This is a genomic window from Sphingomonas sp. SL1004 (genome assembly GCF_057815015.1).
In genome coordinates, this window is the sequence record NZ_JBYMUX010000001.1 from 4,388,296 (window position 1) to 4,444,396 (window position 56,101).

53 protein-coding genes, 2 tRNA genes and 1 pseudogene (2 of these 56 running past the window's edge) are annotated in these 56,101 nt (G+C 66.3%); 17 read left to right on the forward strand and 39 right to left on the reverse strand.

The genetic code is table 11. The features are described from left to right. Both AC3D24_RS20230 and AC3D24_RS20235 read right to left on the reverse strand, forming a co-directional pair. Positions 1–727 carry the 5' portion of an SDR family NAD(P)-dependent oxidoreductase gene (locus AC3D24_RS20230; protein WP_489032869.1) on the reverse strand. 149 nt of this gene lie to the left of the window's left edge, so only the first 727 of its 876 coding nucleotides appear in the window; its start codon is at positions 725–727; its stop codon lies beyond the left edge, outside the window. Beyond that, entirely contained in the window at positions 720–1,886 is a 1,167-nt protein-coding gene (locus tag AC3D24_RS20235) for a CaiB/BaiF CoA transferase family protein (RefSeq protein ID WP_489032870.1), read from the reverse strand. The genes AC3D24_RS20230 and AC3D24_RS20235 overlap by 8 nt, the downstream gene beginning before the upstream one ends. A gap of 317 nt (positions 1,887–2,203) precedes the next feature. On the opposite strand from AC3D24_RS20235, the gene AC3D24_RS20240 reads away from it, so the two are divergent. The 6 genes from AC3D24_RS20240 to AC3D24_RS20265 all read left to right on the forward strand — a co-directional run bounded on the left by AC3D24_RS20240 (position 2,204) and on the right by AC3D24_RS20265 (position 9,007). After that, on the forward strand, positions 2,204–3,370 hold the full coding sequence (locus AC3D24_RS20240; protein ID WP_489032871.1) for an acyl-CoA dehydrogenase family protein: 1,167 nt from the start codon (positions 2,204–2,206) through the stop codon (positions 3,368–3,370). A 61-nt stretch (positions 3,371–3,431) separates the two neighbouring features. Beyond that, positions 3,432–4,331 carry an HpcH/HpaI aldolase/citrate lyase family protein gene (locus AC3D24_RS20245; RefSeq protein WP_489032872.1) on the forward strand — a complete coding sequence of 300 codons (900 nt, stop codon included), beginning with the start codon at positions 3,432–3,434 and terminating at the stop codon, positions 4,329–4,331. Next, entirely contained in the window at positions 4,328–5,578 is a 1,251-nt protein-coding gene (locus tag AC3D24_RS20250) for an acetyl-CoA hydrolase/transferase family protein (RefSeq protein ID WP_489032873.1), read from the forward strand. Before AC3D24_RS20245 ends, AC3D24_RS20250 begins: the two co-directional genes overlap by 4 nt. Beyond that, entirely contained in the window at positions 5,578–6,345 is a 768-nt protein-coding gene (locus AC3D24_RS20255; RefSeq protein ID WP_489032874.1) for an enoyl-CoA hydratase/isomerase family protein, read from the forward strand. The genes AC3D24_RS20250 and AC3D24_RS20255 overlap by 1 nt, the downstream gene beginning before the upstream one ends. 59 nt (positions 6,346–6,404) lie before the next feature. After that, on the forward strand, positions 6,405–7,763 hold the full coding sequence (locus AC3D24_RS20260) for an aromatic ring-hydroxylating oxygenase subunit alpha (RefSeq protein ID WP_489032875.1): 1,359 nt from the start codon (positions 6,405–6,407) through the stop codon (positions 7,761–7,763). Then, positions 7,760–9,007: an MFS transporter gene (locus AC3D24_RS20265; protein ID WP_489032876.1), complete on the forward strand. Its 1,248-nt coding sequence runs from the start codon at positions 7,760–7,762 to the stop codon at positions 9,005–9,007. Before AC3D24_RS20260 ends, AC3D24_RS20265 begins: the two co-directional genes overlap by 4 nt. Positions 9,008–9,044: 37 nt before the next feature. On the opposite strand, the gene AC3D24_RS20270 is transcribed toward AC3D24_RS20265, so the two are convergent. The 5 genes from AC3D24_RS20270 to AC3D24_RS20290 all read right to left on the reverse strand — a co-directional run bounded on the left by AC3D24_RS20270 (position 9,045) and on the right by AC3D24_RS20290 (position 12,611). Beyond that, a complete protein-coding gene (locus AC3D24_RS20270) occupies positions 9,045–9,251 on the reverse strand; it encodes a hypothetical protein (RefSeq protein ID WP_489032877.1) in 207 nt (68 codons plus the stop codon). Between the two features lie 110 nt (positions 9,252–9,361). Next, the gene (locus AC3D24_RS20275; RefSeq protein WP_489032879.1) at positions 9,362–10,219 is read right to left on the reverse strand and encodes a TauD/TfdA dioxygenase family protein; all 858 of its coding nucleotides are present in this window, start codon (positions 10,217–10,219) and stop codon (positions 9,362–9,364) included. A gap of 43 nt (positions 10,220–10,262) precedes the next feature. Further along, entirely contained in the window at positions 10,263–10,859 is a 597-nt protein-coding gene (locus AC3D24_RS20280) for a TetR/AcrR family transcriptional regulator (protein WP_489032881.1), read from the reverse strand. 113 nt (positions 10,860–10,972) lie between these two features. After that, the gene (locus AC3D24_RS20285) at positions 10,973–11,725 is read right to left on the reverse strand and encodes an SDR family NAD(P)-dependent oxidoreductase (protein ID WP_489032883.1); all 753 of its coding nucleotides are present in this window, start codon (positions 11,723–11,725) and stop codon (positions 10,973–10,975) included. 109 nt (positions 11,726–11,834) lie between these two features. Beyond that, on the reverse strand, positions 11,835–12,611 hold the full coding sequence (locus AC3D24_RS20290; RefSeq protein WP_489032885.1) for an SDR family NAD(P)-dependent oxidoreductase: 777 nt from the start codon (positions 12,609–12,611) through the stop codon (positions 11,835–11,837). Positions 12,612–12,839: 228 nt separating this feature from the next. Here AC3D24_RS20290 and AC3D24_RS20295 point away from each other — a divergent pair, with 228 nt between their 5' ends. After that, positions 12,840–13,772 (forward strand): SDR family NAD(P)-dependent oxidoreductase, encoded by a 933-nt coding sequence (locus AC3D24_RS20295; RefSeq protein WP_489032887.1) that lies wholly within the window; start codon positions 12,840–12,842, stop codon positions 13,770–13,772. 145 nt (positions 13,773–13,917) lie between these two features. Here the strand turns inward: AC3D24_RS20295 and AC3D24_RS20300 are convergent, their stop codons facing one another. After that, positions 13,918–15,561 (reverse strand): AMP-binding protein, encoded by a 1,644-nt coding sequence (locus AC3D24_RS20300; RefSeq protein WP_489032889.1) that lies wholly within the window; start codon positions 15,559–15,561, stop codon positions 13,918–13,920. An 80-nt stretch (positions 15,562–15,641) separates the two neighbouring features. Beyond that, complete coding sequence (locus tag AC3D24_RS20305; RefSeq protein ID WP_489032890.1) at positions 15,642–17,120, reverse strand: class I adenylate-forming enzyme family protein; 1,479 nt, start codon at positions 17,118–17,120, stop codon at positions 15,642–15,644. 102 nt (positions 17,121–17,222) lie between these two features. Here AC3D24_RS20305 and AC3D24_RS20310 point away from each other — a divergent pair, with 102 nt between their 5' ends. Further along, positions 17,223–18,185, forward strand: a complete 963-nt coding sequence (locus AC3D24_RS20310; protein ID WP_489032892.1) for an enoyl-CoA hydratase/isomerase family protein — start codon at positions 17,223–17,225, stop codon at positions 18,183–18,185. Here the strand turns inward: AC3D24_RS20310 and AC3D24_RS20315 are convergent. The 5 genes from AC3D24_RS20315 to AC3D24_RS20335 form a co-directional block, all read right to left on the reverse strand. Beyond that, positions 18,114–19,520, reverse strand: a complete 1,407-nt coding sequence (locus tag AC3D24_RS20315) for an amidohydrolase family protein (protein WP_489032894.1) — start codon at positions 19,518–19,520, stop codon at positions 18,114–18,116. The two genes, AC3D24_RS20310 and AC3D24_RS20315, sit on opposite strands and share 72 nt — an antisense overlap. Beyond that, positions 19,514–20,686 carry a CoA transferase gene (locus tag AC3D24_RS20320; protein WP_489032895.1) on the reverse strand — a complete coding sequence of 391 codons (1,173 nt, stop codon included), beginning with the start codon at positions 20,684–20,686 and terminating at the stop codon, positions 19,514–19,516. The genes AC3D24_RS20315 and AC3D24_RS20320 overlap by 7 nt, the downstream gene beginning before the upstream one ends. A 1-nt stretch (position 20,687) precedes the next feature. Further along, positions 20,688–22,181, reverse strand: a complete 1,494-nt coding sequence (locus AC3D24_RS20325) for a class I adenylate-forming enzyme family protein (protein WP_489032897.1) — start codon at positions 22,179–22,181, stop codon at positions 20,688–20,690. A 9-nt stretch (positions 22,182–22,190) separates the two neighbouring features. Beyond that, positions 22,191–22,484 carry a hypothetical protein gene (locus tag AC3D24_RS20330; protein ID WP_489032898.1) on the reverse strand — a complete coding sequence of 98 codons (294 nt, stop codon included), beginning with the start codon at positions 22,482–22,484 and terminating at the stop codon, positions 22,191–22,193. A gap of 288 nt (positions 22,485–22,772) precedes the next feature. Continuing rightward, positions 22,773–24,281: a CoA-acylating methylmalonate-semialdehyde dehydrogenase gene (locus AC3D24_RS20335; protein ID WP_489032899.1), complete on the reverse strand. Its 1,509-nt coding sequence runs from the start codon at positions 24,279–24,281 to the stop codon at positions 22,773–22,775. Positions 24,282–24,378: 97 nt separating this feature from the next. Between AC3D24_RS20335 and AC3D24_RS20340 the strand changes: the two genes are divergently transcribed. Together AC3D24_RS20340 and AC3D24_RS20345 are read left to right on the forward strand one after the other, a co-directional pair. After that, a complete protein-coding gene (locus tag AC3D24_RS20340) occupies positions 24,379–25,260 on the forward strand; it encodes a LysR family transcriptional regulator (protein WP_489032900.1) in 882 nt (293 codons plus the stop codon). A gap of 30 nt (positions 25,261–25,290) precedes the next feature. Next, positions 25,291–26,916 (forward strand): GMC family oxidoreductase, encoded by a 1,626-nt coding sequence (locus tag AC3D24_RS20345; protein ID WP_489032902.1) that lies wholly within the window; start codon positions 25,291–25,293, stop codon positions 26,914–26,916. Here AC3D24_RS20345 and AC3D24_RS20350 read toward each other — a convergent pair. The 6 genes from AC3D24_RS20350 to AC3D24_RS20375 all read right to left on the reverse strand — a co-directional run bounded on the left by AC3D24_RS20350 (position 26,899) and on the right by AC3D24_RS20375 (position 33,110). After that, on the reverse strand, positions 26,899–27,660 hold the full coding sequence (locus tag AC3D24_RS20350) for a 2-oxo acid dehydrogenase subunit E2 (RefSeq protein WP_489032904.1): 762 nt from the start codon (positions 27,658–27,660) through the stop codon (positions 26,899–26,901). The two genes, AC3D24_RS20345 and AC3D24_RS20350, sit on opposite strands and share 18 nt — an antisense overlap. Before the next feature lie 106 nt (positions 27,661–27,766). After that, positions 27,767–28,828 (reverse strand): CaiB/BaiF CoA transferase family protein, encoded by a 1,062-nt coding sequence (locus AC3D24_RS20355; RefSeq protein WP_489032906.1) that lies wholly within the window; start codon positions 28,826–28,828, stop codon positions 27,767–27,769. Next, complete coding sequence (locus AC3D24_RS20360; protein WP_489032908.1) at positions 28,825–29,979, reverse strand: acetyl-CoA C-acetyltransferase; 1,155 nt, start codon at positions 29,977–29,979, stop codon at positions 28,825–28,827. Before AC3D24_RS20360 ends, AC3D24_RS20355 begins: the two co-directional genes overlap by 4 nt. Continuing rightward, positions 29,979–30,779, reverse strand: coding sequence for an enoyl-CoA hydratase/isomerase family protein (locus AC3D24_RS20365; protein ID WP_489032909.1), 801 nt, complete (start codon positions 30,777–30,779; stop codon positions 29,979–29,981). Before AC3D24_RS20365 ends, AC3D24_RS20360 begins: the two co-directional genes overlap by 1 nt. Further along, positions 30,776–31,966, reverse strand: a complete 1,191-nt coding sequence (locus AC3D24_RS20370; protein ID WP_489032911.1) for an acetyl-CoA C-acyltransferase — start codon at positions 31,964–31,966, stop codon at positions 30,776–30,778. The genes AC3D24_RS20365 and AC3D24_RS20370 overlap by 4 nt, the downstream gene beginning before the upstream one ends. A 19-nt stretch (positions 31,967–31,985) precedes the next feature. Beyond that, a complete protein-coding gene (locus AC3D24_RS20375) occupies positions 31,986–33,110 on the reverse strand; it encodes an acyl-CoA dehydrogenase family protein (protein WP_489033261.1) in 1,125 nt (374 codons plus the stop codon). A gap of 76 nt (positions 33,111–33,186) precedes the next feature. Here AC3D24_RS20375 and AC3D24_RS20380 point away from each other — a divergent pair, with 76 nt between their 5' ends. Beyond that, on the forward strand, positions 33,187–33,828 hold the full coding sequence (locus tag AC3D24_RS20380) for a TetR/AcrR family transcriptional regulator (protein WP_489032912.1): 642 nt from the start codon (positions 33,187–33,189) through the stop codon (positions 33,826–33,828). A 61-nt stretch (positions 33,829–33,889) separates the two neighbouring features. Here the strand turns inward: AC3D24_RS20380 and AC3D24_RS20385 are convergent, their stop codons facing one another. The 5 genes from AC3D24_RS20385 to AC3D24_RS20405 form a co-directional block, all read right to left on the reverse strand. Next, positions 33,890–34,294: a hypothetical protein gene (locus AC3D24_RS20385; RefSeq protein ID WP_489032913.1), complete on the reverse strand. Its 405-nt coding sequence runs from the start codon at positions 34,292–34,294 to the stop codon at positions 33,890–33,892. Between the two features lie 83 nt (positions 34,295–34,377). Then, positions 34,378–36,765, reverse strand: coding sequence for a TonB-dependent receptor (locus tag AC3D24_RS20390; protein WP_489032914.1), 2,388 nt, complete (start codon positions 36,763–36,765; stop codon positions 34,378–34,380). Further along, the gene (locus tag AC3D24_RS20395; RefSeq protein WP_489032916.1) at positions 36,752–37,702 is read right to left on the reverse strand and encodes a FecR family protein; all 951 of its coding nucleotides are present in this window, start codon (positions 37,700–37,702) and stop codon (positions 36,752–36,754) included. The genes AC3D24_RS20390 and AC3D24_RS20395 overlap by 14 nt, the downstream gene beginning before the upstream one ends. A gap of 307 nt (positions 37,703–38,009) precedes the next feature. Then, positions 38,010–38,984, reverse strand: coding sequence for a DUF3313 domain-containing protein (locus AC3D24_RS20400; RefSeq protein ID WP_489032918.1), 975 nt, complete (start codon positions 38,982–38,984; stop codon positions 38,010–38,012). A gap of 139 nt (positions 38,985–39,123) precedes the next feature. Further along, positions 39,124–40,347 carry an NAD(P)/FAD-dependent oxidoreductase gene (locus tag AC3D24_RS20405; RefSeq protein ID WP_093400404.1) on the reverse strand — a complete coding sequence of 408 codons (1,224 nt, stop codon included), beginning with the start codon at positions 40,345–40,347 and terminating at the stop codon, positions 39,124–39,126. Positions 40,348–40,711: 364 nt separating this feature from the next. Between AC3D24_RS20405 and AC3D24_RS20410 the strand changes: the two genes are divergently transcribed. The 3 genes from AC3D24_RS20410 (at position 40,712) to AC3D24_RS20420 (ending at position 43,212) form a co-directional block, all read left to right on the forward strand. Beyond that, entirely contained in the window at positions 40,712–41,380 is a 669-nt protein-coding gene (locus AC3D24_RS20410) for an outer membrane protein (protein ID WP_175518276.1), read from the forward strand. Positions 41,381–41,507: 127 nt separating this feature from the next. After that, on the forward strand, positions 41,508–42,044 hold the full coding sequence (locus AC3D24_RS20415; protein WP_489032919.1) for a DUF2141 domain-containing protein: 537 nt from the start codon (positions 41,508–41,510) through the stop codon (positions 42,042–42,044). A gap of 511 nt (positions 42,045–42,555) precedes the next feature. Then, entirely contained in the window at positions 42,556–43,212 is a 657-nt protein-coding gene (locus tag AC3D24_RS20420; protein ID WP_489033264.1) for an MFS transporter, read from the forward strand. 51 nt (positions 43,213–43,263) lie between these two features. Here the strand turns inward: AC3D24_RS20420 and AC3D24_RS20425 are convergent, their stop codons facing one another. The 5 genes and pseudogenes from AC3D24_RS20425 to AC3D24_RS20445 form a co-directional block, all read right to left on the reverse strand. Then, the gene (locus AC3D24_RS20425; protein ID WP_489032921.1) at positions 43,264–43,524 is read right to left on the reverse strand and encodes a hypothetical protein; all 261 of its coding nucleotides are present in this window, start codon (positions 43,522–43,524) and stop codon (positions 43,264–43,266) included. 49 nt (positions 43,525–43,573) lie between these two features. Then, positions 43,574–44,167 carry a DEAD/DEAH box helicase gene (locus tag AC3D24_RS20430; protein WP_489032922.1) on the reverse strand — a complete coding sequence of 198 codons (594 nt, stop codon included), beginning with the start codon at positions 44,165–44,167 and terminating at the stop codon, positions 43,574–43,576. 655 nt (positions 44,168–44,822) lie between these two features. After that, positions 44,823–45,005: pseudogene (locus AC3D24_RS20435) on the reverse strand (DUF6538 domain-containing protein); the annotation flags it as partial. A 94-nt stretch (positions 45,006–45,099) separates the two neighbouring features. Then, positions 45,100–45,174, reverse strand: a tRNA-Glu gene (locus AC3D24_RS20440). 83 nt (positions 45,175–45,257) lie between these two features. After that, positions 45,258–46,631, reverse strand: a complete 1,374-nt coding sequence (locus AC3D24_RS20445) for a class II 3-deoxy-7-phosphoheptulonate synthase (RefSeq protein WP_489032924.1) — start codon at positions 46,629–46,631, stop codon at positions 45,258–45,260. A gap of 180 nt (positions 46,632–46,811) precedes the next feature. On the opposite strand from AC3D24_RS20445, the gene AC3D24_RS20450 reads away from it, so the two are divergent. Further along, a complete protein-coding gene (locus tag AC3D24_RS20450; RefSeq protein WP_489032925.1) occupies positions 46,812–46,967 on the forward strand; it encodes a hypothetical protein in 156 nt (51 codons plus the stop codon). A gap of 24 nt (positions 46,968–46,991) precedes the next feature. On the opposite strand, the gene AC3D24_RS20455 is transcribed toward AC3D24_RS20450, so the two are convergent. Continuing rightward, positions 46,992–47,930: a D-2-hydroxyacid dehydrogenase gene (locus AC3D24_RS20455; protein ID WP_489032926.1), complete on the reverse strand. Its 939-nt coding sequence runs from the start codon at positions 47,928–47,930 to the stop codon at positions 46,992–46,994. Between the two features lie 178 nt (positions 47,931–48,108). Here AC3D24_RS20455 and AC3D24_RS20460 point away from each other — a divergent pair, with 178 nt between their 5' ends. After that, positions 48,109–48,363, forward strand: a complete 255-nt coding sequence (locus AC3D24_RS20460) for a hypothetical protein (protein ID WP_489032927.1) — start codon at positions 48,109–48,111, stop codon at positions 48,361–48,363. 87 nt (positions 48,364–48,450) lie between these two features. Next, entirely contained in the window at positions 48,451–48,642 is a 192-nt protein-coding gene (locus AC3D24_RS20465) for a hypothetical protein (protein WP_489032929.1), read from the forward strand. A gap of 70 nt (positions 48,643–48,712) precedes the next feature. Here AC3D24_RS20465 and AC3D24_RS20470 read toward each other — a convergent pair whose 3' ends face one another. The 8 genes from AC3D24_RS20470 to AC3D24_RS20505 all read right to left on the reverse strand — a co-directional run. Next, positions 48,713–49,870, reverse strand: a complete 1,158-nt coding sequence (locus AC3D24_RS20470) for an acyltransferase family protein (RefSeq protein WP_489032930.1) — start codon at positions 49,868–49,870, stop codon at positions 48,713–48,715. A 242-nt stretch (positions 49,871–50,112) separates the two neighbouring features. Further along, a complete protein-coding gene (locus AC3D24_RS20475; protein WP_489032931.1) occupies positions 50,113–50,334 on the reverse strand; it encodes a hypothetical protein in 222 nt (73 codons plus the stop codon). A gap of 154 nt (positions 50,335–50,488) precedes the next feature. After that, a tRNA-Lys gene (locus AC3D24_RS20480) sits at positions 50,489–50,564 on the reverse strand. A gap of 157 nt (positions 50,565–50,721) precedes the next feature. Then, positions 50,722–51,828 (reverse strand): rod shape-determining protein RodA, encoded by a 1,107-nt coding sequence (rodA, locus tag AC3D24_RS20485; RefSeq protein ID WP_489032933.1) that lies wholly within the window; start codon positions 51,826–51,828, stop codon positions 50,722–50,724. Positions 51,829–51,847: 19 nt separating this feature from the next. Then, positions 51,848–53,920, reverse strand: coding sequence for a penicillin-binding protein 2 (mrdA, locus tag AC3D24_RS20490; protein WP_489032934.1), 2,073 nt, complete (start codon positions 53,918–53,920; stop codon positions 51,848–51,850). Continuing rightward, positions 53,917–54,447 carry a rod shape-determining protein MreD gene (gene mreD / locus AC3D24_RS20495; protein ID WP_489032936.1) on the reverse strand — a complete coding sequence of 177 codons (531 nt, stop codon included), beginning with the start codon at positions 54,445–54,447 and terminating at the stop codon, positions 53,917–53,919. The genes mrdA and mreD overlap by 4 nt, the downstream gene beginning before the upstream one ends. After that, complete coding sequence (locus tag AC3D24_RS20500; protein WP_489032937.1) at positions 54,444–55,316, reverse strand: rod shape-determining protein MreC; 873 nt, start codon at positions 55,314–55,316, stop codon at positions 54,444–54,446. Before AC3D24_RS20500 ends, mreD begins: the two co-directional genes overlap by 4 nt. 105 nt (positions 55,317–55,421) lie before the next feature. After that, a protein-coding gene (locus AC3D24_RS20505) for a rod shape-determining protein (protein ID WP_055878614.1) crosses the window boundary here: on the reverse strand, positions 55,422–56,101 show its 3' portion. 364 nt of this gene lie beyond the right edge of the window; only the last 680 of its 1,044 coding nucleotides appear in the window; its start codon lies off the right edge, out of view; it ends in the stop codon at positions 55,422–55,424.

Here is a 56,101-nt window from a genome sequence, read left to right on the forward strand (position 1 = left end):
CGTCGTCGGTCGCGAGCGCGACGATCACGCGCCCCGGAAATTCGGGCGAGCAACCGACCAGTGGATTGGTGACGATGCTCGCCTTCATCGCCGGGTTGTTCTGGATGTTGCGATTGGCGCGCTCGGTGAAGGTCAGTCCCTGCCACAGCGAGAGCGACGTCACGTCGTGTGGCTGCAGATCGATCGCCATGTCGCGCGCCATCCGGTCGACCGCGGCCTTGCAGGTGCCGAACACGACGCCATAGGTATAGGTGACGCCGACATAGCCCGAGATCGCGACGATCAGCCCCGATTTCTGCGGCGCCATGATCTTGGCCGCATGCCACGCCGCGACGAAGTTCGACTTCACGCCGACATCGACCATCTGCCAGTTGGACAGCGGCTTTTCCCAGAACGTTCCCGGCTCGGTCAGGTCCTCGGGCAGCGCGAAGGCGTTGTTGACGAGGATGTCGAGCCGGCCCTGTTCACGCGCGACCTGTGCGAACAGCGCCGCGACCTGGTCGTCGTCGGCGTGGTCGACCTGGACCGCAATACCCTTGCCGCCGCGCGCGTCGCACTCCGCCGCGGTCTGGCCGACGGTGCCGGGCAGCGTGTGATCGCCCGCATTGACCGTGCGGCCGGTAACGTAGACGACCGCGCCTTCTTCGGCGAGTGCGAGCGCGATACCCTTGCCGATGCCGCGGCTCGCGCCCGTCACGACGGCGACCTTGCCGGTCAGTTTACCCATGTCGCTGCTCTCCCGTCTGTAGCTCGGCCAGTATCGCATCGGTGTCCGCACCCAGCGTCGGCGCAGGCCCCGCGACCTTGCCCGGAGTCTTCGAAAAGCTTGCCGGCACGCCCGGGAAGGTGATTGGCCCGTTCGGCGAGTCGACCGTTTCGAAAAAGCCGACCGCCTTCAGGTGCGCATTCTCGAACAGGTCGTCGGGCGTCCCGAGCGGGGTCGCCGGCACGCCGATCGTCCGCAACAGGTCGAGCCATTCCTGCGTCGTCCGCTCGAGGAACGTCTCGCCGAGCAGGCCGTACATCCGGTCGATCTGTTTGGCCCGCTGGCCGAGCGTCGCCATGTCGGGGCCCGCCCAGGCGGGCTGCACCGCGCCGACGAAGGCGTTCCAGTGGCGATCGTTATAGACCAAAGCCGAGATATAACCGTCGCGCGTCTTGTACGGCCGGCGCCCCGGCGCGACGACGCGCGGATACACCGCGGGGCCGAGCTTGGGGCTGAACATCGCGCCGTTGGCATGCTCGACCAGCATGAACGAGGCCATCGTCTCGAACATCCCGACCTCGACCTCCTGGCCCTCGCCGGTGCGTTCGCGGTGGAACAGCGCCATCGTCGTCGCATACAGCGCGGTCAGCCCGGCGACCTTGTCGGCGACGATCGTCCCGACATAGCTCGCCTCGCCGGTCAGCATCTGCTGCACGGCCGCCAGCCCGCATTCGCCCTGGATCGTGTCGTCGTAGGCGGGCTGGTCGCGCTCGGGCCCGTCGCGGCCATAGCCATAGCAATTGGTATAAACGATCTCCGGGTTGATCGCCGCGACCGCCGCATAGTCGAAGCCGAGCTTGGCGATCGCCTTGGCGCGCATCGAATGGATGAACACGTCCGCGCGTGAGATCAGCCCGCGGAGGGCCGCCTTGCCCTCTTCGGTGCGGAGGTCGAGGACGATACTGCGCTTGCCGCGGTTGACGTTCACGAACACGCCCGCAAGACCGTGCTCTGGCCCGACCGAGATGTAGCGGGCGTCGTCGCCCGCGGGCGGTTCGACCTTGATGACGTCGGCACCCATGTCGGCCATGATCTGCGTGGCATAGGGGCCGAAGACGATGCTCGTCAGGTCGACCACCTTGATGCCGGACAGGGGGCCGTGGCCTGCCTTACTCTCCATGAACCGCTCCCATTGATCGGGTTCCGCTACTTTTATGATCCTCCCCCGCGAGGGGGAGGTGGCGCCGACGGCGACGGAGGGGGGATACGAAACGGACGTGGCGACTGCCTCCCCCTCCGTCAGGCTATGCCTGCCACCTCCCCCTTGCGGGGGAGGATTGCAGGACTGAACATCGATCGGAACTAGAGCACCGCAGATGCCGAATCCATTCGCCGGAGCGATATGTCGCGGGATGCTCCGGGGCTCGCGTTGTCGCACCGGGAGGTGACTGCTAGCCGCCGGGCTTCCCGACTTCCTCAAGACAAGGTCGATCGCCCGTGGATTTCGCCTTTACCCAGGACCAGCAGAACATCCGCGACGCGGTGCTGAAGCAATGCGCGCTGTTCTCGGACGATTACTGGCTCGAACGCGACCATGAGGGCGTCTATCCGCACGACTTCCACAAATCGATGGCGGAGGCGGGCTGGCTGGGGGTGGCGATGCCCGAGGCGTATGGTGGCGCCGGGCTCGGCATCACCGAGGCGGCGATCATGATGCAGGCGGTCGCGGAGGCGGGCGGCGGCATGACCGCGGCGTCGACGATCCACGGCCCGGTGTTCAGCCTCGAACCGATCGACCTGTTCGGCACAGAGGAACAGAAGCAGCGGATGATCCCGCCGATCCTGTCTGGCGCGGAGAAGATGTGCTTTGCCGTGACCGAGCCCAACACCGGGCTCGACACCACCAAGCTGAAGACCCGTGCCGAACGGGTCGAGGGCGGCTACCGCGTCAACGGCGAGAAGATCTGGATCACCAATGCGCACATCGCCGACAAGATGATGCTGCTCGCGCGCACCACGCCGATCGACGAGGTCGAGAACAAGACGCACGGTCTGACGCTGTTTTACACCACGCTCGATCGCAGCAAGATCGAGCATCGGCTGATCCCCAAGATGGGGCGCCACGCGGTCGGATCGAACATGCTGTTCATCAACGACCTCTTCATCCCTGACGAGGATCGGATCGGTGCGGAGGGGCAGGGGTTCCGCATCATCCTGAAGGGGCTGAACCCCGAGCGCATCCTGCTCGGCGCGGAGGCGATCGGGATCGGCCGCAACGCGATCCAGCGCGCCGCGCGTTACGCCCGCGAACGGATCGTGTTCGATCGGCCGATCGGCATGAACCAGGGGATCCAGCATCCGCTCGCCAAATGCTGGGCGCAGCTGGAGGCGGCGAACCTGATGGTGATGCAGGCCGCGACCAAGTTCGACAAGGGCGAGGACTGCGGGGTCGAGGCAAATGCCGGCAAGTATCTGGCGGCGGAGTTCGCGTTCGAGGCGTGCCACACCGCGATGCTGACGCTGGGCGGGATGGGCTATGCGCAGGAATATCATGTCGAACGCCTGCTGCGCGAGGTGCTGATCCCGCGCACCGCGCCGGTCAGCCCGCACATGATCCTGAACTTCATCGCCGAAAAGGTGCTGGAATTGCCCAAGAGCTACTGACAAGGGTTTTGCATAAGCTGTTCTCCCGCAAAGGCGGGAGAACGGGAACGAGGGGATACGAATGTCCGACGCAGCGACGGTGAAGACCGCACCGCTCAAGATGCGGTCCTGGCTGTTCGCGCCGGGCGACAGCGAGCGCAAGATGACCAAGGCGGTCGAGGGCAGCGCGGATATCGTTCTGCTCGATCTCGAGGACGCGGTCACCGCGGAGAACAAGCCGCTCGCGCGCCGGATCGTGCACGACTTCGTGAAGGACAACCCTGAGCGTGCGCGCATCTGGGTACGTGTGAACCCGCTCGACGGACCCTATACGCTGACCGATCTCGCGGCGGTCATGCCCGCGCATCCCGGCGGTATCATGCTGCCGAAAGTCTATGGTCGGCAGGATGTCGATCGGCTCGACCATTATCTTTCCGCATTCGAGGCGGCGAACGGTATCGCGGTCGGATCGACGCCGGTGATCGTGCTGGTGACGGAGACTGCCGAGGCGATGTTCCACACCGGCGACTACAAGGGCGCGCCGCGCGTGGTCGCCCTGACCTGGGGTGCGGAGGATCTCGCGGATTCGATCGGCGCGAGTTCGAACCGCAATCCCGATGGCAGCTACGGCTTCACCTATGAGCTCGCACGATCGATGTGCCTGCTCGGCGCGGCGACCGCGGGCGTGACCGCGATCGAGACGATCCAGGGCGATTTCCGCGATCTCGACACGCTGAAGACGCGCGCCGAGAAGGTGCGCCGCGACGGCTACCGCGGGATGCTCGCGATCCACCCGGCGCAGGTCGACGTGATCAACGCGGCATTCACCCCGACCGAGGACGAGATCGCCGAGGCGCAGGCGATCGTCGACATCTTCGCGGCGAACCCCGGTGTCGGCGCGATCGGCTACAAGGGCGGGATGCTCGACCGGCCATATCTGTCGCGTGCGGAACATCTGCTCAGGCAGGTGGTCCGCGCGTGACGATCGATCTCTCCCAGTATCTACGTCGCGGCGATCGGATCGTCTTCGGGCAGGCCTGCGGGGAGCCGACCACGCTGGTCGAGGCGCTGATCGCGCAGGGCGGTGCGATTGGCGATCTCTCGGCCTTCATTGCGACGAGTTTTTCCGGGTTGTTTACGCCCGAGACTTCCGACGCCTTCGCGCTGTCGAGCATGGGGGCGATCGGTGCGCTGCGCAGCATGACCAAGGCGGGCAAGCTTCAGGTGATCCCCGTCCATGTCAGTCACGTCGGGCCGCTGATCGCAGGCGGCGTGATCGGCTGCGATGTCGCTATGATCCAGGTCAGCCCGGCGGATGCCGAGGGCAATCACAGCTGCGGGTTGATCAGCGATTATGTTCGCGCCGCGGTCGACAAGGCTCGGGTGGTCATCGCCGAGGTCAACGATCGGGTGCCGTACAGTCCCGGCGAAACGATTCCCGCGTCGGCGATCGACGTCGTCGTGCACGTGTCTCGTACGCCGGTGGAGGTCGCCGGCGGCAAGGTCACGGAAACCGACGAGGCGATCGCGCACGCCTGCGCGGCGTATATCGGCGACGGCGCGGTGATCCAGACCGGCGTCGGCGCGGTGCCCGATGCGATCCTACGGCTGCTCGGCGATCGCAAGGATCTGGGCGTGCATTCGGGGATGCTCGGCGACGGGCTGGTCGAACTCGTCGAGGCCGGGGTCATCACCAATGCGCGGAAGGAGATCGACGCGGGCGTGTCGATCAACGGCGCGCTGATCGGCACGCGGCGGCTCTACGACTGGGCGCACCGCAACGCGGCGATCCGCATGACGCCGACCGGTTACACGCACGATGCAGCCGTGCTGGGGCGACTGTCGCGGCTGGTCACGATCAACTCGGCGTTGGAGGTCGATCTCACGGGGCAGGTTAACGCCGAGCAATCGGGTTCCGCCTATATGGGCGGCACCGGCGGGCAGGTCGATTTCGTGCGCGCCGGCGCGCGGTCGCCCGGCGGCCGCTCGATCATCGCGCTGTCGTCCAGCGCGAAGGGCGGCACGCTCAGCAAGATCGTACCGGCGCTGTCGGGGCCGGTGACGACAGCGCGCAGCGACGTCGACGTGATCGTCACCGAATATGGCGCGGCCGAACTGAAGGGCCAGACGCTCGCTGAACGCACCCGCCGCCTGATCGCGATCGCGCATCCCGACTTCCGCGAGACGCTGGACCGCGCGGCTTACGATATCCAGCAACGAGGTTTCTGATGACCGACGCAGTTCTGTTCGAAGCGCGCGCCGATGGGATCGTGATCATCACGCTCAACCGACCCGATCAGCGCAATGCGCTCGGCAAGGATATCCGCGATGGGCTGTTCGCGGCGTGGGACCGGTTCGAGCGCGACCCTGCGCTTCGCGTCGCGATCCTGACCGGGGCGGGGGAGAAGGCGTTCTGCGCGGGCGGCGACCTGAAGGAGATGGTCGAGCGCGGGCTTCAGGTGCCGCCGCGCGACATGTTTCCCGTGCCCGGCGACAATATCGAGGTTTCGAAACCGACGATCGCGGCGGTCAACGGCGTGGCGTTCGCCGGTGGGTGGATGATCGCGCAGGCGTGCGACCTGTGCGTCGCCAGCACCGCGGCTCGGTTCGCGATCACCGAAGTCAAGGTCGGGCGCAGTTCGCCCTGGGCCGCACCGTTGATCCACATGATCCCGCAACGGATCATGATGGAGATCATCCTCACCGGCAAACCGATCACCGCCCAACGCGCGTACGAGATCGGGCTGGTCAATCGCCTTGCCGAACCCGAGGATCTGATGACCAAGGCGCTGGAACTGGCCGGAGAAATCCTCGACGGCGCGCCGCTGTCGGTGAAGGCGGGGCGCGACACGGTCATGCTCGCGACCGAAATGGGGCGCGCGGCGGCGTTGCAGGCGGCACGCGCGGCGTCGGAATCGACGTATCGCAGCGAGGATGCGCAGGAGGGGCCGCGCGCGTTTGCGGAAAAGCGCACGCCTGACTGGAAATCGCGGTAGCGATACGGGGAACGCGATGACCTTGTTATAGTGCGCCTTTCAGACAGCGAGGGCGCGCGATGAACGAGATGACCAGGATCGTCGAGACCGCGGACGATCTTCTCGCGCCGGTCACCGTGCCGGTCGATGCCTATGTGTCGAAGGACTATTCGGTCGCCGAGCAGGACCGCCTGTGGCGCCGTACCTGGCTCCAGGCCGGCCGGCTCGAGGATATTCCCGAGGTCGGCAACTTCATCACCTACGATATCCGCGGCGACGGCATCATCATCGTCCGCACCAGCGAAACCGAACTCCGCGCCTATCACAATGTCTGCCCGCACCGCGGTCGCCGCCTCGTCGACGTGCCCGCGGGCCAGCACAACGCGCGCGGCAAGACCGCGAACTTCATCTGCGGCTATCATGCGTGGACCTTCAACCTCCAGGGCCGCTGCACCTATATCCAGCATCAGGACGACTGGCAGGGTGCGCTGACCGAGGAACGGACCAGCCTCGGCAAGGTGCAGGTCGACAGCTGGGGCGGGTGGATCTGGATCAACTTCGATTCGACCGCGGCGCCGCTCGCCGAGTTCCTTGATCCGGTGCCGGCAATGCTCGATCCGTACGGGTTGCAGAACATGCGGCCGCGGTGGCGCAAGTGGATCGTGTTCGATTGCAACTGGAAGGTCGCGATGGAGGCGTTCGCCGAGACCTATCACGTGTTCAGCACGCACCCGGAGTTCAACGATTTCGGCCAGTTCCGCGGCTGGGCGCACAACCACGGTCTGCACACCAACATCGGCTACGAAGCACCCAAGGGCATGGAGGAGGATTCGGGCAAGCTCCGCGTCGGCACCGGCGATGCGCGCGTCACGACGGCGGAATTGCAGAACTTCACCTGGGCCAACGCCAATACGAACACCACGCGGACTCTGGTCGAGGCTGCCAATCGGCTGGTCGACGAACTGCCCGAGGATACGCCGGCGATGGATGTCTCGCGCCACTGGATCCAGTCGGCGCGCGCGACGGATGCGGCGCGCGGCGTGATCTGGCCGACCGTGGACCCGTCGCATACCGCGAAGGCGGGCACCGCGTGGCAGGTGTTCCCGAATTTCCAGATCGGCCAGGCGGTCAACAACATGCTCTGCTACAGCGCGAAGCCGTTCGGCGACGACCCCGACAAGTGCATCTTCGAAGCCGCGGTGTACGAACTGTATCCGGAGGGCGAGGCGCCCGAGACGAACTGGGAATATACCGCGGCCGAGGATTGGCCGCCGGTGCTCCAGCAGGATTTCGCCAACATGGCCGCGGTCCAGCAGGGCATGAAGAACATCGGTTTTCGCGGTACGCAGCCCAATCCGTACATGGAGCGGTCGGTCGCGAGCCTGCATTACAATCTCGCCAAGTTCATGGGCATGGGCGCACCGCGATCGACATCGTGAGCCGGGCCGCCGTCTCGACATCGACCGGCAGCGCACGGGCGGAATGGCGCGCACATCCGATGCTGCCGATCGCCGCGGCGCTTGGGTACGCGACCAGCGTCATCCACATTTACGGGCTCGGGCCGTATATCGCGCCGATCGGCGAGACGTTCGGTTGGTCGCGCACGCAGGTGACGATCGGGTTGACGCTGTCGACGCTGGTGCAGGCGGTGTTCGCGCTGCCGATCGGGCTCGCCGTCGATCGCTATGGACCGCGGCGGTTCGGGCTTGTCGGCATCCTGCTGACATGCGGCGCCTTTGCATTGCTCGGCACGGCGAGCGGCACGTCGTCGAACTGGTACATGCTGTGGGGCATCGTCGCGCTCGCGACGCTGCCGGTACAGGCGACGGTCTGGACCAGCGCGGTGGCCACGCGGTTCGAGGTCTCGCGCGGCCTCGCGTTCGCGATCACGCTGTGCGGCGCGTCGGTGGCGGTTGCGGTGTTCCCGCTGCTAGGAACGTGGCTGATCGCGCGATATGGCTGGCAGACTGCGGTCGCGATCCAGGGCGGGGTCTGGGCGGCGATCGCCTTCCCCACGATATTCCTGTTCTTCCGCGGCGCGCATGACGCATCGCGCGGCATCGCGGCTACGAAGAAGGCCGATCGACCGGTGTTGAGCGGGGTCGCGCTGGGGGAGGGCCTGCGATCGAGCATCTACCTCCGGTTGCTGATCGCCAGCCTGTTGTTCACCTTCACGATCATCGCGCTGGTGGTGCATTTCGTGCCCATCCTCACCGATCGCGGTGCGACCCCGCTCGGCGCGGCGGGGATCGTCTCGCTGGTCGGCCTGTTCTCGATCGTCGGGCGACTGGCGACGGGGCTGCTGCTGGACCGGTTCCAAGCATCCTATGTCGGCGCCGTCGTGTTCATGCTGCCGGTGATCGGGTGCCTGTTGTTGCTGACGGCCGGCAGCACCGTGCCGGGCCAGATGGTCGCGGCTGCGTTCGTCGGGCTGACCCTGGGCGCCGAGGTCGACGTCATCGTCTACCTCACGACGCGGCATTTCGGGTTGAAGAGCTTCGGCGGACTTTATGGAGGGTTGCTGACTGCGCTGTCGATCGGCACCGCCACTGGGCCGCTCGGGGCAGCGGCGGTATTTGATCGCTACGGCAGTTATGCGCCGTTCCTGTGGCTGACCATCGCGTTCATGGTGGCGAGCAGTGTCGCGTTGCTGAGCCTGCCGAAGCCTGTCGAGCCGGACTGAAACATCCTCCAGGTTCGGAGGAGAATGTTCGATACGCTCAGACTCCCAGCGTGGGATCGACCGCATCCGGCGAACGATCGGGCCAAGCCTGCTTGATCGTCTCGACGATTGCCGCCTCGGCATCTGCACGCGTGTGATAGATTGGCTGCGAGTTGGCGATCATCGCGCCATCGGGGCCGAACGCTTCAGCCATGACCATGCCGCTTTTTGCGTCGTCGACCAGTTCAATGCGAAACCGCCCCATCATCCGTCTCCCTCTTATCGTGTAGAACGAAAACGGCCCCCGCCGTCCGTGTATCCACGGAAAGGGCGGGGGCCGCGTACATCATGCTGGCGATATTTACGCGAGCGCGCTTATTCGAACGGCTCTTCGCCCTGCAGCTTGGTGCGATGCATCATCCGGCCGCAGGTAGCGTCGTACGGCTCGGCGCGGTGCATCGTGCCGGTGTTGTCCCAGATCACGAGATCGCCGGCGGTCCATTCGTGGCTGTGTGTGAACTCTTCGCCCGTTGCCCATTCGCGCAGGCCGTGCAGCAAGCGCTGGCTCTCTTTGGGCGACATGCCGACGACGTTGACCGCGGTGTTGCCCAGGACGAGCGACTTGCGCCCCGACTGGTGCGTCCACACCAGCGGCAGTTCCTGCTCGCCGATACCCTGCATGATATCGAGCATCTTCATGCTCGGCTCGGGGCTGTAATAGAACAGCGACGCCCAGGCACCGTGATTGACGCGAAGGTCTGCGATCTCGGCCTTGCGCTCCTCGGGCAGCGCTTCATAGGCGGCATAGGTGTTCGCGAAGCCGGTGTTACCCGTGCCCTTTGGTGAAGGCTTCTTGCACGAGAGCAGCGAAGCCAGGATCGGCACCTTGTTCATCGTGCCGTCGATATGCCAGTAGAGCGAGCCGCGCAGGAACGCCGCGCTGGTCGGGTTTTCCTTCTCGTCGAGCGTGATCTTGTGGATCACTTCCTCTTCGCCGTCGCGGACTTCGGACGCAAACGTCCCCATCGTCTTGGTGAAGGCGATCTGTTCCTGATCGGTGAAGTTGATCTGCGGAAAGACGAGAATGCCGCGCTCCTGAAGCAATTCCTTGAGCTCCGGCCCGAGCTGGCCATCGAGCAGTTCTTCCTTAGTGTTCAGGATGCGCGTGCCGATCGACGGCTTGATCTCTTCGCTGACGATGCTCAACGGACGGTCCAGTGTAGCAGTGGCCATGTCGGTTCCTCTCCAAATGTCGCTGAACACGTGTTCAGCATTTTTAATCGATCGCGTCAAGCCTTGCGGGCAGCAGGCGGTCGAGCCAGGCTTCGACGAAGGCGCGCGCGTCGGCGTGGCCAGACGTGATGCCCAGTTCGCTTTCCATCGCCAGCGCACGGCCGATGCCCGCAAGCACGAAGCTAAAGCCCATCGGCGTCGCGCCGTCGGTTCCGAGTCGGTCGCCGAGCAGCCGTTCGATCATCGCGGCCTGGCGCCTGCGCATCGCGTCGCTGTGCGCCACGATCTCCGCGCCGATCGCCTTGCGGTGGTTGGCAAGCGCGACGAATTCGAGCGCGAGGGCGTTGCGGCTGGTATCCGCGAAGAAACGCCACAACGCGCGAAGCGGATCGTCGCTGGTCAGCGCACGCTCGATCATCGCGTCGCTCTGCGCGGCACCGCGTTTGAACACCGCGAGGAACACGTCGTCCGTCGTGGGGAAGTAATAATGGACGAGCGAGGGTTTGAGCCCCGCCTGCGTGGCGATCCGCCGGCTGCTGGCGGCGGCATAGCCCTCGTCGCGGATCACCTGTTCGGCGGCGTCGAGGATCAGGGCGTAGGTTTCGGAGGTATCGGGGCCGATCCGGCGTTTCGTGGTCATCGCCCGAGCATAAGGGGCAAGCGGAGGCGTGCAAACCGGGTCGGCGCGCACCGAGTCGACCCGACCCGGTTCGAGCCGTGGCGCCCGCGCAAGGCCGATCTGCGGCATGACGGTCAGTGCGAGCCCATGTAGCGGCCGCCATTGGTGCTGATCGTCTGGCCAGTGATGTAGCTCGCCTCTTCCGATGCGAGATAGGCGCAGGCCGCCGCGATATCCTCGGGCTGGCCGATCCGTTTCATCGGCAACGTCTTGGCGAACGCATCGGCGTCGATCGGCGCGGCGCGAAGCATCGGCGTATCGATGAACCCCGGCGGCACCATGTTGACGGTGATGCCGCTCGCCGCGAATTCGAGCGCCAGCGCCTTGGTCATGCCCATCAGGCCGCCCTTCGACGCGACGTAATGGCCCTGCGCGGGCGATCCGGTCTGGACCGACGAGGAAGTGATGTTGATGATCCGGCCCCAGCCGCCAGCGAGCATGTCGGGCACGACCTCCTTCATCAGCAGATAGGGGCCGCGCAGGTTGATGCGGATGACCTTGTCGAACAGGTCGTCGTCGATATCCAGGAACGGCGTGAACGGCGCGATCCCGGCGTTGTTGACCAGGATCGCGATCGGCCCGAGTTCGGCGCGGGTGCGGTCGGCGGCGGCCTTGATCGCCGCCTTGTCCGAACAATCCGCATCTATGGCGATCGCCGTACCGCCTGCGTCCACGACCATCTTCGCGGTATCGGCGGCGCCGGCTGCGTTGATGTCCCAGATGGCGACCTTGGCGGTATCCTCGGCGAGCCGGATGGCGATCGCGCGACCGATGCCCGAGCCTGCTCCCGTCACCACCGCGACCTTGCCGTTAAGGGACCTCGTCATCGCAATTCCTCTCCGCGGTCGTTCTGGACTTTGGGGGCGAAAGAGCACGCCGGCACCGACCGAGGCAAGCATCGGCCCGCCTCATCGCCCCGGCGAAATCCTGCGGATGCTACGATGGCTCGACCCAGTTCGTCCGGAGCGCACGGTCGGACATGTACTTGGTCGTGGTCCAGCCGCCGTCGACGACGATCGTCTGGCCGTTGATGAACCCGGCACCTGGCGAGCAGAGGAACGCGATGGTGCTGGCGATGTCCGAGACTTCGCCGAGGCGCGGGAAGGGCGTCGTCTCGACGTTGACGCGCTTGAACATCTCGTCGTCGAACCGGTGGCGGACCATCTCGGTCATCGTCACGCCCGGTGCGACGCAGTTGGACCGGATGCCGCGCGGTCCGTATTCGCAGGCCATGTGCTCGGTAAGCGAGGTCAGGCCGCCCTTCGCGGCGGAGTATGCGCCGCCGCGTCGCCCGCCGATCATCGCATAGGTCGAGGTGACGTTAACGATGCCGCAGCCGTCGCCCATATGCCCGATCGCCTCGCGGCACAGCCGGAACGGCGCGCGCAGCATCACGTCGAGGAACCCGTCGAGCATCGCGTCGTCGGTTTCATGCAGCGGTTTCGGGCTGCCTGCACCGGCGTTATTGATCAGGAAGTCGAGCCGGCCGAAGCGTTCGATCGCAAGGCCTACGATCCGCTGCGGCGCGTCGTCCGCGGTCACGTCGACCGACAAGGTGGCGAGCCGATCGGGATTGGCGATGGTCGCCTCCAGCGTCGCCAGCTTGTCGGGATCGCGACCGATGCCGACGATCACCATACCGGCGTCGTACAGCATCTTCGCGGTGCCGAGCCCGATCCCGCTTCCTGCGCCGGTGACGATGGCTACCTGCATTGACGGTCCCTTTCGGTGATGTTTCTGGCGATGCTGCCCAGGATCCGGGCAGCATCGGGCCAAGGCTTGTCAATCCGGCGGCGGGATTCATCGCCGGGCCGGATTGTCGACGGTGCGCGCGGGCGGCGGTTTCTGGTCTCGCGGACGCATGATACCCGGCACCATGCCGATCGATGCGCTGATGGATTTGGGGATCGATACGCAGACCGATGCCGAAGGAATGATCGCATGACTGAACTGAGATTCGATGACCGTGTCGTCGTCATTACCGGTGGCGGGCGCGGGCTCGGACGCGCGTACGCAGAACTGCTCGGTGCGCAGGGTGCGAGGGTGGTGGTCAACGATCTCGGCGTCAGCATGGCGGGCGACGGCACGCGCGAGGATCCGGCAGGCGATGTCGTCGTGGCGATCGAGGCAGCCGGGGGGCAGGCAGTCGCCAACCGCGATACGGTCGCGACCTCGGCGGGCGGCAAGGCGATCATCGAACAGGCGCTCGACACCTATGGCCGGGTCGACGTGCTGATCCACAACGCGGGCAACGTGCGCCGCGCGCCACTGGCGGAGATGAGCGAGGAAATCTTCCGCTCGGTGCTCGATGTCCATCTGGTCGGCGGCTTCAACGTCCTCCAGCCCGCGTTCGCGGCGATGTGCAAGGCTGGCTATGGGCGGATCGTGATGACCACCTCGATCGGTGGGCTCTACGGCAATCACGAGGTCGCCAATTATTCGGCGGCGAAGGCGGGGCTGATCGGGCTGTCGCATACCGCCGCGATCGAGGGCGCGCCGCACAACGTCAAATCGAACTGCATCGCGCCCAGCGCGGTGACGCGGATGTCCGAAGGAATCGACGTCACGCAGTTCCCTCCGCTCGGGCCCGAATTCGTGGCGCCCGCGGTGGGTTGGCTCGCGCACGAGAGCTGCAGCATATCGGGCGAGACGCTGGTCGCGCTCGGGGGGCGCATCGCCACCGCCTATCTAGCGGAAACCAAGGGCGCGTGGCAGTCGGCCTGGACGATGGCCGATGTCGGCGCGCGAGAGGCGGACATCGCGGATCGCTCGGACCCGTTCGTGTTCCCGGTGGTCCCGACCGAAGCCGGGGGGGCGCACGGCTTTCTCAAGCATCTGGGCGCAAGCTTCGAGATGGCGCGCAACCGCGGGTAGCGCGTTCCTATCTGATCCTCCCCCGCCAGGGGGAGGTGGCGCCGAAGGTGACGGAGGGGGAGGGCACGGAACAGCGTTTATCGCTTACCGCCCCCTCCGTCAGGCTGCGCCTGCCACCTCCCCCTGGCGGGGGAGGATTGTCGGGTTATTGATCCGCGGTACCGTCTCGCTCGACCAACGTCGCGCGGATCTGTTGTTTCAGCACTTTGCCGGCGTCGTTGCGCGGTAGCGAATCCCACAGCGCGACCTCCTCGGGATATTTGAATCGCGCCACGCCGAAGCCTGCAAGGAACGTCGCGAGCGCCTCGACGTCGATGACCGCCAAATCTCGCGCCACGATGACCGCCACCGCACGTTCGCCGGTGCGCGCATGGGGCACGCCGACGATCGCGATCTCGGCGATCGCGGGATGCGCGACGAGCAGGTCCTCGATCTCCTTGGGCGAGATGTTCTCGCCGTTGCGAATGATCAGGTCCTTGATCCGGCCGGTGACGACCAGATGGTCGCCGTCCACCAGCACGCCCTGGTCGCCGGTGCGGTAATAGCCCTCGGCGTCGAACGCGCTCGCCTCGTCCTCGGCATGGACGTAGCCGACCAGCATCTGCGGGCCCTTCGCGCGGATTTCGCCGTCATCCGCGATCTTCAGCACGGCTATGCCGGCGCGACCATCGGTCTCGGCGGCGTGGTCGATATCGTCGCGGTCGATCACGCCGATGGTCGTCACCGGGACTTCGGTCGAGCCATAGACGCGGCTTACCACGGCGCTCGCGAAATATCCGGCAGCGTCGCGGATCAGCGCGGCCGGTACCGAGGCCCCACCACAGATGAACAGCTTTAGATTGGGCAGGCATGTGCCGGCCTTGCGTGCGGACGCCAGCAGATGCTGGAGGAACGGCGTGGCGCCGGCCATGTGCGTGCAGCGTTCGCGCACGATGATCTCGACCGCAACGTCGGGGTCCCAGCTCTCCATCAGGATCGCGGTCGTGCCGAACAGCAACGGCGTCTCGAACGCATAGATCGAGCCGCCGATATGGCTGATCGGGGAGGGGACCAAGAACCGGTCGCCGGGTTTGATCAGCCAGTGCGCGCCGATCTGTCGGATCAGCGCGTTGATCGAGTTGTGCGTGTGCATCACGCCTTTCGGACGGCCGGTCGTCCCGCTGGTATACATGACCATCCGGACTTCGTCGGCATCGAGCGATGGCAACGCTGTATCGGGGATAGCGTCGAACAGGCTGTCATAGGCGGTATGCGGTCCCGCCCCGCCGCGCACGACGACGATCTCCGGGGGTGTTTCCAGCGCTTCTGCAACGCGCGCCAGCATCGCGCCATAATCATGACCGCGGAACGTCGCGGGCACGAAGATCATGCGGCTGCCGATATCCGCCAGCATGAAGCGCAGGTCGTGATCGCGCAACGACGGCAGGATCGGGTGCGCGATCATTCCCGCCAGCGTCGTCGCCATGTAGATCACTGCCGCTTCGTGCCAGTTGGGCAGCATGAACGAGACGACGCTGCCGGGGACGAACCGCGACAGCAGTGCGCGTGCGAGACGGGTGGCACGATCATGGAGGTCGGCGGCGCTCAATCGCGTGTCGCCATCGACGATCAGGGTGCGGTCGGGCGCCGCTTCCGCCTCCTGGCGCAGGGCATCGCCAATCGTGTTGCTCCGCCACCAGCCATCGGCATAGGCGCGGTCGGCGCGCGCGGTATCCCAGCGGATGCGCCACCCCAGCGGCGTAACGCGCGTTTCGCCTGGTACAGGTGCCCGCTGCGATGTGTCGGTCAAACCTTCGATCCCCCTCTGCCGGATTTATGCGGCGGCGGGGGAGCGGGGCAAGCGTCGCGGGCAATCGAGCGTCCGGGCGATCAAGCGGGATCGTCACCCGCGAACATCCGCTTCAGCGCGGGGCGGTCGATCTTGAACGACGGGTTCTTCGGCAGCGCATCGACGAATCGCCAATGGACCGGACAATGCGTCGTCGGCAGGTACTGGCGAATATACGCCTCGAGCGCGGCGATCGACGGGGCGGGAGCGCCGGGTTTCACCGCAATTACCGCGCCGGGGACTTCGGTCACGCGCGGGTCCGGCACGCCGACCACCGCCGCGGCCGAGATCGAAGGATGCCGCAGCAGGACCGCCTCGATCGTCTCGGGCAGGATCTTGAAGCCGCCGCGCATGATCGCGCCGTCGGCTCGGCCACGGTGGAAAAGGAACCCGTCCGCATCGACGACCGCGATGTCCGAGGTGCGGATCCAGTCCGGTCCCATCCGCGGCGAGACGACCTCCAATATTCCTTCCACGCCCGGACCAAGAATCTCGCCGGTGTCGAAATGGCGCACCCGCAGCGCCACGCCGGGCATCGCGCGGCCTACGCTGCCGAACTTTGCGGCGCCCCATTCGTCGTGAAGTTGCGGGGTCATCGCCGCTACGGGGCCACCGAACTCGGTCGCGCCATAGGACAGCAGGATTGGGATGCCATACCGCACTTCGAAACGGCGCTGCACGTCCGGATCGAGCGGCGCTGCACCGGTGCTGAAGAATTTTAGCGAGGACAGGTCCGCGACCGGTATCTCCGCGTCAAGGATCATCGCGACCGCAGCGGGCGGCGCGCCTCCCGTGCTGGGCCGATAGCGAACGACGAAGGCGCGCCAAGCCTCCACCGAGAACCGGTCGAGCAGGACGATCCGCTTGCCGCGCAACAGCGAGGCGGCAATGCTGTAGACGCCCGAGATATTGCCGATCGGGAACGACATCAGGAAGGGCGGCTCGGCCGGATCATCGATCAGCGACATGCCCTGGGCCAGGACGAACTGCGCGATCACCGCATGCGGGATCGCGAACGGCTTTGGCGGCCCCGTCGTGCCGCTCGTCAGGATCTCGACGCGGGGCGGACCGTCGTCCGGTCGCGGTTCGGCCCGGTCGAAGCCGGTGACGAACTGCGCGCTCATGCCCGACAGCGCGATTCCCGCCATGCTGCGCGAGGCCAGCACCGCGCGTACCTCGGGCGTGAAATCATCCTCCGCCATGACGACGACCGCCGACCCCGCCCGTTCGATCGCGGCGGCGATCGCGGGCGCGGACTGGAACGCGTAGATCATCCGGACGCTGCGGCGATCGACCAGCATTGCAAGGAAAGCGGCGAGCGCGGACGGACGATTGCGCGGGACGAAGCTGACCGTCCGGACGCCGGGGCCGAGCGCGGCGAGCAACGCCCGCATCTCGGCCGCCAACCTCTGGACCGCGCCCCAGTCATGCCAGATGCCGTCGAACTCTATTGCCGGACGGGACGGGTCGATCGTCAGCGTTTCGGCGCAGAGTTCGGACAGCGGTCTCATCGCGACCATTTTTAAGTCGCTTTACCGGAGCGGCAAGCGCGGGCACATCGTAGGGGCGGTCAATCGGGCCGGGGAGGGCGAAAAACCAAGGTGACGAGCGTCGATCCCTACATGATCGATCCCGCGCTCCTGGCGTCGCACTGGGCCGGCGACCGGATGCCGCTGGCGTTCGTCGAGGTCGATCAACTGGCGGACGATTTCGGCGAACTTCACCTGCCGCCGTTTCCGATAATCGGCGTTGGCGATCCGTTGCATCCACGATCACGGCACTTCGATACGATCGTCGAAGCGCCAGTCACGGCCGAGCGCATCGTCGAACAGGCGACCTGTCATCCTTACGCGGCAGCGGCATCGGTGCAGCTGTTGCGGGGTACCGAAGGCATCGATGCGCGCGCTGCGTTGACGCTGGAGTCGATAACCTACGCGATGCTGCAAGGGAGCGTCGAGCATACGGACTGGATCACCGCACAGCCAAGGACCGACCCTGCGCCGCCTGGCCGAATCGTGTTGAGCCGCGACGACACCTGCTTGCGGATCGTGATCGATCGGCCCGGCGCGCGCAACGCGGTCGACCGGACACTCCGCGATGCGCTGTTCGAGGCGTTCACGATCGCCGTGCTCGACCCGGACATCGCGCGCGTCGAACTGCGCTCGGTTGGGCCGGCGTTCAGCGTAGGCGCCGATCTGGCCGAGTTCGGTACGACGCGCGATCCCGCGACCGCGCACCTGATTCGTACCTTGACACTGCCGGCGCATCCGCTGTCTCGCTGTGGCCCGATCGTGGACGTGCACGTGCAGGGCGCTTGTGTCGGCTCGGCGCTAGAGATGGCAGCGTTTGCTGGACGGATCACGGCAGCGCCTTCCGCCTGGTTCCAGCTTCCCGAACTGGCGATGGGTATCCTGCCGGGGGCAGGGGGCTGCGTCTCGGTGCCGCGTCGGATCGGTCGGCAGCGAACGGCGCTGATGATCCTGTCTGGCAAACGGATCGACGCCGCGACGGCGTTACGCTGGGGGCTGGTCGATGCGATCATGGACCAGCCGGCCGTCGATCCAAGTGGCCTGCACTGCGACTGAGGCCAGATCGTCGCGCGCGCGCGCCCATCCCCGATCGAGCAGGCATAGATCGGCGGGTGCGCCGACGTCCAGCCGTCGTCGTCGCCTCAAATCTTCGGGGGCAGCGAGATACAGGTCGAGCGCCTGTTCGGGTGTGAGCGCCTCGGTCACACCGATCGTTGCCCCGGAGGGTGTCTGGCGCGAGACCGCGGCGGCCATCGACGTCCACGGGTCGACGCCGCCGAACGGTGCATCGCTGCCCCCCGCCAGCGTCACGCCCGCGTCGAGGAACGCCCGCAGGCGATACAGCAGCGGTTGCTCCTCAGGCGCTACGCTGTCGCGGTACGCGTCGCCGCGCTCGGCGATGAAGTGCGGCTGGCTGACGACCGCGAGGCCGAGCCGTGCGATCTCCGTAACGGCGGTGTCGGGCGCGATCGAGGCATGTTCGATACGGTCGCCCCGCATCGCACCCGCCTCGTCGATCGCGGCCAGCGTGAACACCAGCTCGACCTCGGTGACGCAGTGGACCGCGACGGCGCGGCCCCGGTCGTGCGCCTCCCGGATCCAATGCACGATGTCGTCGAACGCCGGCAGCGCGGCTTCGTGCAGGTGTAGCTTGACCGGGCCAAGCGTCATACCGTCCGCCATATCATCCCGGCACAGCGCACTGCGCCCCGCCAGCATGACCGTCTGTGGCAGGTTTCCGTTTGCGCGTTCGGCAGCGAAATGTCGGGCGATCACGGAGTCGTTCGCTGGCGATATCTCCGTCAGGCCGGTCACGCCGCGCGCGGCGAGCATAGTGCCGATTTTCGCGAAGGACGGCGGCAGACCGGCGAGCGCGGTCTTCAGCCACGCATCCGCCTCGAACAGTCGCCCAGTGAAGCGTCCGTCGATCCGCTCCAGTCCCCGCGGTGCGGATCGACCGGCGAGCAGCAGATCGAGCGCCATCGAGTTCAGAAACCACATCCGCCCACCCCGGTGCTGGATCCGGATCGGTCGGTCCGCTGCGATCGTATCGAGCATTACGGCATCGAGTATCCCCGCGACGCTTTCGTGATACCCGATGCCGCGCAGCCAGCCCGTATCGGACCTGCGCGACGCCTCGGTCAGCGCTGCGGTCAACGCGTCCAGGCTGGTGACATGCGGCGGGCCGCATTGCACCGACGCCGCGGCGGCGGCGAGCGCGGCGACGTGGATATGGTGGTCGTGCAGGCCCGGCAGCAGCAATCCGCCGCGTGCGTCGATCGATGCTTCTCCCGCAGCCGGGGGGAGCTGTCCGATCGCGACGATACGGCCGTTCTCGATGCGGAGATCGGCCAGGTGCCCGCCTTCCAGCTCGACGCCGCGGATCAGCATGCGACCAGCTCGGCCAACGCCGTCCGCGTATCGGCGCCAAGTGCCGCTACCGGACTTGTGGTGCGCGATCGCACGGTCGGAAACCGCCTCCCCTCGGCCGCAGCCCATGCGACGAGCGAAGCGTCGAAATCGCCGGATCGCCGCGCGATCGCCATCGCCTCCGCAACGACGCCGGTCATGGCGAGCCCGTACCGACCGCCTCGACCCGAGGCCCAAGCCTGCCAGGCGACGCCGGCGGCACGGATCCCGGTAAGCGGATCGGCGATCGCGTCGCCGACGAAGCCCGCACGTCCGGCGACGTCGTGCAGCGCCGCACCGAGCCCTGCCGCCATCGCGCAATCGTCGCCGAAACCGACCCAGTTCGCGGCATCGCCCTGCGCGCCGTGCCCGGTGATGGTGATCCAGGTCAGTCCGGGCTGGCTGCGTACGAGCTCATTTGCGTCAATGCCGAGATGCGCGAGGGCGCGGGGCCGTGCGGCCTCGATGACGATGTCCGATCGTGCAATCAGCGCCAGCACCGCGTCGCGGTCCGCGGGGATGGTGAAGTCGAGCGCGATGCTCGCTTTCCCGTGATTGAGTAACGCGAAGAAGGCCGGGTCGCCGTACCGCATCGCATCTGGCCGAGTGCGGCTCTCAACCTTCGTGACGTTGGCTCCGGCGAGCCACAGAAGGTGCGCTGCCAGTGGCCCAGCCCACAAGGCGGATAGATCGAGCACGCGCGGCACCAGCCTGTCCGGTGGCGACACCGGTGGCGCCGGAGTCATCAGTACGCAGTCGGGCGCGATATCAGGCGTTCCGTTCGCAGCGGCGGCGATAGCCAACCCCAGCACTCGGCCGCGCCCCACCAGATCGTCGGCATCCTGCCTTGCCATGCCTGCTGCGATGGCTGCGTCGTTCCGAAACTCGGCACGGGTCTCGAACAGCGCCGGTAGCAGCGTCCAGTCGTCCGGCCGCGCGAGGTTCAGCGCGACGCCCCCGGTGCGTGCGTCGAAAATTCGGCATCCGCCGCCCGCCGATACCCGACCCGGAATGTGGAAGCCGCCGAGCATCGCGCGCTCGCCCAGCAACGTCGCGCCATCGACCTCCGCCAGCGCTTGCCTGGTCATGCGTTCAAAGTCGCGCACCCAGGTTTCCGCAACATCGGCGAGCGGAGCGGCGACCGTCATGTCAGCCCTCGAACAGCTTGCGGACCTCGCGTCGGAGCAACTTGCCCATCTCGTTATAGGGGAGCGTGTCGACGAACACGATCCGCTCCGGGACGCGCGAAGAGCGCAACCGGTCCCGGATCAGCGTACGCAACTCCGCCTCGTCCGGGCGAGCATGCTCGGGCCGGCAGGCAAGCGCGAGGCCGACCGCCTCGCCCCATTCCGCCGACGCGACCGCGACGGCCGCGGCGTCGGCGATCGCGGCGTGGGTCAGCAGCACGTCCTCGATCTCGCCCGGCGAGATATTCTCGCCGCCGCGCACGATCACGTCGTCCGCGCGGCCAGCGAGGAAAAGATAGCCGTCGGCATCGATCCATCCGGCGTCGCGCGTCGGGAACCAGCCTTCCGCGTCCAGCGCGCTGCGTTCCTTGTATTCGCCCGAAACTTGGTCGCCGCGGACGTAGATCTCGCCGCGTTCGCCGGCGGGAAGCATCTTGCCGTCTTCGTCGCGGATCTCGAGTTCGATCGTCGGCAACGGCCGACCGACCGACGACAGCCGCGCGCGGATTTCGGGATCTGCGGCCCGGTGCGCGGCGCGGTGGTCCTCGGGGCCGAGCAACGCGACCGTCGAGCTCGTCTCGGTCAGGCCATAGGCGTTGGTGAAGCCGGTATCCGGAAACAGGTCTAGCGCGCGGTCGATCAGTTCGGCCGGCATGCGACCGCCGCCATAGGCGATCGCGCGCAACGACGCGATGTCGCCGTGCGCTTTCGCATCCATCGCGGTCACGATGCGCGACAGCATCGTCGGTACGACGAAGGCATTGGTTGCACGCTCGGCCGCGACCAGTGCCAGCCATGCGTCGGGGTCGAACGCGGGCAGCATCAGGATGCGCCGCATCGCGTAGACCGAGCTGAGCACCGCCGCGATTCCCGCGATATGATAGGGCGGCACGCAGACCAGCGCGGCGTCGTCCTCGGGTGCCGACCCGAACTCGACCGTGCCTAGGATATACGACAGCAGGTTCGAATGGCGCAGCACCGCAGCCTTCGGTGCCGCGGTGGTGCCGCTGGTGAACAGCTGGATCGCGATCGTCTCGTCGGTTTCGTCAAGCTCGGGGCCATCCGCGTGCGCTTCGGCCTCGCGGACGAAATCGGCGCGCGACCATGCGCTATGGCCAACCTCCGCGCTCAGTTTGCCGACCCGCTCGACGTCTCCGATGACATATGCGGGCGTGATCCGGGCGAGCAGCGCGTCAAGGTCGGCATCCGCAAGCCGGTAGTTGAGTGGCACGTACGGTATCCCTGCGATCGCCGCACCGAACAGCGCGATCACCGAAGCCTCGCTGCTTTCGTCGAGCAGCGCTACATGGGTCGCGTTGCTGGCACGAATGCTCCGCGCGGCACCTTGCGCGGCGCGGTAGAGCGCACCGTAGGACCAGCGTCGGCCGTCGCAGACCAACGCGATCCGGTCCGGGTCGGTATCCGCCGCCATCTGGAGAAAAAGCGAGATGTTCATGGTCAGGCGTCAGTCGGACGCGGGCAGGGGTTTGGCATCTTTGGTGCCGAGCGCGACGCCGTCCAGAGACAGCGATCCCGCGCCCTGCTTGACGCACAGCAGCTCGACCGTGCCGCTTGCATCGACATAGCGCTTGCCCATCCGCGTACCCTCGGAGAACGCGGGATCGATCGCGCCGCGCTCCGCGGGTCGCTCGTCCGCCATCGGCGCGCCGCCGCACGCCACCACGCCGTCGCTACCGCCGCGGATAACCATGACTTCGGTGTCGCAGACGACGGATTTGAGCTTCGTTCCGGGCTTCATGGCGTCCTCGAATGTACCGCGTGCCTGTTCGCTCGCTTTCCCGATTGTAGAGGGGGCGGGGGTCGGAGCGTCAACCCTCCCGGCATCGTGCCGACGATGAGATTGCGGGATGCGTGGCGGGAGGAGAAGTAATGGGACCATCTCCCGCCTTCTTGTCCTCCTGCGACGGCGGGAGCCCAGTCTGGGTCCCCGCCTTCGCGGGGAAACAAAACTTGTTTTAAGGCGCCTAACCAGGGACACCATCCCGGCCCGCGCCGGGGTGGTGCAGGTTGACAGCGCTGCCGCCTCTTACCCCATCGTCGGGATGACGAAGCTCTGGTCCACCACCGAACCCTCGGAATTGCCCGCCGGCCAGCGCTGCGTCACCTTCTTGGTGCGCGTGTAGAAGCGGATGCCGTCCATGCCGTACTGGTCGAGATCGCCGAAGCCCGAGCGCTTCCACCCGCCGAAGCTGTGATACGCGACCGGCACCGGGATCGGCACGTTGATGCCGACCATGCCGATCTCGACGCTGCTCGCGAACTTGCGGGCGAAGTCGCCGTTGCGCGTGAAGATCGCGACGCCGTTGCCGTATTGATGGTTGGTCGGATACGATACCGCCTCCTCGAATGTCCTGGCGCGCATGATCTGCAGCACCGGCCCGAAGATCTCCTCCTGATAGCTTTGCATCTCGGGCGTCACGCGGTCGAGCAGCGTCGGTCCCATGAAATAGCCGTTCTCATAGCCCTGCAACGTCAGCCCGCGCCCGTCGACCACCAGCTCGGCACCTTCGTCGATCGCCATCTGGATATAGGCCTCGACCCGCGCCTTGTGCGCCGCGCCGATCACCGGGCCGTAATGTGCATCCGGGTCGGTCGGCACGCCAACGCGCAGGTCGGCAATCGCCGCGATCAGTTTCCCGCGCAGGCGTTCCGCGGTCTCCTCGCCGACCGGCACCACCACCGGCAGCGCCATGCAGCGCTCACCCGCTGAGCCGTACGCAGCGCCGATGATGTCGGCGACCGCCTGGTCCATGTCGGCGTCGGGCAGGATGATGCCGTGGTTCTTCGCGCCGCCCATGCACTGCACGCGCTTGCGGTTCGCGGCGCCGCGGCCGTAGACATATTGCGCGATGTCGGACGAACCGACGAAGCTGATCGCCTTGATGTCGGCATGGTCGAGGATCGCGTCGACCATCTCCTTGTCGCCGTGGACGACGTTCAGGATACCCTTGGGCAGGCCCGCCTCGATCGCCAGTTCGGCGAGGCGTACCGGCACCGACGGATCGCGCTCGGACGGCTTGATGATGAACGCATTGCCGCAGGCGATCGCGGGCGCGCACATCCACAGGGGGATCATCGCCGGGAAGTTGAACGGCGTGATGCCGGCGGCGATGCCGATCGGCTGGCGCATCGAATAGACGTCGATGCCGGGGCCGGCGCCTTCGGTGTACTCGCCCTTGAGCAGATGCGGGATGCCGCAGACGAACTCTACCACTTCGAGCCCGCGCTGGATGTCGCCCTTCGAATCGGCGATCACCTTGCCGTGCTCGCGCGAGAGGAGTTCGGCGAGCTCGTCCATGTGCGTCTCGATCAGTTCCTTGAACCGGAACATGACGCGGGCGCGGCGCTGCGGGTTGGTCGCGGCCCAGGCCGGCTGTGCCGCCTTGGCGTTCGCGACCGCCTCGTCGAGCAGCGCGGCATCGCCGAGCGCGACCCGCGCCTGCACTTCGCCGAGCGCGGGATCGTAGACGTCGCCGAGCCGGGTGGGCGTCGCGGTCGAAGCTGTGCCGTCGATGAAGTGCTGGATCGTGCGCATCGGGGAATCCTCATCCTTTGATTACGAGGATGGGATAGCATCTGCGATTATGCACAGATATACGGGTGGGATGCGAAGTGGTTGTGCGTTTTTGTAGATGCTGGATTGGGATGATCTGCGCATCTTCCTCGCCGTCGCGCGGAGCGGCAGCTTCGTCGCGAGCGGCCGCGCGCTCGGACTGAACCACACTACGCTCGCGCGTCGGCTGACCGCGCTCGAAGGCACGATCGGCACGCGGCTGTTCGACCGCTCCCCACGCGGGGTCCAGCCGACCAGGGCAGGGCTCGACCTAATCGAGCATGCCGAACGGATCGAGGACGAGGTGCTGGCCGCGGGGCGCCGTATCGAGGGGCAGGACGGCGCGGTCTCGGGCGTCGTGCGACTGTCGACGCCGGAAGCGTTCGGCACCTATTTCATCGCCCCGCGTGCGCATCTGCTGAACGCGGCGCATCCCCAGGTCGAACTCGAACTCGCGCCCGAATCGCGCACCGTGAACCTGTCGAAGCGCGAGGCCGACATCGCGATCAGCCTGCACCGGCCCGACCAGGGACGGTTGCAGGCGACGCGTCTCGTCGATTACCGGATCGGCCTGTACGCGTCCGAAGACCTGCTCGCACGTGTCGGACCGATCGAGACACTGGCGGCGCTGCGCTCGCAGCCGTTCATTTCGTATATCGAGGAGATGATCGACCTGCCCGAACTGCGAAACCTCGATCGCTCGCTGGCAAAGCGCTGCGTGTTCCGCTCCAGTTCGGTGGCGGCACAGATGGAGGCGGTCGCGTCGGGGCTCGGTTTCGGTTTGCTCCACTGTTTCGCGGTCAGTCCGCACATGCGACTAGTGCGGGTGCTGCCCGACGCGGTCGAAGTCGTCCGCAGCTACTGGATGGTGCTCCACGCCGATCTCGCGCGTGTGCCCCGCATTCGCGCGGTCGCCGATTTCGTCGCCGAGCGGGTCCGCGCGGAAGCGGGAAGTTTCTGATACGGGCCGATAAAAGAGGAGAGGGGCGCGATGACGGACTTCGGCACGTACGACTATGTGATCGTCGGCGCGGGGTCGGCCGGCTGCCTGCTCGCCAACCGTTTGTCCGCCGACCCGGCGAACCGCGTGCTGCTGCTCGAAGCCGGCGGCAGGGACGACTGGATCTGGTTTCACGTCCCCGCGGGCTATCTGTTCGCGATCGGCAACCCCTGTGCCGACTGGATGTTCGAGACGGTAGCCGAAGCGGGCCTTGGCGGGCGCAGTCTCGCCTATCCGCGCGGCAAGGTGATCGGCGGGTCGTCGTCGATCAACGCGATGATCTACATGCGTGGCCAGGCGGCGGATTACGACGGATGGCGTGACCTGGGCCTGGCCGGCTGGGGATGGGACGACGTGCTGCCGTATTTCCTGCGGCATGAGGATCATATCGCAGCGGACGGCGTGCATCACCGCGCAGGCGGCGAATGGCGGGTCGAGCATCCGCGGGTCCGCTGGGACATCCTCGACGCGATCCGCGCGGCGGGCGCCGAAGCCGGCATCGCGCCGATCGACGACTTCAACCGCGGCGACAATGCGGGCTCGTCCTATTTCCAGATCAACCAGCGTGCCGGACGGCGGGTCAGCGCGGCGGGCGCATTCCTGAAGCCCGCGTTGAAAAGGCCGAACCTGCGGCTCGAAACCGGCGTCGAGGTCGAGCGGATCGTGCTGGAGGGCACGCGTGCGACCGGCATCGTCTTCCGGCGCGGCAACGATCGGTGGACTGTGAAGGCAGAGCGCGAGATCATCCTGTCGGCGGGCGCGATCGGCACGCCGAAAATCCTCCAACTCTCGGGGATCGGCGACCCTCCCGCATTGGCGGCGGCTGGTGTCCCGGTGCTGCATCCGCTGCCCGGAGTCGGCGGCAATCTCCAGGATCATCTTCAGATCCGCCCGGTCTATCAGGTGAGCGGGGTCCGCACGCTCAACACCGATTACGCCAACCTGTTCAGGCGGGCGGTCATGGGGCTCGATTACGTCGTCCGCAAACGCGGGCCGCTGACCATGGCGCCATCGCAGCTCGGCATGTTCGCGCGCTCGTCAGGTGCCTATGCGACCGCTAATCTGCAGTTTCATTTCCAGCCGTTGTCGCTCGACAAATGGGGCGACGGGATGCACCGGTTCGGTGCATTCACCGCCAGCGTCTGCAACCTGCGCCCGAGCAGTCGCGGCAGCGTACGGCTCGCGAGCCCCGATCCGCACGCGCCGCCGCTGATCGCGCCCGGCTATCTGTCGACCGACGAGGACCGCCGGGTCGCGATCGATTCGCTCAAGCTGACGCGGCGGATCGTCGGGCAGCCGCCGCTCGCACGTTTTCGTCCGGTCGAATTTCGGCCGGGTGCCGACGTGCAGACCGATGCCGCGTTAGTAACCGCCGCGGCAGCGCTCGGGACGACGATCTTCCACCCGGTCGGCACCGCGGCGATGGGCCCCGACAGCGATCCCCAGGCGGTGCTCGACGCGCGGTTGCGGGTGCGCGGGATCGCCGGATTGCGCGTGGTCGACGCCTCGGCGATGCCGCGGATCGTGTCGGGCAACACCAATTCGCCGACGATCATGCTCGCGGAAAAGGGCGCGGCGATGATCCTCGAGGATGCCCGCTCAGGTCGCCGGGATTAGGTCATCGGCCTGCAATGCCGCGCCGGTCGCGCGGACGAACCGCGCCGCGTCCGCGCCGTTGATCACGCGATGATCGTAGCTGAGCGACAGCGGCAACATCTTGCGCCAGCCGATGGCACCATCTCCGTCGGGATACGGCCGCAGCTGGATCGCGGTCGCGCCGAGGATCGCGACCTCGGGCACGTTGATGAGCGGCGTGAACGCGGTCCCGCCGATATGTCCGAGCGACGATACGGTCATTGATCCGCCGGCCATGTCGGCCATCGCCAGGCCCTTGGCCTTCGCCTTGTCTGCCAATTGGACGAGTTCGGCGGCGAGATCGGCGATCGGCCGCGTCGCCGCATCGCGCAGCACCGGCACGACGAGCCCCTTCGGCGTGTCGACCGCCACGCCGATGTTGACGTATTTCTTGAGCACCAGCGACTTGCCGTCAGAGCTCAGCGACGCGTTGAAGGTCGGGAACTGCGCGAGGGTTTGGGCCAGCGCGCGGACGAGCAGGATGACGGGGGTCAGCTTCGCCTCCGGGTGCGCGTCGTTCCAGGCCTTTCGATCGGCCTCGACCTGCGTCACGTCGACCTCGTCGTGATGCGTCACATGCGGGACCGTGACCCAGTTGCGGCCGAGATGCGCGCCGGTCAGTTTCTGGATTCGCGACAGCGCCACCGTCTCGGTTTCGCCGAACTCGCTGAAATCGAACTCGGGAAAGGGGGCGAGCGCGGAAAGATGCGTGAGCATGTCGGTCATGAATGCGCGTTCCTGTGCAATGGCGTTGCGCCAGCCTACCAAGGAATCGTGCATCGTGACCGGGCGTGACCGGGCGTCGCCAAGCTAGCGCCGGGGCGATGCCGGCTTAGCCGATACCCCAGTCCGCGAGCCGCGCGACGCCGTCCGTGGTCGGCGCAACCCGCCCGGGCGTCCGCGACAGGCGCGGGGCGGGGGCGGCGTGCCAGACGCCGTCGACCATGCCGCCGCGGTACGCCATGTGCGCATGTGCGGGAACCTCGTCGAGTTCGAGCACCGGCGCAAAGCAGGTGTCGGTCCCCTCCAGCAGCGCACACCATTCGTCGCGCGATTTGGCCACGAATACCGAAGCGAAAAGGTGCGTGGTTTCCGGCCAGCGTGCCGCAACCATCTGTTCGGCGGCCAGTGCGGGGGGGAGCCCGAGCCGGTCGAGCAGTTCGGCATAGAATTTCGGCTCGATCGCGCCGACCGAGACGTAGCGGCCGTCGGCGCAGGTGTAGCAGCGGTAAAAGGGCGCGGCGCCGCCAAGCATGTTGTGGTCGCGGTCCATCGATACGTGACCGGCGGGCACCAGCCCCGCGAACATCGCCATCATCGAGTTGACGCCATCGACGATCGCCGCGTCGACCACCTGCCCGCGTCCAGACCGCGCGCGTTCGAGCAGCGCGGCGAGTATCCCCGTCACCAGGAACATCGATCCGCCGCCGAAATCGCCGATCAGGTTGAGCGGGGGCGGGGGCGGTGCACCGGGACTGCCGATCGCCGCGAGCGCGCCGCTGATCGCGATGTAGTTGAGGTCGTGACCTGCGACCTGCGCCAGCGGCCCGGTCTGCCCCCAGCCGGTCATCCGGCCGTAGACGAGGCGTGGGTTGCGTTCGAGCATCGTCTCCGGCCCGAGTCCGAGCCGCTCCATCACCCCCGGCCGCAGCCCTTCGATCACGACATGGGCATGGTCGGTGATCGCCAGTGCCCGCTCGCGCCCTTCCGGCGTACGGATGTCGAGCGGCAACAGCGCACGACCGCGGTCCATAACCGGGTTGGGCCAGCCATTGCCCCCGACTCGCTCGATCCGCAGCACCTCCGCGCCCATATCCGAGAGCAGCATCGCGGCATGCGGGCCGGGGCCGATGCTGGCGAATTCGACGACGCGGAGGCCAGCAAGCGCGGTCACCGGTTCAGCATCTCGACGATCGTCACGTTCGCCATCCCGCCGCCCTCGCACATCGTCTGCAAGCCATAGCGCCCGCCGCGCGCCTTCAGCGCATGGACCAGGGTCGCCATCAGCTTCGTACCGCTCGCGCCCAGCGGGTGGCCCAGCGCGATCGCGCCGCCGTTGACGTTCAGCCGCGCCGGATCGACGCCGGTCGCCTTTAGCCACGCCATCGGGATCGCGGCGAAGGCTTCGTTGACCTCGAACAGGTCGATATCGTCGATCGACAGCCCGGCGCGCTGGAGCGCCTTGGCGGTTGCCGGGATCGGCTCCTCCAGCATGATGACCGGATCGCCGGCGGACACCGTCAGCGTGTGGATGCGCGCGAGCGGCGTCAGGCCGTACGTTTTGAGCGCGGCTTCGCTGACGATCAGCGTGGCGGAGGCGCCGTCGGTGATCTGGCTGGCATTGGCGGCGGTGATCGTACCGCCCTCGGCGATCGTCTTGACGCTGCCGATGCCCTCCAGCGTCGCGTCCGCGCGGATGCCTTCGTCGCGCGCATGCGTGCCGACGGGCACGATCTCGTCGGCGAATGCGCCACTTGCCGTCGCAGCAGCAGCGCGCTGATGGCTCTGCAAGGCGTACGCGTCCATCGCCTCCCGCGTGAGGCCGTATTTGTCCGCGACCATCTGCGCGCCGGTGAACTGGCTGAACTCCGCGACCTCGTAGCGGTCGAGGATCGCCTTGCTCCACGGGCCTTCGCCGATCCCCGCCTCTGCATGAAGGCGGAAGTTCGAGCCCATCGGCACGCGCGTCATGCTCTCCGCGCCGGCGGCGATCACGACGTCCTGCGTGCCCGACATGATTGCCTGCGCGGCAAAGTGCAGCGCCTGTTGCGACGATCCGCACTGGCGGTCAATCGTCACCGCGGGGATGCTGTCGGGCAGCGACGAGGCGAGCACCATGTTGCGCCCGAACGCGAACGCCTGCTCGCCCGCCTGGCTGACGCAGCCGACGATCACGTCCTCGATCGCAGCCGGATCGATTCCGGTCCGGCCCACGAGCGCATCGAGCACGATAGCGCCGAGATCGGCCGCGTGGACGCCCGCGAGCGCGCCCTTGCGACGGCCGCCGGGGGTCCGCAACGCGTCGACGATATAGGCATGGGCCATCAGACTGCTCCTGGGGAATCGGATCCGGGGAAATCGGGTTTGCGCTTGCCGAGATAGGCGGCGATGCCTTCGCGCCCCTCTGGCTTGCGCGCCTGTCCGGCGATGCTGCGCGCTTCGGCATCGAGATGCGCCTCGAACGGCGTGACCTGCGCGTCGAGCAGCAACCGGCGGGTCGCGCCGATCGCCGACGTCGCCGACGCGGCCAATTCCTGCGCGAGCGCCACCGCTTCCTTGGCCAACATCCCCTCGGCCGTGACGCGCGTGACCATGCCGATCGCCGCGGCCTCGTCGGCATTGACGCGGGTGTTGCGCAGGCAGAGCTCCTGCGCGCGCCGCAAGCCGATCATGCGTGGCAACAGCCAGCTCGTACCGCCATCGGGCGACATGCCGATCGCGGTGTAGGCGAGCGTGAAATGCGCCGACGGGTCGGCGAGCGCGATATCGCCCAGCAACGCGAGACCGATCCCCGCACCCGCAGCCGGTCCGTTGATCGCGTTGACCAGCGGCTTGTCCATCCGCGCAAGCCGCGCAATGGCGGCATGGAGATAGGCGGTGATCTCCTTCAGCTGTGCCGGCAGGCGTTCGCCCGCGTCGCCGAACGAGGCGATGTCGCCGCCCGCACAGAAGAACCGTCCGTTGCCCGTCAATACGACGCAGCGCACGCCCGGATCCTCGTCGCAGGCGATCGCGGCTTCCATCAGCGCGCGTGCGAGGGGGATGTCGATCGCGTTGGCGGACTCCGGGCGATCGAGCGTCAGCGTTATGACCGCGCCGTCGCGCTCGACCCGGAGCCCGGTCATGCGTGGATCAATTCGACCGCGACCGCCGTCGCTTCTCCGCCGCCGATGCAGAGCGCCGCGACGCCCTTGTTCAGGCCCCGCAGTTTCAGCGCGGCGACCAGCGTGGCGATGATCCGCGCACCGCTCGCGCCGATCGGATGACCGAGCGCGGTCGCGCCGCCATTGACGTTAAGCTTGTCGCGCGGGATGCCGAGTTCGCGCATCGCGATCATCGCGACGGTCGCGAACGCCTCGTTGACCTCGAACAGGTCAACGTCCTCGACGCTCCAGCCCGCGCGGTCGAGGACCTTGCGGATCGCGGACACCGGTGCCGTCGTGAACAAGGCCGGCGCGTGCGCGTGCGCGGCGGTGGCGATGATCCGTGCCTCCTGCGACAGCCCGAACTTCTCCGCAACGCTCGCCCGCGTCAGCACCAGTGCCGCCGCGCCATCGGAGATCGACGCCGAGGTGGCGGCCGTGATCGTGCCGTCCTTGGCGAAGGCGGGGCGGAGGCCGGGGATCTTTTCGGGCTTGGCCTTGCCGGGCTGCTCGTCCTCGCTGACGATCACGTCGCCCCCGCGCGTCTTGACCGTGACCGGTACGACCTCGTCCGTAAAGCCGCCGCCGGTGACCGCGGCGCTGGCGCGCGTCAGGCTCTCGATCGCGAACTCGTCCTGGTCCTCGCGCGTGAACTGGTATTCGCCCGCGGTATCCTCGGCGAAGGCACCCATCGGCTTGCCCTTTTCATAGGCATCCTCGAGGCCGTCCATCATCATCGAATCGGAGACGACGTCATGGCCGATCCGCGCGCCCGAGCGATGCTTGGCGAGCAGGAACGGTGCGTTGGTCATGCTCTCCATGCCGCCGGCGATCACGACGTCGACGGTGCCGGCCATCAGCGCCTCAGTCGCCATGATCGTCGCCTGCATGCCCGATCCACACATCTTGTTGACGGTGGTCGCCTCGACCGAATTGGGCAGGCCGGCGCCAAGTGCCGCCTGCCGCGCGGGCGCCTGGCCGAGCCCGGCGGGCAGCACGCAGCCCATGTAGATGCGGTCGATGATCGCCGGATCGACCTTCGCGCGCTCGACCGCGGCGCGCACCGCGGTGGCGCCGAGCTCGACCGCCGTGACGCCGGACAACGCCCCCTGGAAGCCACCCATCGGCGTGCGGGCATAGCTGGCGATGATGACGGGATCGGTGGACATGGGTCTTCCTTCGTGGAGTCTAGAGCGCGCGGGCGATGACCATCCGCTGAATATCGGACGTACCCTCGTAAATCTGGCAGACGCGGACATCGCGATATATCTTCGCAAGCCCGTATTCCTCGAGATAGCCGTACCCGCCGAGCGTCTGGATCGCGCCCGAACAGATCGTCTCGGCCGCTTCCGACGCGAACAGCTTGGCCATCGACGCTTCGGTCAGGCAGGGCTGGCCGGCATCCTTCAGTGCGGCGGCGTGGAGCACCAGCTGACGACTTGCCTCCAGCTTCGACGCGAGATCGGCAAGGCGGAAGCCGACCGCCTGGTGTTCGATGATCGCCTGCCCCATCGACTTGCGATCCTTGGCATAGGCGATCGCGATCTCGAGCGCGGCCTGCGCCATGCCGACGCACTGCGCGGCGATACCGATGCGACCGGCCTCGAGGTTCGACAGCGCGAGGCGATAGCCGCCGCCCTCCTCGCCGAACAGCAGCGACTCGTCGAGGAACAGGTCGTCGAACCGGATCGCGGCGGTGTCGGACGCGGCCTGGCCCAGCTTGTGCTCGACCTTGTCGACGCTGTAGCCGGGGCTGTCGGTCGGCACAAGAAACCCCGAAATGCCGCGCTTGCCCGCGGACGGATCGGTGACCGCGAATACCATCGTCACGCCAGCGATCTTGCCCGAGGTGATGAATTGCTTGGAACCGTTAAGCTTCCAGCCGCCCTCGACCCGCGTCGCGCGTGTTCGCATCGCCGAAGCGTCGGAGCCAGCATCGGTCTCGGTCAGCGCGAATGCGCCGATCATCCGCCCGCCGATCAGGTCGGGCAGGAATCGCGTACGGTGCGCATCGGTGCCGTATTTTAGGATACCGGACACGAGCAAGCTGTTCTGGATGGAGACCACTGTCGACAGCGCGCCGTCCGCGGCCGCCAGCTCGATCAACGCCAGCGCATAGGACACATAGTCCGCGCCGCCACCGCCAGCGTCTTCGGGTACGGTCATGCCCATCAGCCCGAGATCGGCCATCTCGACGAACAGCTCGGGCGGAAAGCCCTTGTTCGCCTCGAACGCGACGCTGTGCGGGCGGATACGCTCCTGCGAGAACGAGCGGATCGCGTCCTTGACTGCGGTCTGGGTGTCGGTGAGCATCATGGACGTACGATCCGGTATGATAGTTACTGGTGAGTAGTTGCGCCCGATGCCGCCCCTGTGTCAATATGAGCGCATGCCTGCCCGTTCCGCTATCCAACCGGCGATATCGTCACCCTTCCAATCGTTGGAATCGCGCGAGGCGTTGCGCATCGAGAAGCGCGATGCGCTTCTTCGCGCGGCGGTCGGAATGTTCAACGAGCGCGGGTTTCACGCCACGTCGCTCGACGACGTGGCGGCGAGCCTCGGGGTCACCAAGCCGGTGATCTACAATTATCTCGGCAACAAAGATCAGGTGCTGTTCGAGTGCGTCCGCATGGGGCTCGGCCAGCTTCGCGGTGCGGCCGAACGCTCGCAGCAGGTCGGTGGCAGCGGCCTTGACCGGTTGAAGGCGTTCCTGCGTTTATATGCCGAGGTGACGATGGACGATTTCGGTCGTTGCGTCATCCGCACGCCGGACGAAGTCCTGTCGCCGGGTGCGCGCACGCAGTTCCGCGCGCTCAAGACCGAAATCGATGCGACGATGCGCGGTATGATCGAAGAGGCAGTTGCCGATGATTCGGCGCAGGTCAAGGACGTCCGCCTGACGGCGTTCACGCTGGCCGGTGCGCTGAACTGGCCCGCACGGTGGTTTCGCCCCGAGGGGCCGATGTCGGCGCAACAGGTGGCGCACGACATCGTCGAACTCCTGTGTTCGGGCCTCAGCCCAAGCCGGTGAGGGTTCGCACGGCAGGACGGCGTCCGGACAGTGCCCGGATCGCCGCCCGACCGTGCCGAACTCAGGAACGGATCGCGGAGAACGTCCCTTCGCGGCCCTTCGCACTGACCGTGCCGTTCATCCGCGTACCGTCGAGCTCGCCCGTGAAGACGATGTCGATAGACATGAACATCACCTTTGTCTGATAGGTCCAGCGGACGTCTCGGCCGCGGACCTCGCCCGCCGTCAGGGCGTGGCTCTTGCCGGGCTTGGCCTTGCTTTCGCCGGTCGTGACATCGACGCAGACACCGCCCAGTCTGGGACCACGCTCGTTGAACGCGCAATCGACGACGAAGGCCTTGCCGCTGATGTTGCCGGATACACGCCACTTGCCGCCAGCCTGTGCATTAGCCTGTGCAGCGGCCGGAGCGGACAGGAGCAGGGCGGGGGCCATTACGCCGAGCATGAGCATGAGCATGGATCGCATGAATATTCCCTCGAAATCAGCAAGGAGACGTTTCCTCGGGTCGAGGCGTAGCGCGGCTCGATGGACCTTTCGTGGAGGGGGGATCAGAACTGCGCGTCGATCCCCAGCCGGATCGTGCGCGGGCGGACGGGTGTGATCTGATTACCGTCGGCGACTCCGAACGGGTTGCCGAATGCGAAACTGTTGGCGCTGACGTTGGCGACGTTGTCGACGTCGAGGGCGATGCCGTACCGGCCGATATCCAGTCGTCCGCCCAGCGATCCCACCGCATAGCCACCCTGGGAAAGGTCTAGCAGCGGGGCGATGCCAAGCCGCGACTTCCCGACATAGCGGACCGAACCAGTAGCGCTGGCCTCGATATCGTTACCCACCGTCTTGTGCCAGGCGACCGAGACACGCTCGCCGTTCGAGGCGATGTTGGGAAACGGGTTGGTGCCGGGGCCGCCAAAGCCGGGCGCCGGCTTCGTGACGTCGCTGGCATTGATGAAGGCGGCGGCGGTGATTGTCAGCGCAGGGTGCGGACGCCATGTAAGGTCGGTGTCCAAGCCATAGATCCGCCCGCGACCGATATTGGCGGTGTAGGGCAGTCCTGCACTGTCGACGAGATCCGCCTGGATATTGTTCCAGTCGGCGGCAAACACTGCTGCGCGCAACGAAAAGCGATCGTGTCCCTCCTTGCCCAGTCGAAAGCCGATCTCGTTCATGTTGAGATCGTCGGAGGCGAAGCGCTGCGCGGTCTGGGTTGAGCCGGTCGGCGACAGCGTGAGGCCACCGGCGCGATAGCCCTGCTGGAAATGGAAGAAGCCGGTGAACGACGATGTCGGCTGCCAGGACAGCGCCAGGGTCGTCGAAAACCGCTGCGCGTTGCGGCTCACGCGGTCGGTACCAAGCCCGGTCTCGTCGACCGGCAATCCGGAACTGTGCGCGAGGGTGAAGCGTCCGCCGGCGGTTCCGGTGATGGTCGGGAACAGCGGCCGCGATACCTGGCCGAAGACTGCGGCTTCGAGCCGTTCGTTGAGCACGCCGTTCGTCACCGGCCTGACGTCGGTCGGACCGAACGTGCGCAGCAATGCGCTCAGGCTGTAGACGCTCGAAAATCCGGCAACCCAGGGTGCCGCCGAGGTGCCGCCAGTGACCCTCGTTTCATGCGTCGTCAGGAGAATATAATTGTCTTCCCGCAAGCGGGTTCGGGTCGCTGTTCCATCCGGGCCGGTCGCATCGAATATCGAGCTGAGTCGATGGCTGGCAACCGATGTCGTGGTCAGCAGTTCGAGGTCGCCAATCGGACCGGCTGCGGTAAAATGGGTGAGGTAGTAATCATTGTGGAACGGCTGCGCGAAGCCATTGTCGCGGGTCAGCGGAGAATCGGCGCGCAGCGTGTACTGGCCGTCGCGGTTCTTGCTGTTCTGAATGACCAGCCCGGCATCGAAGTTCCAGCCGGAATTTGGCGTGAACCGCACGACGAGGCGCTGGCCGACGCTGAAGGTCGAGTTGATATCCCGGCGACCGCGCGCCGGCGAGTCGATATAGCCGCCACCTTGCGTGACGAAGCCGACCAAGCGCACCGCGAGCGTGCCCGGGATGACCGGCACGTTGACCATTGCCGCGAAATCGCCGCCGAGGCCGCCGTCCTGCGTCGCCGATCCGCCGACCGACACCGAACCTGCCACCGCGTCCGCGTCGGGCGCGTTCGGCACCAGCCGGATCACGCCGCCAAGCGAACTCGCGCCATACAGCGTACCCTGCGGCCCGACCAGCACCTCGATCCGCTCGAGATCGTAGAGATTGAGATTGGGATCGGGCGCATTGTAGTTGAGGCGGACGTCGCCGAGATACTGCCCGACTGTCGCCTGGCTCGGACCGTTGAAGCTGCTGTCGGCGATACCGCGGATGAACAGCTTGTTGCGCGCCGGCCCCAGATTGGTCGAGCCCACAATGGGCAGCATGTCGGTCAGCGCCGCGGAGCCGTCCGCGGCGTGCCGCGCCACCCAGCCGCGATCCAGTTCGATCAGCTTGACCGAGCCCGGAAACCGATCGAGCGTCGAACGCTGCTTGCTCGCCATCACGACGATGTCGTCATGGTCGGGCTCGACGGTCGGCAGAGGTTTCTCAGGCAACGTCTTTCGCGGTTTCGGCCGATCGGAACTGGTCCGGCGCACGATCGCGATCGTCCGTGCGTCATAGAATATCGCGGTCGCGTTCGTGCCGCGCAGGGCGCGCGTGACCGCCTCCTTAATGGTGAAACTGCCGCTGACACCCGGCGACCGCAGCGCAGCCACGCTAGGATCGGTTACCGTGATCGTCACCCGACCCTGCACTGCGAGCGTCGATGCGACCCGGCCGATGCTGCCAGCGGGCGCCTCGAAACGCTGCGCAGATGCAGCCTGCGCGGTACCGCCGGCGGCGATCGAGGCGAAGCTCAGACCGACACCAGACACGACCGCGACCGCGACGTTGTTACTTAGACGCACGACCGTCGGCAGAGATCGTCCAGCCCCCGGACGTTTGGCGGATCGTGGCGTCGAGCGCCGGTGTCAGGCGAAGCAACTGGCCGGGATCCTTGCCGTCTAGCGTGATCGCTCCCGAGAATGGGCGTGCGGCGATTTCCGGTGCGACCGTGATCTTGACGCCTAGCGCGCGGCCAAGATCGGCTGCCACCGTCGCCAGGGGATCGCCGGCATAGACGAACTGCCCGTTACGCCAGCCGCCGACCGATGCGGCGGGCGCGCTGATGAGGTGAAGCGTCGTCGAGGATGCTGCATCGACGACGCCTTCGCCGGGCTTCAGCGTCACGGCCTCGCGGTCGGGATTGTAGATTACCGACCCTTCTGCGACGGCGACGCGGACGTCGCCGTCGGTGCTGCTTACGTCGAATACCGTGCCGACATCCTGAATGACCCGCCCCGCCACCTCGACCGCGAACGGGTGGGCGGCGTCGTGGCGGACCTGGAACAGCGCCTGTCCGGCGAGCAGAGTCGCGGTGCGTGCGTCGTGGCGATCGAAGCGCATCCGCGAGTCGCCGGCCAGCGTGATCCGCGTCCCGGCATCGAGCGCGACGACGCGTTGTCCGCCCGGTCCGGTCGCGACCTCGTAGGGCGCGGCGCGAAACTGCGGCACGACGAAGAGGAGCGCGAGGGCTGCTGCGGTTGCGGTGATGAGTCCGCCGCCCCACAGCATCCCGGTTCGACGACCCGATCCGATACTACCTCGCGTGTCGTCGTTCGCCGCCATCTGTTGCAGGTCTATGGCAGGCGCGCGCGTTGAGCTGGCGTCATAGGCGGCTGCGTGACGGACATCCTCGCCAAGCCACGCCTCGAACGCCCGCTGTGACTCCGCGTCCGGATAGCGAAGGCGCAGTCGCCAGAGCAGCGCCTGCGTCGCAATATCGTCCATCGTGCTGACGCTCATGATGGTGGTGCAGCGTGGCAGATCCCGGTTCCGGCTACGCGGCACGACGCCCATCGGCGCGGCGCGCGATGGTTGCCGTAACGAACGGAGACAGAACGGGGATACAGGTACGTCATCATAGCCTTCGGAAAAGACCGATCTTGCAGATGCGGTCGCGATTCCCCGTGATGTAAGGGACGGATCGAGATGTACCGCCGGTTCGATGGAGATATGATGGAGGCCGGGCGGCGGATTAAATTAATATGCGATTTCGGGCTTTTGCAGAGCCCCCGCGACACATCCGGGCGGACTAAAGCGCCGCGGCGAATCATTTGCCGCCGCGTTGACGACAGTGATCATATTCGCCTTTCTTGCAGATCGGATAGACCGTCGGCTGCTCGCCATCGACGTCGGAAGGATCGGCCGCCGCCTCACGCGCGCCACGCCAGGGCTTACGCCCGGGCTGGGGGCGCGATTGCGGATCGTAGATCGCCTCGGGTGCATCGTCGATTTCGGCGGCATCCGCGCTCCCGCTTGCAAAGGCCTGACTCGGCGCTTGACCGTTCAATTCCTTGGCCAGTTCCTCTGCGCCCTTGCGAATGCCGGTCTTTGCAGCCGTCAGCGCCCCGAACGTCGCCTTCATATTGAGGGCGGCCGGGTATTGCTTGACGATGTGCGCGGCAAGCAGCCGGTTGGTCGACGCATCGTAGATTTCCACAGCGTAGAATACCGATCCGGTCAGCGATCCTTCCTTGCCGCGGATCGCCTGAACCATGTTGTAGGGACCGCCCGCGATGTCGATCCGCGAAAAGCTGCCCGCCACCGGCATCGTCGGCTTTGCGCCGGTCAGCGTCAGGCGCAGACGCAGCGTGCGCGGCTTGGCGGTCTCGGTCAGCTCGAACGGCGGCGACAGTTTTTCGGTGAACTGTTCTTGCATGTAGCTCGCGAGCGCGACCTTGCCTTGCTCCGGAATCTTGCCGAACTGTGCATCCGGCCCGTGATACACGACCACCGGCTCGATCAGGATGCGGCTATAGTCGCGCCAGTTGACCGGCGTGGTGTAGGTATAGGGAAGCCGATCGGATCCGGCGTCGGAGCGCATATGCGGTGCGGAAGCGATCCCGGAATAGGCGAGTGGCTTGGTGCCCGCACAACCGGACAGCAACAGGCAGGTTACGGTGAACCCCATCAGGCACGGCGCCATGAAGCTTTGCGACGGGCGCAGCCGCGAAGCAAAAAAGCCGAACGGCTTGTTCAGGCCATCTATCAGCGGGGACGCGATCGGTGCGAATATGTTCATCATGGGGTCTCTCAGCAGACGAGGGAGCCGAGTTGCTCGGCGTCCGACGGAGAGATGGTCGAGTGCGATGAACGGATAGGGCGGGTTCGATGGAGATATGATGAAGGGGGTGGGCAAGCGCGAAATCTTGTCCTCGATTTGGTCAGCCAACCATGTCCTTGAGCGCCACGTCGGTATCCGCCAGCATCTCCGGCGCGATCACTGCGGCGCTCTCGACCAGCTTGCGCCCCTGGACGTAATCCTTGACCGTACCGACACAGTCGAGCGCGATCACGTGGCCGGCACGCAGGTACACCACGGAGAATCTGCGCGTCGCCGGATCGCCGCGCAACACCGTCGCGTCGTAGCCGGTAGACAGGCCGACAGTCTGAAGCTTCAGGTCGTACTGGTTCGACCAGAACCACGGGATCGCATCATAGTCCGCGATCTGGCCGGCGATGCCCTTTGCAACCACGGTCGCCTGGTCGTTGGCGTTCTGCACCGATTCGACGCGGATCGGGGTACCGTCGGCGTAGCGGTTGGCGTGGAGCGCACAGTCGCCGATCGCATAGATGTCGGGCAGGCTGGTGCGGCATGCCGTATCGACCGCGACGCCGTTGCCGCCATCCGCACCGGCCTCCATCAACGGCGCGACCTCGGGGATGATGCCGATGCCGACGATGACCATGTCCGCATCGATCACCGTGCCGTCCGCCAGTCGCACGCCGGTCACGCGGTCGTCGCCCAAGATGCAGTCGACCACCTGTCCCAGCCTGACGTCGACACTGTGCGCGCGGTGCTCAGCCTCGAAGAACCGGGACAGGTCCTCGCCGGCCACGCGCGCAAGCACGCGGTCGAGCGCCTCCAACAGCACCACCGACTTGCCGAACTTGGTCAGCACGGCAGCGGCTTCGAGCCCGATGTAGCCGCCGCCGATCACGACTGCCGTCCGCACGTCCGGCAGCTCGTCGATCATCCGGTCGGCATCGGCCCGGTCGCGGACGGTATGCACGCCCTTCAGATGATGTCCGGCACAACTCAACCTGCGCGGCGTTCCACCGGTGGCCCATATCAGCCGATCGTAACCGATCGTCGTGCCGTCCTCGGTCTGGACGCGATGCTCGGCCGGATCGACCGAGACGATGCGTGAGCCGAGACGGAAATCGATCCGCTGATCGACCCAGAAACTCTCTGGCCGGATCAGGATTCGCGTGAAGACCTTCTCGCCCAAAAGATATTCCTTCGAGAGGGGGGGGCGTTCGTAGGGAAGTTCGTGCTCCCGGCCGACGATCAGGATCGACCCGGCGAAACCGGTTTTCCGTAAAGCGATCGCGCAGGCCGCGCCGCCGTGTCCGCCACCGACGATCACGACATCGGCGGACAGCATCCGTCCGTCTGCTGAAATCGCGTCGGCCGACTGGGTTTCACGCTGTGACAGGTCGTTCATTCGAATACCTCGCCTGGGTGTGTCGGTACGCAGCATCGGTCGTTCGGCCATGCTGCGTCGATCCGGTCTGCCGCCCCACCTAGAGTTGAAGCGTGCGCATCTCAATCGCGGGAAGGCCCGAAGTACGCTCCAGCGCCCGATCGCTACCGATAAGCCGCGGCTGCGATGCCCGGGTCTCTTTTGCGGGACCGCGGGCGGCTCCATCGAACCTCCACCATCTCCACAACCGGCCTTCATCAGCCGCTGCCAATTGCAGGGTCGAAGCCGCCGGAAAGGCAGGCATCTTCCTCGAAAGGCAATTTTGATGACCCGTATCGTTCTCGCCGGCCTCGCGTTCGCCGCCGCTACTCTCGCTACCGCCGCCTATGCGCAGGACGAGCCCGTCCGTGGCATCTACGGCGTCGCCCGCGCAGGGGCCTCGGTTAATTCCGAGCAGAAATTCGATGTCGACAACCTGCCGTCGCAGTTCGATGATAAGACCAAGTACAAGACCGGCCTGACGGGCGAGATCGGCGGCGGCTACGACTTCGGCATGTTCCGCGTCGAACAGACGATCGGCTACAACAGCAACAGCCTCAACGTGAAGGACGTCGGCACGGACAACCTGCCGGCATCGGGTCGCACCCGTTCGTACAACGTCAGCGTCTCCGGCTATGTCGATATCCCGCTGCACACGATGTTCGTGCCGTATGTCGGCGGTGGCATCGGCGCATCCCGGGTAGATGCGAACCTGTCGCGGGTCGGCACCAGCGGCGCGAGCAGCAGCTATGCGGGCAAGGACTGGGGCATGACGTGGCACGCCGATGCCGGCCTCGGCATCAACGTCGCGCCCAAGACGACGCTCGAAATCGGTGGCCGCTATTCGCAGACCAGCAAGCTCACGTTCGAAGGCCAAGATGCAGGCGTCGCGACCAGCTACGAACCAAAGTTGCGCAACATCTCGGGCACGCTCGGTATACGCCACATCTTCTGAGCACCGTCTTTTTCGAGGTGTCGTCTCCACGGCGCTGACCCCTTGTTCCTTGCCGATGGCGAAAAAGCGTCATCGGCAAAGGGCATACGCGCACCTTCACCCGCGCAGTCAAGCAGGACTGATTCCCATGCTGATCACAGCCTTGATTGTGAGCGCTGCGGCCCTTTCCGCACCGGCTCCGTCCTCCCCGGAAGCGCACGCGATCGGAACGGTTCCGGTGGTCGCGCTCCGGGATGACTGTTCGCAGTCAGCGCCGGGAGTCCGGATCAACGTCTCGGGCCTGAAAGATCGGAGCGGGCGGTTGAAGCTCGAACTCTACCCGGCGAATGCAGAAGATTTCCTCAAGGGCGATCGGGAACTACTCAAGGCGGGCAAGGTGTTTCGCCGGGTCGTCACCACGGTTCCGTCCAGCGGCGTCGTCAGCCTATGCGTACCGGCGCCTAGCCCGGGACGCTATGCGGTCGTCGTAATCCACAAGCGCGACGGCGCTCCCAAGTTCAATATCAGCAACGACGGCGTCGGCCTGCCGGGCCTCGACCGGATCGGTCGCCGCCGGCCCAATTTCGAGCAGGCCGTGGTCCTCGTACCTGATCAGATCACGACGGTTAAGATGCGGATGCAATATCTGCACGGCCTTGCGGGCTTCCGACCGGAGCCACAGTGATGCGGGGCCCCATCGCCACCGACCCGAGCCGGGTGATCGCGGCATGGATAAAGTCACCTCGGAGGACGATCGCCGGCATGGCGTGCGTGTGCGTCGTCCTGGGGGCAATCTTAATCGCGGTTGAACGCTGGCTCGCGGATGTTCTCGGCGATGACCTGATCGCGATCATCCTTTTGCTCATCGGAACTATCATTCTTATCGCGCTATCGTCACCGATACTGTCCAAGAGTGGAAGACGTTGAAGGCGCATCCAACTCAGTTGCAGATCCGTCGGGTTGTCTTTCAGACGGCTTAAATCCGTTTGTTTCCAAACTTCGATAGGGAATGGCGACCCCCACGAGAGGGGACATGATACCCAGGAAATGGCGCAAAACCGCCAATTTCTGGTATCCCGCCGGATGGTCTCTGTACCCATCCACTGTACACATCGGACGGCTCCTCCTCCGATTTCATGATGGGGTCTGTGGAGATTTCGCGGGGCGGGGTCAACGCTCCAGGTCCCGTCGTGACGATGCAGACTGGCTCGCGACCGCGATGCCAGAGCTGGGACGGACTGTCATCCTGCTCGACCAGCCTGTTGAGCGTCCCTATGCCCTGGTTCATCATGACGTCGCCACTGCGCCCAGCACCGGGTTGCCGGGATGGTCGCCCGGCTCGGCGCCTGATGACCGCGGGAGGGTACACGCCGCTCCAGGCGGGGCTCGTCCTGCTGCCTTTTCCGTTCATCGTCGGGTCCAGCTCGCGGTACATGGGGCGACTCGCCGAACGCATCGGCCCCGGCATGCCGCTCGCCTTGGGCGCGCTGACCACCGGTGTGGGCTTCGCTATTCTGGGCTTCCTGGATCCCCGCGCTAGCTACTGGGTGTCTGCGTTCCCGGGGATGGTGGTGATCGCACTAGGCATGTCCGGCGCAGTGGCGCCGCTTACTACCGCGGTCCTATCCTCGGTCGACAGCGAGCACACCGGACCCGCCTCCGGGTTCAACAGCGGGATCTCGCGCACCGGTAGCCTGATCGCGACGGCACTCGCCGGCACCGTGATGGCACGTTCCGGCGGCGAAATGGTGTCCGCTTTCCATGTCGCCGCGTTCATCGGCGCTGGTCTGGCCGCCGGATCGGCTGCGGTGGCGTTCGCGATGCTGGACCGCTCGGGTGGCCACCCACATTAAGGCGGATGGCTGGGAACGCCGAGCCGAGGAGCTAGTCCCAACCCGACGCCATCAGGCGGCCAGCAGATGTGCCTGTTCGCCGAAGCGGGGATCCGCCGTCTCGAAGAACAGAACCTCGTCGCGCGAGAGCCGCAGCAGCTGGCGCGCCTGCACGGCGAACCGCTCGCCTGCGCGCACGAGCCAGAGCTGGCGGTCCGTCGGGCGGTTGGCGCGGGCGAGAAGGGAGTTCGCGTCGATCACCTCCGCGTCGATGCCGATCAGCTGCCCGTCGACGTCGACGATGTGGTTCAGCTTGATATCCCAATTGGCCATGTCACAGACTCCATTTCCCTGAGAACTCCATCACTCGCACGGGCGGGCGTCAAAAGCTGTCACCCCCGTGTTCGCGGAGCATGCACAAAGCGTTGACGAGCATCATCTCCGGCACCGTCCGGCACGGGGTCTCCAGGAGGAGCGGGCTCGCGAACACGACCGCCGAGGCCTGCGCACGCGAGACCGCGACATTGATCCGGTTCAGCGAGAACAGAAAGGCAATGTCGCGTGGCAGTTCCTCGCCGCTCGACGTCGTCATCGAGACGAGGCACACCGGCGCCTCCTGGCCCTGAAAGCGGTCGACGGTGCCGACCCGGACGGCGGCGGGAAGCGCGGTGCGCAGCGCGTTGACCTGCGCGTTGTAGGGCGCGACCACTAGGATGTCGCCGTGGCCGACCATGCGCTCGACACCGTCGCGTGAGCGGTAGGTCGACCCGACAACCCTGGCGATGTGTGCCCTGATCGCCTCGATCTCCTCGGGACTGACCTGGGAACGGCCGAGGTGGGACACGGAACGCACGCCGGCGCCGACGAGGGAGACGCCGTCCGCCGTCCGCAGGTCCTGCCTGCCCGCAGCCTCGTCCGAAAGCAGCCGGTCCTCGTAGACCGCGGTGGAGATGAAGCCGCAGACGGCGGGGTGCATGCGGCGGCTCGCCCGCGAAGTCGATGAAGTCGTCGACTGCCGCTTCGTACTCACCGGCCGTTTGGGGGCGGGGCTCGTTGCCCGCCTTCCACTCACGGAAGAGTGCCTTGAGACGCAGGTTCGGCCGGAGGCGCGAATTCGTCGCGCGCGGCCGATGACGGCTCAGACGCGACCGGTTGGCCTCCTCGTCGCCGCTACGTTTGTCATCCACGACGTTGAGGAGCGCCTTGGCGATCTCGTCGTCCGAGAAGCGCTCTCCGCTCGGGTCGAAGGCGCGCAGCCGGGCGGCCGGGCCGTCGAGGCATCGGCGCCACACGCGCGCGGCGTTATGCCAGCGCAGGCGGATCCAGTTCGTGCCCGTCTGCTCGATGTCGCCGCCGTAGGACTCGGCTACGATCCTCTCGAACCTCGTCCTGTCGCCCAGCACGAGGTCCCAGTCGGTGTTGGAGGCGGGGCCCATGATGGCCGGAGGGTAGATGTCGTCGACGTCGCTCGACTGTCGCGAGCCGGCGGTGGCGTCGAGCTCCATGAAGGTCATCGCGAGCCGCTGCGCGCCGCTGAGGCCGCCACCCACCGCCGGTGCCTCGCACCAGCGCCGCACCAGGGCTGCGGGGGTGGGGATAAGCGTGCCCTCGGCCATCCGGCGCCGGGCGTCGGCGAGCGTCGTCTCGAAGGCGGCGTTCTCGCGAGCGAAGCCGATCTTGGCGAGCGCGGGGTCCTTGGTTCCGAGCGTCACCTTCACGACGGCCTTGCCGCCGAACGCGGCGCGGAGCGCTTCGGGGACCGCGCGTCTGAAGTAGAGTTGGCCGGTGCGGGGGTCTGCGAAGGGGGAGGCCATCGAGCTCTTTTTCACGTCGTTCTGTACCCATGTTCTGTACACATGGCGGGTAAAGATGACGTAAATCCGGCTATTTCCGTAGTTTATACGGAAATGGTGACCCCTACGAGAATCGAACTCGTGCTTACGCCGTGAGAGGGCGTCGTCCTAACCGCTAGACGAAGGGGCCGTTAGCAGAAGCGGGCGTCTACGGAAGGCGGCGGCGGTCGTCAAGACGATTGCCGATTTTTCCTGGACGCCCGCTTCTTTTTCTTAAGCCGCGACCTTCTTGCGCTCGGCCATTTCCTCGTTGAGCATCTCGGCCAGCAGGAAGGCGAGTTCGAGGCTCTGGCTGGCGTTGAGCCGCGGGTCGCAGTGGGTGTGGTAGCGATCGGCCAGCGACTGCTCGGTCACGTCGACCGCGCCGCCGGTGCACTCCGTCACGTTCTGCCCGGTCATCTCGGCGTGGATGCCGCCGGCGTGCGTGCCTTCCGCGCGGTGGACCGCGAAGAACCCGCGGACTTCGGCGAGGATGCGGTCGAACGGCCGCGTCTTGTAGCCGTTGGCGGCCTTGACGACGTTGCCATGCATCGGGTCGCAGCTCCACACCACCGGATGGCCTTCGCGCGTGACGGCGCGGACGAGGCGGGGCAGGTTCGCCTCGATCTTGTCATAGCCATAGCGCGTGATCAGCGTCATTCGGCCGGGGATGCGGCCGGGGTTGAGCGTGTCGAGCATCCGCAGCAGCGCGTCCGGCTCGAGGCTCGGGCCGCACTTGATGCCGATCGGGTTACCGATCCCGCGGAGGTATTCGACGTGACTCGACCCTTCGAACCGCGTGCGATCGCCGATCCACAGGAAATGCGCGCTGGTGTCGTACCAGTCGCCGGTCAGCGAATCCTGCCGGGTCAGCGCCTGCTCATACTGGAGCAGCAGCGCCTCGTGGCTCGTGTAGAAATGCGTCTGCGCGAGCTGCGGGACGGTCTCCGGATCGATACCGCACGCGGCCATGAACTCGAGCGCCTCGCCGATCCGGTCCGCGGTCTCGGCATATTTCTTCGACCACGGGCTGCGGCCCATGAAGTCGTGCGTCCAGCGGTGGACCTGGTGCAGGTTCGCATAGCCACCCTGAGCAAAGGCGCGCAGCAGGTTGAGCGTCGCCGCCGACTGCGAATAGGCGCGGATCATCCGCTGCGGATCGGGCGCGCGGGCATCGGCCGTGAAGGCGATGTCGTTGACGTTGTCGCCGCGGTACGAGGGCAGCTCGACGCCGTCGATCGTCTCGGTATTGGTCGAGCGCGGCTTGGCGAACTGACCCGCCATTCGGCCGAGCTTCACCACCGGCAGCTTCGACGCGAACGTCAGCACGACGGCCATCTGCAGGATGACGCGGAACGTGTCGCGGATGTTGTTGGCGCTATGCTCGGCAAAGCTCTCGGCGCAATCGCCACCTTGGAGCAGGAACGCGCGACCGGCCGCAACCTCGGCAAGCGACGCCGTTAGGTTGCGCGCTTCGCCAGCAAAGACGAGCGGCGGGAACGTGGCCAGCTGGTCTGTCGCCGCGGTCAATGCTGCGGCGTCGGGATAGGTAGGGAGCTGCCGCGCTTCGTGTTGCGTCCAGCTGTCGGGGGCCCAGTTCGCCGCCATGATATGTCGTCCGATTGATGAATTGTGCGGCTGGCCATGCGCGAAAACCCGTTTTTGCGCAACGAAGTAAAGCTTGGGTAGCGCCAGATCCGCTTCGACAGGCGGATATACTCATTCCCGTTTTAAAAAAATATGGCGTTCGGACTGTCCCTTTGCCAAAGAGGGGGAATGGATATGCCCATGCGCCTCATCATCGCGTTCTCGATCATTGCCGCCGGCATTGCGATCGGCCTGCCGATCCTGATCATCCAGTCGCGTCGGCGCCGCGCGGACAAGCTGCGTCGTCGCGGCATCAAGAGCTATAATCGCAGTCGCGCGACCAACCCCGTCCGCTGAATACCGTCTGACGAATTCCGCCCGTCAGTAGCCCGCGGTCAGGTCGGCGACGTTCTTCATCGGCCTGCCGCCCAGGAACGCGCTCAGATTTTCCAGGAACAGGGCAGCGCCCCGCGCGAACATCGTCGTCTGGCTGCGGCCCGACAGATGCATCGTGATGATCGCGTTGGGGGCCGACCATAAAGGGTGATCGCCGGGCAGCGGCTCGGGATTGGTCGGATCGAGGAATGCGCCAGCGATCGTTCCGTCCGTCAGGGCCGCGAGCAGCGCATCGTCGTCGATCATGTCGCCGCGGGCGATGTTGATCAGCCACGCCGACCGTTTCATCCGCGACAGCTCGAGCGCGCCGATCATCGCCTGGGTCGCATCGGTCGAGGGCGCCGCAAGGATCACCCAGTCGAACGCTCCGAGTTCCGCAGGCCAGTCCGCGGGCGAAAGCGTCCCGTCGCGGCCGCTGCGCGTGACGCCGGTCACCGCGACGCCGAACGCGCTCAGCCGATCGCCGATCATCCGGCCGATCGTGCCATAGCCGATCACCAGCGCGCTGCTGCCCGCCAGTTCGACCTTGCCCGGCGCATCCTTCAGCCATTCGTGCCTATCCTGCGCGCGCACCACGACATCGAACCTCTTGGCCGCCGCCAGAACGCCCATCACCGCATATTCAGCGACCGCGACCGCGTTGATGCCCGCACCATTGGTCAGCGTCACGCCCTTGGCCTGCAACATGTCGAGCGGAAACGCGTCGAGCCCTGCGTAGATCGTCGATACCCATTTCAGGTCGGGCCCGGCAGCGTGGAGCGTCTCGGCGACCAGCTGTGTCGGTTGCATGTCGACCCAGGCGATGTCCGCATCCGCGATCATCGCCTTGGCTTCCTCCGGCTTGGCGAACCAGGCGACCGTCAGGCCGGGTGGAAGATGCGCTTCAAGCAACGCGCGAGCGGCGGCGGGCAGGACGGCTTTCATCCGCGCACCATCGTCCGGCACGCGATGATGTCAAGCAAGCGCGCAACGCCGTCTGTACGAACGCGCTCGTGCGGGGCTGGATCGCCGCTACCCCTGCCGGACGCGTTGTTCCCATCGGATCGCCGAGTCCGCGGATCGAACCCGATCGCTACCCGTTGGCAGATCGAGGAGAATGAGTATGGCGGACGAAGCAAAGCAACCGATGCAGGCGGTACCGGACAAGGCAACGGACGGCGCGGCAGACGATGTCGAGACCGGTCGTACGGGCGGCGGCGAAAGCGGCGGCGGTGCCTATAAGGACAAGGATCAGGTCAAGGGCGATCCCGACAACAGCGGTTTTATGAAGCATGGCGGCCAATCGCACATCGACTATAGCGGGCCAATCGACGACGACGGCAAGCCTGCCAACCCGAACGCGACCGCAGGCAGCTGAGCCCCCCGGCGAACCGACGAATAAGGCTGAATAGAACAGCAAACACTGCTATTTATTCGGGCCGAGTCGGACGTATCGGAGAATAGCATGAGTTGGGTGGCGGCGATCGTGGCGACAGGCAGCATCGGCCTGTCCGCTACTGGCCTGCTCATCGTCCGTTCAAACAGGGCTGAGCGCCGGCGGGCGCAGCGACGGGAAAAGCGTCTGGCGCATGATGCAGAGGCGTTGCGGCATTGGCAGGCGCTGCAGCAGTCTCTGGATGCCGACGGCTTTCACTGATGATGACCAGTCCAGGCGCCGGTCTTGAATTCTTCGGAACCGATGCTTAATAAAACTCAGCCCTGCCTGATCACAGGGGCGGCGTTGCACTATACGAGCCCGTCACACGTATCGCGCGCTCGTCGCGACCGCCAAGGCGCTGGACGACGCGGTGGCCGATACGTACCATCGGCCGCTCGACGAGATGGTAGACGATCGCGGCGATGATTATCGTCATGACCGTCGCCAGCGCTGCAAAACGCAGCGCCGTGCCGGGATCGCTCGCAACCAGGATTGGCGCCAGCGCCATGATGACCGTGCCGTGGAACAGATAGACCGAATACGAGATCGCGCCGAACCATGTCGCTACATGATTGCCGCCCGAACGCCTTGCCGCCATCCCAACGAATAGCATCAACGCGCCGATATAGCCGAGCGTCGGCGCCAGTGTGAAGTCGTGGGCGCCGACTGGCGGCACCGTCACGAATTCGACGACGGGCACCGCTGCCAGGAAGAACCCGCTCATCATGCCCGCCAGTCGCACGGCGATCGCGTCACCTTCTAGCAAAGCAAGCCTCAGCAGCGTCCCGAGCAGCATGAGCCCGAGATGAAGTGGCAGGTCGGCCGGTAGCCGCCGCCCGAGCAGATGCGATGCCAGCGCCAGCAACAACGCCGCGCCGAACATCGCGACGATACCGCCCGCCAGCGCAAACGGCGCGCGCAACCAGCCGGCCGCGAGAAGGCACGCGGCAAGCACGTAGAACGCCAGTTCGGTCGCCAGCGTCCAATAGGCGACGACGATATCGGGTTGGCCAAGATACCGCTGGAACATCGTGACGTTCGCCGCGATCGCGGCCGGCGCCACGGCCTGTGCGCCGGTCATCCGCAGTACCAGCAGCGCAAATCCCAGCGACAGCCAATAGGCGGGATACAGGCGAAAAAGCCGGGTGATCGCAAATGCCCGCAGCGGCCGATCGGTGCGAAAGCTGAACGGAATGACGAACCCGCTGATCAGGAAGAACAAGGCGACGCCGAAGCGTCCGAAATTGAAGAGTCCGTCGAACAACAGGATGCTCGCCTGCTCGATCGAGGGTGGCAGCGCGTGGGCCGTGATGACCATCTCGGCGATATGCTGGAACACCACCAGCAGGGCGGCCATTCCCCGTAGCGCATCGAGCGTCGTGATACGGCCATGGTGCAGCGTGTCGGACGCACCGAACCGACCAGGCCCGCCACCAGCTGCTCCCATTGCCCCCTCCTTTATTATGCAGGATGGTAGGCAGTCCTAATTTCGCAAGCAATCTCCGTATCTTACAATAGTCCCGAAATGGATCAAACTCACGTCGCGCGCGGAGCGGGCGCGTGAGGTCGTTCCCGACACCCTCGTCCGACGGTGATTGGTGGAAGGGTGGCCGCGGTGGCTAGCCTGGCACTTTCGTCTTGCAGGCGCGTCGTGCTGGCGCGCGCACGGCGTGACGCCGTAGCGCCGGGTCAGCCGGGAATGCCCCAGTTCGCTTCCTCGTCGGCGGCCTTGGCGGTGCGGACGAGATGTTCGACATAGTTCTGGAAGATCGGGACCGTGAAGGTGACCAGGGTCGGTTCGCCCTTCGGTTCCTTGAACGTGAGCACGACGAAGCGCTGACCATCCTCGTCGAGGATCAGGCCCGCCTCCATCGCGCCGGGGCCGCTCGGGGTAATGACGGTCGCTGCCATGTCAAAGTCTCGCTATCGGATCCGCACCCGTCGTTATCGCCCGGGCCCCCATTGTTTAGCTTACGGATGATACGACGCAACGCGAGGGTCGGCATCAAAGAGCAAAGCCTAAGGACCCGGCTTCCCGCATCACAGAAGCTATATGTATGGAAAATGGTGGACGCACTTGGGCTCGAACCAAGGACCCGCTGATTAAGAGTCAGCTGCTCTACCAACTGAGCTATGCGTCCATTCCGGGGCGGTTTTCAGTGGCGCTCTGGTGTGGCGCCCCGCTGCTGGAGGCGCGCTGTTAGCAGACTCATCGGGACCCGCAACCCCCTTTTCGTCGATCCGAGTCCGTTTTCGTCAAATAGGCCGTCTTTTTGCGGATTAGGCCGCTTTTCCGACCTACCAGCCGACCGTCTTGCGGTTCTGGCGATCGATCGACATCAGGATGCCGAGGCACAGCAATACCGTCATCTGCGCCGAACTGCCGAAGCTCACCAGCGGCAGCGGGATGCCGACGACCGGCGCGAGGCCCATCACCATCATCAGGTTGATCGCGACGTAGAAGAAGATCGTCGTGGCAAGGCCCGCCGCGGTCAGCTTGGCGAAGCGACTGTTGGCGCGCTGGCCGACTTCGATCCCCCAGCGGATCACCAGCAGGAAGGCGAGGATCAGCAGGCAGCCGCCGACCAGCCCCCATTCCTCCGCCATCGTCGCGAAGACGAAGTCGGTATGGCCCTCGGGGAGGTAGTCGAGATGACTCTGCGTGCCCTGCAGGAAGCCCTTGCCCCAGATCCCGCCCGAGCCGATCGCGATCTTCGACTGGCTGATGTGATAGCCGGTGCCGAGCGGGTCGCTCTCGGGATCGAGGAAGATCAGGATGCGATTGCGTTGATAGTCATGCAGCGCGAAGTTGATCGCGAGCGGGATCGCGACGGCCGCCCCGATCGCGCCGCCGACGAACAGCCGCAGGGGAATGCCGGCGAGGAACATAACCGTCGCGCCGCCCGCGCAGATCATCAGCGCGGTGCCGAGATCGGGCTGGAGCATCACCAGCGCCGCGGGGACGCCGATCAGGACCGCGGCGGGCCAGACTGCCCCGAACCTGCGCGTCTCGCCGGGGGGCAGCATGTCGTAGAACTTGGCGCAGGCGAGCACGATCGCCGGTTTCATGAATTCGGAGGGTTGCAGGCGGATGACGCCGAGGTCGAGCCAACGTTGCGAGCCGCCGGATACCTTGCCGAGCAGTTCGACCGCGAGCAGCGACACGACGATGATTGCGTAGGCGGGCAGCGCGCCGCCTTTCCAGACGCTCTCGGGCACGTAGGAGAGCCCCACCGCGCCGGCTAGCAGCACGAAGAAGCGGATGCCCTGCGACAGCGCCCAGGGGTGCAACGAGCCGCCTGCCGCGGAATACAGCACGACCTGACCGAAACAGCCGATCGCGACCACCAGCAGGATCACGAACCAGGGGAGTTTGGCGAGGGGTTCGGGGACGATACGGTTCATCGCTGGCGCTCGGTACGGTTCACGGCTGGCGGTCCCTTGAATCATCCTCGGCCACGGTGGCACCGGGCGCGGTCAGCGCCTCCTGCGTAGCGTTGGCCATGTCGGTGGCGTTGGCGACCGCAGGGGCGTCGCTCGGCACGATCGCGTCGGTCTTGGTGGCGATCGCGGCGGGCGGTGCCGACTGCGCCTTGCGGTAGGTCTCCGCGGTCGCCGCCATGCGCGTGCGGATATCGCCGCCCCAGGTCGGTTCGACTTCGGCGAGCGACTTCAACGCACGCTCGCGGTCGAGCATGTAGGTCATGATGTCGCGGCCGATCATCGGCGTGTCGAGATTGCGCACGGTATGACCGTTATGCTCGAGCACGACCGCGAGCGCATACCGCGGATTGTCGGCGGGCGCGAAACCGATGAAGAGCGCGTGGTCGCGCATCTTGAACGGCAGCTGCCCGTTCTTGAGCACGCCCGAGCGCCGTTCGGCCATCGTGATGCGGCGGACCTGCGCGGTGCCGGTCTTGCCCGCAATCGCGACGCCGGGGATCAACAGTTTCGCCGCGCCGCCGGTGCCACCTTGGTTGATCACCCCGAACATCGCATCGCGGACGCGTGCGAGATGTTCGGAATCGATCGCGAGGGCAGGGGAGTCGCGGTGAACCTGGCTGGCGAGGATACTCGGCTGTAACGCACGCCCTGAGGCCAGCCGCGCCGCCATCACTGCGAGCTGCAACGGATTGGCGAGAACATAGCCCTGGCCGATCGACGCGTTGAGCGAGTCCGCGACGGTCCAGTCGTGCTTGTACTTCTTCAGCTTCCACGCCGGGTCGGGGACCGTTCCGTAGCGCTGCGTCGAGAAGGGCAGCTCGAACTTCTGCCCCATCCCCAGCGTCCGCGCGATCGGCGCGATCGCGTTGTAGCCGACCCGCCGCGCCATCTCGTAGAAATAGATGTCGCAGCTCTGCATGATCGCGTTCTTGAGATCGAGCGGACCGTGACCGCTCTTCTTGTGGCAATGGAACACGCTGGTCCCGAGCCGCATCGCGCCCGAACAGTTCACGCGGGTCAGCGGATCGACGCCGGCGTTCATCAGCGCGAGGCCGTTCATCGGCTTCACGGTCGAGCCGGGCGGATACAGCCCCTGCGTAACCTTGTTCATCAGCGGGACGTGATCGTCGTCGCTCAGCATCTGCCATTCGAGATGGCTGATCCCGTCCGAAAAGCTGTTCGGATCATAGGCCGGCATCGACACCATCGCGAGCATCTCGCCAGTGCGGGTGTCTAGCACGACGACCGATCCGGAGTTGGTGCCGAGCCGGCGTGCGGCATATTCCTGAAGCCCGACGTCGATCGTCAGCCGCGCGGTCTTGCCGGGGACGTCGGGCTTGGTGGCGAGTTCGGCGACCAGCTTGCCGCGCGCGGTGACCTCGACGCGCTTGGCACCGGCGACACCGCGCAGTTCGGGCTCGAGCATCTTCTCCAGCCCGTCCTTGCCGAGCTTGAAGCCGGGCGTGACGAGCAGCGGGTCGCGCGTCTTCTTGTACTGCTCGGCATTGGGCACGCCGACATAGCCGGTCAGGTGCGCGACCGCGGCGCCCGCCGGATAGCTGCGCGCAAAGCCGCGGGTCGGTGCGACGCCGGGCAGTTCGGGCAGGCGGACGCTGACCGCGGCGAACCGCTCCCAGTCGAGATTCTCCGCGACCTGGACCGGTTGGAACCCGGCGGCGTGTTCGAGGTCGATGGCGATCCGCTCGACTTCCTCGGGTGGCAATTGGAGGATGCGGCCGAGCAGCGGCAGCACGCGCTCCTTGTCGCGGAGGCGGTCGGGGATGATGTCGACGCGGAAATCGGTGCGGTTGTTGGCGATCGGCACGCCGTGGCGGTCGACGATCCAGCCGCGGCGCGGCGGCAACAGCGTCATGTTGACGCGGTTGCTCTCGGACATCGCCGTGTAGCGCTCGTTCTGCGCCACCGACAGCCACGCCATCCGCCCGGCGAGGAGCAGCCCGACGCCGCCCTGCGCCGCGCCCAGCATCCAGGCACGCCGCGAGAAGCTGTACGCCTGCGACATCTCGGTAACGATCCGCGGGGTATTTCTCATTCGGCGCCGCGCTTGTTCTGGATCGCTGCAACGATGCGGGCCGCGAGCGGGAAGGTGAGGATCGTGACCGCGATCTGCGCGATCAGGATCGTATCGACATGCGCGCCGACGGGGACCGCGATAAAGCGGCCGACGATGATGCACAGCGCGATCAGCCCGCTAGCGATCAGCCAGTCCTGCCAGTGGTCGCGGAACGCGAGGCGCTGTTCGATCATGTCGATCGCGACGAACGAGAGCGACCAGAGCAGCACCGAACTGCCTAGTGGCTGCCCGCTGACGAGATCGTCGAAGAAGCCGAGTGGGGCGGCGGCCCAGGGCCGGAACGCGAACCGCGCGAGCAGCCGCCACGCGAGCAGCACGACCAGCCCGAACGGCGGCAACAGCGGGATCGTCGCGATCACCGGGATGATCGTGACCAGCGATCCCGCGATCACCGTCAGCCACGGAATGATCCGGGCGCGGCTGGCGGGGAGCTTGGTCTCGAACGGCTTGTAATCGACGCTGTCGACGACGCGCGGGCGACTCATTGCTGCGCCACCGGTCGCGGTGGCGGCACGGGCATGAACATCCGCTCGACCAGCGCGAAGTCGAGCGTGTCGGGGTCGGCAAACGCGCGCGCCATCACCGAATCCGAGCCTGCCTTTGTGACGCGCGCGACCGGCACGCCCGGCGCATAGATGCCGCCGGTACCGGTCGTCACGAACAGGTCTCCCGCGTTAAAGCGGACGTTGGTCGCGTTGACCGAGCGGATGTCGATCATCCCGTCGCCGCGCCCTGCCGCGATCGCGGGCAGGCCGTCGCGGGTGCGGCGGACGGGGACGATGCTGTCGCCGTCGCTCAGCAACAGCACGCGCGCCGCGTTGGGGCCGGTCTCGACGACGCGACCGATCAGGCCATCGGGGCCGCGCACCGGCATGCCGGGCAGCACGCCGTTCCAGCGACCCGCGTTGAGGAGCGCATACCGCCGCCCGCTCGACGCACTCGAACTTACCAGCCGCGCAGTCACGACGGGATCCGGCGAGCGGTCGCGGATCGCGAGTAACGAACGAAGTCGTCGGTTGTCATAGGCGATCGTCCGCGCGCGCATCAGCAGCGCCCGCGTTCGCTCGCGATCGGCGCGCAGCGCGACGTTCTCCTGCTTCACGAAGAAGTAATTTCCGATAGCATCGGGGATACCCGAGACCGACGAGCCGACCGTGGCGAGGCCCGTCGAGACCGGCGTCGTCACCCCCGCGACGCCCATCCGCAGCGCCGAAAACGCGGGCGGATTGAAGATCGACGCGACGAGCAGCACCAGGCCCACCACCGCACCAGCGACGGCGAGCACATAGCCCATGAACACACCATATTGCCGACGCCGGGAAAACCCCGTGCGCCGGTCGCGGGCTGGCGCCATGCGCCTGTCCCCCTGTCTCGGGCGCCGCCGAATCGCGAGGGATGATCCCCCGCGACTCGGACGACGCGATTTCGTGTCCGCGTGTCTTAAAGCAAAAACAAACTCTTAGCCGCTCATCAGCACGCCGCGGAACAACGGATCCTCGAGCGCGCGACCGGTACCGAGCGCGACGCAGGTCAGCGGGTCCTCGGCGACCGTCACCGGGAGGCCGGTCTCGTCGCGCAGCACCTCGTCCAGACCCTGCAGCAACGCGCCGCCGCCGGTCAGCACGATGCCCTGGTCGACGATGTCGGCGGCCAGTTCGGGCGCGGTGTTCTCGAGCGCGACGCGGACGCCCTCGACGATCGTCGCGACCGGCTCGCTGAGCGCTTCGGCGATCTGGCCCTGGTTGATCTGGATCTCCTTGGGCACGCCGTTGACGAGATCGCGGCCCTTGATCTGGATGATCATGCCGATGCCGTCGACCGGCGGCTTGGCGATGCCGACCTCCTTCTTGATCCGCTCCGCGGTGGCTTCGCCGATCAGGAGGTTATGGTTGCGGCGGACGTAGGAGACGATCGCCTCGTCCATCTTGTCGCCGCCGACGCGCACCGAGGTGGTGTAGGCGAGCCCGCGCAACGACAGCACCGCGACTTCGGTCGTGCCGCCGCCGATATCGACGACCATCGAACCGATCGGCTCGGTCACCGGCATGTCCGCGCCGATCGCCGCCGCCATCGGCTCCTCGATCAGCCAGACCTGCGACGCGCCCGCGTTCGACGCGGCATCGCGGATCGCGCGGCGCT

Excerpts from the sequence above, each read along its gene's own strand:
- AC3D24_RS20350 (WP_489032904.1), bottom strand. The coding sequence starts at position 27,660 with ATGACCGACATGCTCACGCATCTTTCCGCGCTCGCCCCCTTTCCCGAG.
- AC3D24_RS20285 (WP_489032883.1), bottom strand. The coding sequence starts at position 11,725 with ATGACGAGGTCCCTTAACGGCAAGGTCGCGGTGGTGACGGGAGCAGGC.
- AC3D24_RS20325 (WP_489032897.1), bottom strand. The coding sequence starts at position 22,181 with ATGAACATCTCGCTTTTTCTCCAGATGGCGGCGGATACCGACCCGGAC.
- AC3D24_RS20345 (WP_489032902.1), top strand. The coding sequence starts at position 25,291 with ATGACGGACTTCGGCACGTACGACTATGTGATCGTCGGCGCGGGGTCG.
- mrdA (WP_489032934.1), bottom strand. The coding sequence starts at position 53,920 with ATGAGAAATACCCCGCGGATCGTTACCGAGATGTCGCAGGCGTACAGC.
- AC3D24_RS20290 (WP_489032885.1), bottom strand. The coding sequence starts at position 12,611 with ATGCAGGTAGCCATCGTCACCGGCGCAGGAAGCGGGATCGGGCTCGGC.
- AC3D24_RS20260 (WP_489032875.1), top strand. The coding sequence starts at position 6,405 with ATGAACGAGATGACCAGGATCGTCGAGACCGCGGACGATCTTCTCGCG.
- AC3D24_RS20370 (WP_489032911.1), bottom strand. The coding sequence starts at position 31,966 with ATGTCCACCGATCCCGTCATCATCGCCAGCTATGCCCGCACGCCGATG.
- AC3D24_RS20280 (WP_489032881.1), bottom strand. The coding sequence starts at position 10,859 with ATGACCACGAAACGCCGGATCGGCCCCGATACCTCCGAAACCTACGCC.
- AC3D24_RS20425 (WP_489032921.1), bottom strand. The coding sequence starts at position 43,524 with ATGGCCAATTGGGATATCAAGCTGAACCACATCGTCGACGTCGACGGG.
- AC3D24_RS20380 (WP_489032912.1), top strand. The coding sequence starts at position 33,187 with ATGCCTGCCCGTTCCGCTATCCAACCGGCGATATCGTCACCCTTCCAA.
- AC3D24_RS20305 (WP_489032890.1), bottom strand. The coding sequence starts at position 17,120 with ATGGTCGCGATGAGACCGCTGTCCGAACTCTGCGCCGAAACGCTGACG.
- AC3D24_RS20360 (WP_489032908.1), bottom strand. The coding sequence starts at position 29,979 with ATGGCCCATGCCTATATCGTCGACGCGTTGCGGACCCCCGGCGGCCGT.
- AC3D24_RS20295 (WP_489032887.1), top strand. The coding sequence starts at position 12,840 with ATGACTGAACTGAGATTCGATGACCGTGTCGTCGTCATTACCGGTGGC.
- rodA (WP_489032933.1), bottom strand. The coding sequence starts at position 51,828 with ATGAACCGTATCGTCCCCGAACCCCTCGCCAAACTCCCCTGGTTCGTG.
- AC3D24_RS20255 (WP_489032874.1), top strand. The coding sequence starts at position 5,578 with ATGACCGACGCAGTTCTGTTCGAAGCGCGCGCCGATGGGATCGTGATC.
- AC3D24_RS20400 (WP_489032918.1), bottom strand. The coding sequence starts at position 38,984 with ATGATGAACATATTCGCACCGATCGCGTCCCCGCTGATAGATGGCCTG.
- AC3D24_RS20405 (WP_093400404.1), bottom strand. The coding sequence starts at position 40,347 with ATGCTGTCCGCCGATGTCGTGATCGTCGGTGGCGGACACGGCGGCGCG.
- AC3D24_RS20410 (WP_175518276.1), top strand. The coding sequence starts at position 40,712 with ATGACCCGTATCGTTCTCGCCGGCCTCGCGTTCGCCGCCGCTACTCTC.
- AC3D24_RS20310 (WP_489032892.1), top strand. The coding sequence starts at position 17,223 with ATGATCGATCCCGCGCTCCTGGCGTCGCACTGGGCCGGCGACCGGATG.
- mreD (WP_489032936.1), bottom strand. The coding sequence starts at position 54,447 with ATGAGTCGCCCGCGCGTCGTCGACAGCGTCGATTACAAGCCGTTCGAG.
- AC3D24_RS20275 (WP_489032879.1), bottom strand. The coding sequence starts at position 10,219 with ATGGCCACTGCTACACTGGACCGTCCGTTGAGCATCGTCAGCGAAGAG.
- AC3D24_RS20465 (WP_489032929.1), top strand. The coding sequence starts at position 48,451 with ATGAGTTGGGTGGCGGCGATCGTGGCGACAGGCAGCATCGGCCTGTCC.
- AC3D24_RS20430 (WP_489032922.1), bottom strand. The coding sequence starts at position 44,167 with ATGCACCCCGCCGTCTGCGGCTTCATCTCCACCGCGGTCTACGAGGAC.
- AC3D24_RS20475 (WP_489032931.1), bottom strand. The coding sequence starts at position 50,334 with ATGGCAGCGACCGTCATTACCCCGAGCGGCCCCGGCGCGATGGAGGCG.
- AC3D24_RS20335 (WP_489032899.1), bottom strand. The coding sequence starts at position 24,281 with ATGCGCACGATCCAGCACTTCATCGACGGCACAGCTTCGACCGCGACG.
- AC3D24_RS20445 (WP_489032924.1), bottom strand. The coding sequence starts at position 46,631 with ATGGCGGCGAACTGGGCCCCCGACAGCTGGACGCAACACGAAGCGCGG.
- AC3D24_RS20470 (WP_489032930.1), bottom strand. The coding sequence starts at position 49,870 with ATGGGAGCAGCTGGTGGCGGGCCTGGTCGGTTCGGTGCGTCCGACACG.
- AC3D24_RS20365 (WP_489032909.1), bottom strand. The coding sequence starts at position 30,779 with ATGACCGGGCTCCGGGTCGAGCGCGACGGCGCGGTCATAACGCTGACG.
- AC3D24_RS20270 (WP_489032877.1), bottom strand. The coding sequence starts at position 9,251 with ATGGGGCGGTTTCGCATTGAACTGGTCGACGACGCAAAAAGCGGCATG.
- AC3D24_RS20375 (WP_489033261.1), bottom strand. The coding sequence starts at position 33,110 with ATGCTCACCGACACCCAGACCGCAGTCAAGGACGCGATCCGCTCGTTC.
- AC3D24_RS20415 (WP_489032919.1), top strand. The coding sequence starts at position 41,508 with ATGCTGATCACAGCCTTGATTGTGAGCGCTGCGGCCCTTTCCGCACCG.
- AC3D24_RS20330 (WP_489032898.1), bottom strand. The coding sequence starts at position 22,484 with ATGAAGCCCGGAACGAAGCTCAAATCCGTCGTCTGCGACACCGAAGTC.
- AC3D24_RS20340 (WP_489032900.1), top strand. The coding sequence starts at position 24,379 with ATGCTGGATTGGGATGATCTGCGCATCTTCCTCGCCGTCGCGCGGAGC.
- AC3D24_RS20455 (WP_489032926.1), bottom strand. The coding sequence starts at position 47,930 with ATGAAAGCCGTCCTGCCCGCCGCCGCTCGCGCGTTGCTTGAAGCGCAT.
- AC3D24_RS20385 (WP_489032913.1), bottom strand. The coding sequence starts at position 34,294 with ATGCGATCCATGCTCATGCTCATGCTCGGCGTAATGGCCCCCGCCCTG.
- AC3D24_RS20450 (WP_489032925.1), top strand. The coding sequence starts at position 46,812 with ATGCGCCTCATCATCGCGTTCTCGATCATTGCCGCCGGCATTGCGATC.
- AC3D24_RS20235 (WP_489032870.1), bottom strand. The coding sequence starts at position 1,886 with ATGGAGAGTAAGGCAGGCCACGGCCCCCTGTCCGGCATCAAGGTGGTC.
- AC3D24_RS20460 (WP_489032927.1), top strand. The coding sequence starts at position 48,109 with ATGGCGGACGAAGCAAAGCAACCGATGCAGGCGGTACCGGACAAGGCA.
- AC3D24_RS20420 (WP_489033264.1), top strand. The coding sequence starts at position 42,556 with ATGCAGACTGGCTCGCGACCGCGATGCCAGAGCTGGGACGGACTGTCA.
- AC3D24_RS20320 (WP_489032895.1), bottom strand. The coding sequence starts at position 20,686 with ATGACGGTCGCCGCTCCGCTCGCCGATGTTGCGGAAACCTGGGTGCGC.
- AC3D24_RS20315 (WP_489032894.1), bottom strand. The coding sequence starts at position 19,520 with ATGCTGATCCGCGGCGTCGAGCTGGAAGGCGGGCACCTGGCCGATCTC.
- AC3D24_RS20245 (WP_489032872.1), top strand. The coding sequence starts at position 3,432 with ATGTCCGACGCAGCGACGGTGAAGACCGCACCGCTCAAGATGCGGTCC.
- AC3D24_RS20395 (WP_489032916.1), bottom strand. The coding sequence starts at position 37,702 with ATGAGCGTCAGCACGATGGACGATATTGCGACGCAGGCGCTGCTCTGG.
- AC3D24_RS20500 (WP_489032937.1), bottom strand. The coding sequence starts at position 55,316 with ATGGCGCCAGCCCGCGACCGGCGCACGGGGTTTTCCCGGCGTCGGCAA.